Consider the following 56,978-nt stretch of genomic DNA (forward strand, 5'->3'; position numbering starts at 1 on the left):
ACCGCTGCTGACAGCCGGCCATCAAGATGACAACGCGCTACCAGTCAGCAAGCAGGGCTTCTCGTGGATCACGTAAAACCACTACCGCCCCACGCTCCTAGGGAGCCAGCGGGGGTCGCGGCACTCCCCCCGGGGCGGCCTCCGCTGACGTTGACGTCCTGTTGCTTCGACGCCGGCGTGAGTGCGGCCACGCCCAATCCTCCTGCGGCCAACAGAGTGAACGCCAGGACGGCGTGCATGAGTTTCCTCCCAACGCCTCCCTGCCGGGATCGGGTCGTCGACAAGCCGGGTCCAAGCGCTTCGTAGCCTTCGGATGCCACCCTTGAACCGGCGTCGAAGGGAAACAATGGCGATTGGACGCGCGGCGCTGAATCAAAAATCTGTTGCTCAAGAGGTTTCATCGGTGCTACCCGCCAAGACGTGGCCGAGCCGCTGGGCCCGGCGGCCCGCGTGCCTGTAGGCCCTATCCAAGAGCGCTCCCGCGCGCGTCATGGAACAACCCAAGTAGTCAGCGAGTTCGCCCATACTGAGTTGGTCCCAGTAGACGAGCCTCAGCGCTTCGCGCTCCTTGGGGCGGAGAGACGCGATGATCCCGGCCATGGATTCCTGCTGTGCCACCTCGTTGTCCTTCTCCCGGATGGCTGCGGCCGCCGGGCGTGACGACGCGGCGAGCAGTGCTCCAAACGGGACCTGGATTCCTTCCCGCGTTTGGCTCAGGGCCCAGCGGAACGCGTCCATGGCCAGTACTTGGGCATAGTCGGCATCCCCCGTTCTGCGAGCCAGGAACAAGCTGAGTCTGTGGAAGTCTGTTGGAGAGTCAATCGCTTGGGTGGGCATGGCCCGCTCCCTATTCCGGTTGGATGATGCGCACGGAAGACAGCATCCGTTTGTACGTCTGCTACTCGTCCGTTCCCATGAACGCCTTGGCTTCGTCGAGCGAGGCGAACGTCGGGGTTACGGACGTCGCGGCTGTCGACAACGACCCGGCAGCCAGGACGTTGAACTGGAAGTGAACTGAAATAGTCAGCGGGGTGCCGAAACCGGTCGGGAGACGTCAGCCGCTACCGCATCCAGGCCCCAGGCAGGTACCACGAGCGGGACACCGAGTACGGTTCGCTGGGCAGGTTGCCAGCCTTCCAGGGCTCGCGAGACCGCACTTCCGGAGTGTGGCCCCGGCCATCCCTCAGGATGGCGAGGAGTGTGCTGGGAACGCCGACGAGGATGGTTCCAGCGAGCAGGACGGTCAGTACTTCCATTGTTGATTCACCTCAGGTGCTGAGTGGATTGGATATCCCCAGTGTCGTCAGCCGCCGTGTGAGCAACCGTGTGAATCCCCCGCGGCCGAAGACCCGCGACGCCCGAGAGCCCGCGGCGTAAAGTTACTCCTATGGCCGGGACATGGATTCGGCTCCTCGGTCCGCCAACGATCGAGTCCCCAGGCACCACTCCCCCACAGCCCAAGGGTCGCAAAGCCTGGGCCGTGCTGGCCTACCTCGCCCTGCAGCCGGAGGGCATCAGTCGGTCCCGGACCGCCACGCTCCTGTTCCCGGACGCCGCGGATCCCCTGGGCGCCCTGCGCTGGAATCTGTCCGAGCTGCGCAGGAACCTGGCGGGCGTCTCCATCAGCGGCGACCCGCTGCGGCTGGCCCTCCTGCAGCCCTGGCGCTGCGATGCCCTGGAGCTGGTCGGCACGGTCAACGGCCACGACCTTGACCCGCGAGAATTCAACGGCCAGTTACTGGAGGGACTCTCCTTTGCGGACAGCCCCGTCTTCGAGTCCTGGCTGGCGGACCAGCGGTACCGGCTGGAAAACTGCGTGCAGTCGCTGTTGTATGAAGCGTCGCTGGCTGCCCTGGCCTCCGGTACTCCCGCTGACGCCGTCGAACTGGCCAGACTCGCCCTGCGCCGGGATCCTTTCCACGCGGACTGCACCGCCGTCCTGGTGAAGGCACTTGTTGCCCTGGGCGAACACCGGCGGGCCCGGGAAGAGGTCACCAAATGCGCGGACCTCTACCACCGGGAGCTGGGCCTGCCGCTGCCGGCGGAAGTCCGGCGTGCCCTGTCCGACTCGGCTCCGGATGCGGACCCCGGAATCCCCGCCACCGTGGCCACCGTCCGGTCCTATCTCGACGCCGGCAGCGCCTCCCTGTCGGCGGGCGCCGTCGACCGCGGGCTCGACCAGCTGCGGCTCGCGGTCGTCCTGGCCCAGCGCACCGCTGACCGCCACCTCGTGGCCGAGTCGCTGGTGACGCTGGCCGGGGCGCTGATCCACCAGGCGGGCGGCCGCGGCGCCGAGGTCGCCGATTTCCTGCACCGTGCGCTGTCGGCCGAAGCGCCCGACGGCGTCTCCCGGACCGCCGCTGCCGCCTTCCGCGAACTGGGCTACCTGTCCGTGCAGCGCGGGGTCCCGGACCGCGCGGCCGGCTGGCTGGACCGGGCGATGCAGGCGGCACGCGGAATCCCCGACGAGCAGGCGAGAATCCTGGCGATCCAGGGCATGCTGGCGTCGGACACCGCGCATTACAGCGACGCAGTGACGGCCTTCACCCAATCCGGACTGCTTGCCAAGGCGGTCCGGAACCGCCGGCAGCAGGCGTTCAGCGAGGCCTTGCTGGGGCGCGTGCATCTGCTCCGCGGGGAGCTGGAACCGGCGGCCGAGTGCCTCGACCGGGCCCTGGACTGGATTGCGGAGGAACACTGGACCGCATTCGAGCCGTTTGCCGCCGGGATCCGCGGCGAGACGTACCTGGCCGCCGGCCGGCTGGAGGATGCAGCCGCCCTGATTGACCGGTCCTGGGTGATGGCCGATCTCGCCGGCGACCACTGCTACATGGCCCTGGCCGCCGGCGCGGAAGCGCGGCTGTTCCTGGTGCACGGCGACCTGGCAGCCGCCGAGCACTGGATCGACCGGGGCCTGGAACCCACTCCCTGGTACCTCTGGTACACGGCCCGGCTGCTGGACGCCGCGGCGGAAGTCACCATCGCCGCGGGCTCGCCGCGGGCATCAAAATTCGTGGACCGGCTGGCCGCGCTGGCCAGCCGCAGCGGCATGCGCGAGTTCGTGGTCCGGGCGCAGTCGCACCGGGCGGTGCTCGGGGACCAGGCTGCCGCCCAGTCCGTGCCCTGGCTCGCGACGGAGATCGACAACCCCGCCCTGACCGCGTTCCTGGCCCGGCGCCATGGCGTTTCCGCGTGAGCTGGCGGGAGTTGGGCAGGTCCCGAGCCGATTCCCGAAGCCCTGTCCCGCCGTCGTCCGCGGGACTAACATTCAGCTGTGCCGAGGGGGTTACCCCGGTGCCCGCCGTTGTGTGAAAGGACAGCTGTCATGGAATGCATTACGTGGTTCGCGCCAATTTTGCCCGGCAAACTGGAGGAGTGGAAAGAGCTCAATGCGGAGGTGAGCGGTCCGCGGGGGGAGGAACACGACCGCTCGAGGAAGCGCATGGGCATCACCCGGGAAGTCGCCAGCTTAATGCAGACCCCGGAGGGGGATTTCGTCTGCCTGTTCCATGAGGGCGAGGATCTGGCCAAGGCCTTCCAGACGCTCGCGGCGTCGGACGATCCCTACGATGTCTGGTTCCGCGAGAATCTGGCGAGACTCCACGGTCTGTCAGCGGAAATGTTGAAGGGCCCTATCCCGGCCACGATGTTCTCCGACTACCGCGCCGCCGGCTGAGCGCTGGCCCACCCCGGCTTGCAGCACACCCGGGTTAAACAAAAGCAGGGCCCGTCGAAGACGGACCCTGCTCGAAACCTGTAAGGTTCCGGACTCAGAAGAGTTAGCTGGAAGCTAAGTCTTAGAGAGCCTGGATGTTTACGGCCTGGGGACCCTTGGGGCCCTGCTCGGTTTCGAAGGAGACCTTCTGGTTCTCTTCGAGTGAGCGGAAGCCGGAAGAGGCGATCGCGGAGTAGTGTGCGAAGACGTCCTGTGAGGAGTCATCGGGGGAAATGAAGCCGAAGCCCTTTTCAGCGTTAAACCATTTGACGGTACCAGTAGCCATTATTTTTTGTCCTTCGTGAAGGTGGAGGAAAAGTCCCGACTTTCGGGTCCTCCGGTGTGGGGTGCTCAAAACCGCTGCTTCAGAAGAACAAGGTCTTGCAACCTTGCGTACTGCCTGAACTACGAACTGCATAAACACAACAACAGGATCAACGATACAGGAGATTTCCGGGGCGGATTACCACCGAGGTGCAGCGGTGCCTCCGCGGCCTCATTTTGGCCCCTCCGCCGGGACGTTCGCGGATCTAGAATGGCGGCATGACACCGCAGGAGCTGGCCAACCTCGCGCACCTGCGTCGGGCCCGGGACCTGATCGACCGGGACTACGCCCGGCCGCTCGATGTGCCCACCCTGGCCGCCGGTGCCCTGATGTCCGCGGCGCACTTCTCCCGCCAGTTCAAGGCGGCGTACGGCGAGTCGCCCTACAACTACTTGATGACCCGGCGGATCCAACGCGCCATGGCGCTGTTGCGGGCCGGTGTCAGCGTGACCGATGCCTGCATGGAGGTCGGCTGCACCTCGCTGGGGTCGTTCAGCTCGCGGTTCACCGAAGTCGTCGGCATGACGCCCAGCGAATACCGGACCCGGGAACATCACGCGGTGCAGGCCATGCCGCCGTGCATTGCCCGGCTGCGCACGCGGCCCGCGTGCAAGCCGAGCAGGATTGAAGAAGCGCCCCCGCGGCCGCAGTAATAGCGTGGGTGGCATGAACATTTCACTGCAGTACTCACACATCACCGTCAATGACCTGGACGAGTCGCTCGCGTTCTACCGCGACGTGCTCGGTCTGGAGGTGCGCAACGACGTCGGCTCGGACGGGCAGCGCTGGGTCACCCTCGGCAGCGCGGCCCAACCCGGTCTGGAGCTGGTGCTCTCCGTCCCGCACGCCGGCCGCTCGAAGGACGACGGCGACGCGCTCCAGCAGCTGCTTGTCAAGGGTGTCCTGCCGAACATCGTGTTCCGCACGGATGATCTTGACGCCACGTTCGAGAAAGTCCGGGCCGCCGGCGCGGAAGTCCTCCAGGAACCCATCATTCAGCCCTGGGGCCCGCGGGACTGCGCGTTCCGCGACCCGTCCGGCAACATGGTCCGGTTCAACCAGGCCGACTAGCCCCTGCGTAGCCGCCGGTTGATGAAGCCGCGCACCCCGGCCTGCCGCGCCGAGCGCACCTGCTCCACGGTGGGGTTATCCATCAGCACCACGATCGCCGGTCTTCGGCGCGGGCTGCATTAGGCTGGCCGGCATGGGGAATCGTATTGGGGGTACGCCGCGCAGCGCAGCGACGGCGGCAACGGCAGCGGCGGCAGGAATCGGCTGGCTTATCAGCGGGGCATTGTTCACGGCACTGAGCTGGTTCAGCGTCTTTCCGATCTCGCTAACCAGGCTTGTGATCCCGGAAACAGTTGCCGCTTCCAGCTGGCATGCAGTGGCGCCTTGGCCGATCCTCATTCCCGTCCTCTCCGTTTTGACGCTGCTGGGCATGCTGCTGATCCTGCTGCGCTTGCTGGTTTCCCGCCCGTCGGACCAGTCCGACAACCGGACGGCCATGATGAGCGTATGGCTGTGCGTGGTGCTCGCGTCTTTCTTGACCAGCGTGCTCTGGTCCGCCGGGAGCATCTCGGCGCAGTGGCCACCACCGCGCAGGGCGATGTTGCTCGACAGCGCGGGCCCGGCCATGCTGACCGCCGGCTACTGGGGCGTTGTGTGGGGCTGGATTCCTGCCTTGGTCTGGATCCGTGTGTCCCGCAGCAGCAAGGCCGACGAGGGTGACAACGACGGCACGTGCGGCACCCCGGATGGCCTGCACGCTCCACGGAGAGTCGGCCCGGGCCGACGGCCGCGACGGGGGCGGCTCGGGGCCCTCCTCGCTGCGACTTCCATCTGCGCCGCACTGCTGGTGGCCGCCGCGCCGCTGTCCGGAGCAGCAACCCGCGCCGCCGCCAACGCCGCTCAGGTCCGGCCCGCGCCCTCGCCCACCCAGCCGCCCGTCGTGTACGGCTCGCCAACCGTGGGCCCCCTGCAACAAACTCCGGATCCGAGCTGGTGCCGCAGCGAGCAGGTGGCAATTTCCCTCGGCGAACCAGACGCCGCCACCGGCCACCGCGGCATGCCCATCCGGCTCGTCAATTCCGGCACAGTTCCGTGCGTGCTCAATGGCTATCCCGACGTCGCCTTCGACGACACCGACGGCTGGTCCATGGACATCCTCACAGTCCGCGGCGGCTCTTTCATGACCACGGACCCTGGCCCCCGCGCTATCACCGTTGCCCCGGGTGCCGCCGCCCAGGCGGCCCTGGGCTGGAACGCCATGGCGGGCGCCGGCGATACCAGGGTGGGCGCGATCCTGGTCGCGCCCTTTTCCGGCGACACCCGTACCCGTCTGCCAGCCGACCTGGACATGGTCAGCGGCGGTTACGTGGCCGTGACCGGTTGGAGCCTGGTCCAGCCCACGGGGTAGGCCACAGCGAGGAAGTCTCCGCACGGGACTCGTGAAAGTACGGGGGTTGTGCACCACCCGGCACTGAACATTTGGTTGTTCGGATTTCCATGGACAACGTTGGCGTTGAGCATCGACGTCGTCGTGCCTTGCAATGCCAAAGTGCTGGCCGGGATACCGCGGGCCGCGGATGTGCATGTTGGTGTGCGGCGCCGATCTGCTCGGCGCCGAATCGTGACGCCATCTTGTTCAGCGTCGCTGGCGTGACGTTGACACCGCGCACCGTCGATACCCTTGATGCGCCGTCGCTCACGCGCTGGAGGAGCGCCCCGCCGCGTCGAGTAGCATTGCTCCCAATTGGCCAGCAACAGAAGGAAGTCGTGTCATGCAGTATGTCGTCGTGCAGGTGATTCTCAAAGAGAAACTGTGGGGAACCGGTTCGGGCAACCTGACCTCCCTGGAGAAGACCCTAAACGATCAGGCCGCGAAGGGGTATCGACTCCACACCATAACCACCGCGAGCAGCGGGAGCAAGGGAATCGGCGGCGGCGACCGCATCCAGGCAACGATGGTTTTCGAGAGCCTCGGATAATCGCACATCGCGAAACGAGCTGTGGCTTCTGGATAGCCCGGCGCACTCCGACGAGACCGTTCGCTACCATAGGCGCCCAGTAAACGACACCTAAGTGGGCCTGAATTTGTCCCTCCTTAGATGCACGTTCGCGTTGACGTTTTATGCCCTTGAAGGAGCGTCGACCCTCGTCAGTTGATGATTTCGCCTCGCTCGTCCGCACGGAGCGCTGCCAGGCGTTCTTTCCACGCCTGTAGCGCCTCGGGCGTCTGTCGTTCCCAATCGGCGACTTCGCCGACGACCCTGAGCGGGGCACTGCTGCGATATGACCGGGTGGGGTTGCCGGGGAATTTCTTGTCGGTCACGTTCGGGTCGTTCTCGAATGCCCCGGTCGGCTCGACGGCGTAAACGCGCGGGGCGCCGTCACCCGCCGCCAGTTCCGCAGCGAGTCCCGCCCCGTTCGGAAGAGCGGTGAAATAGATGTGATTCATCAGGACTTCGGGGCGGTAGTTCGACCTGAAGCCCGCTCTAAGGAGATCCCCGACCCGGAGGTTGGCTCTCGTGCCGTGAAAGAACGGACCCTCGTCCAGCGGTTGGTTCACGGCCACAGCCTAGCGAAGACAAGCTGGAAGGAAGAAAGTGCCCCAGGCCGGAGCGGGGCTTACGGAAGGCTCCCTGCTGGGAGACTGCCAGGACCGGGCCGCGGCCGGGACTTGCCGTGGGCCTTCACCCGCGGCGGCCGGACCCCGCCTCAGCCATGGCCCGGACGGACAGCCTGTCCGGGTTGTCATGGGCGGCTACAGAGCCCGGGGTGGACGGGTTGTCCGGGGCTGCAGGATTATCCGGTGCGTCGCGGCGCATCCGCTGCCCCACCGCGCGACCTACAGCCATCGAAAGCCGGTGGGAGGGCTGTTCCACGTAGCGGTAGAACAGCTCGGCGGCCACGAGCGAGGCGGCCACGGAGACGGCGAGCGCCAGCGGAAGCGAGACGGACCGCAGCAAGGTGACGCCCGCCAGGATGATCGGCAGGTGCACCAGGTAGAGGCTGAAGGACACCCGTCCCAGCCATTGCGCGACGGCGGTGTCACCGAGCCGCTTGGCCGAGCCGCAGGAGACGAAAAGCAGGACGATCAGCGTCGAGCCGAACGTCACAACGGCCTCGACGCCGGGGATGGGCTGCTCGGGGCTGATCCATTCCGCATTGGCCAGGAAGACTCCCGCGGCGGCCACAAAGAACCAGGCCAGGCCGGGCCAGGCCTGGGTCAGCTCACGGATCCTCTCGCGTTCGGCGCCGAGGACCGCTCCGATGGCGAAAATCGGCAGGTAGGACAGCCAGTCCAGGTCCAGCAGGGCTCCCGCCAGGGCCAGCCCGAGGGCAAGGCCGATTTTCACGTGCCAGAAGCGCCTGGCCCGGAGTGCGATGAAGACGTACGCCGGGAGCAGGAGCGAGAACGCCACTTCCCATTTGAGGGACCACAGCGGGGTGTTGATCGTGCTTGCGGTCAGCAGGAGCAGGCCGTCCTTGAGGACCTGGCCGAAGCTGGCATCGATCACGTAGATGTCCGCCCAGGTGCTCTGCAGCGGCGACGCCGAGCGGGGAATGATGGCCATCAGCGCCACGGCCAGCGCCAGGGACGCCCAGGCCGGCAGATAGAGGCGGAAGAAGCGCTTGGCGTAGTACTGCGCCCAGCTTCTGGCGGCGCCCGGCCGGGTGAACGGGAGGACCAGCACGAAGCCGGAGAGCACAAAAAAGACGTGAACAGCCGGGGTGCCGTTCCAGAGGAAATGCAACGGAGAGAAGAGTGCCCAGGTCTCAGCTGTATTGAGCCCCCCGGACCGGTCGCCATTTACTGCGCTGCCGATTCCCGGGAGCGTGGACACAATGTGGCAGGCAACAACCACCAGGGCGGCGAGCCCCCTGAGGCCATCCAGCTGGGTGACTCTTGTTTGACCAGACTTAGAGTGCATTCACCCCATGTTACCAGTTCGTTATATTGCCCCCGGCTGCCGGACGGCCTCGAAGTGGCTGGCCCATGTTCCGCTGGGATCATCTGCACTGCAGGAATACGAACACTCCGGCGGCCGCTGCGAGCAGATTTCGGGACCTCCGTCAGGCTGGCGCAGGAGTTGATCCGCTGGAACTGGGTGCAGGACTGTTTGCCTCCACATACGCCTTGATATCCAGCAACGTCTTCCGGCGGGCTGGCCCCAGCGTCACCTTGGCGAGCGGCTCAAGGAGCCGCTTGAAGCCAGTGAAAGTTGCCATCACCACGAACCGAAGCAGCGTGCCCTGGCCACCAACCGGGGCAACCGACACCCGGAACTCGACGTGGATGCCCGGGCTGTCGTTGTGGAAGACAAAGAATCTGTCGAGTTCGAACTGGACGCACTGATACTGGGTTTTGCGGCGCCACAGGCCCAGATCCACTCGTTCCATGACGGCCCGGGTACCCACACGGATGGGGCCTGCGTCCAGTGAATGGATGGCGACAATTCCGTCCTCCCATTTGGGCTGCGTCTCAAAGAGGTTCGTACCCACAATATCGAAGACGGTGGGCAGGGGCCGGTGGATGTAGACGGAACCGTCAAAAGTAACCATGTGCCATTCCGGCTAACTCGGTATTGTCCCGTAGATGAGCTGGTGGTCTCTTTCGTACAGGCGCCGGCCAACCAGGCCGTAGAGCGCCCGGATCGGCGCCGGAACGCTTGCCTTCATCCACGCTGCCCGCTCCTCTGGCGTGAGGGCGTCAAGGGCGTAGCCCAACTGGATCAGCAGCCGCCCATCCTTCGGCGCGTTGGCCATGGCTTGCTTGCCAAAGGCGTCCCACTCGTGCTGGCTCATCGTCGCGGCGGCAACGGGGAGGATTGTCCGCTCTTCCTGGCCCATGTGCGGGTTGAGGACGTCATTCAGCTCCTCGAGAAGCTGTGCCGTCCTGTCGCGGGCGGCCGAGTCGGCACCGTTTCGCCAGGCCTGCAGTTCGTTGCCCAATTTCTGCGCCACCGCCGCCGCTGCCCGGTGTTGCGCCTTCATTTGCTCCACGTGCAGGGCGCATGCGGGCCATCTCGACTCCAGCGCGGTGAACAGACGCTCGTCCTCCGTGGCGTGATGGTTGTGCAGTATGTCAGTGAACTCCGCAATGTGCTTTCCCACCACTTCGGCGCGCTCCGTATCGCCCGGCCGCACGACGCGGACGAGCCGGGGCGCTTCGCCGAACTGTCGTCGCAGCATCCCGTGCATCACCACCATGCCCACGGTGTCGCAGCCGCGGCCGTCGCCGGCTCCTTGTGGTTCCTGGCTGGCTCGGGGTGCCGACATGTGGGCCTCCTACACAGTGCGATGGCGGTAATTTACGCCTCCGCGGGACGCCCGTCTACATTTTTCAGGCGTGAGCAGGAGCCGGTCCGCTGGGACAGGGCGCTGGAGGGACTTGCACCCGCTGTGAAACGCCCGACGGCGGCCACCCTCCGGAGTGGCGATGCCGCGGCCCGGGCCTGCGCGGCCTGCTGGCGGCCGCGGCGGCGTACGCCTCCGCGGGGGATGAGATGTCAGAACTGCGACGATGGTTCTAGTTGCGCTGAGAGCTCGCGATATGGCGAAGGGCTGTGAATCGCAGAGATATTTGGCGTGGTTCTAGCAGCGGTAAGTGGCATGGTCGGCCAGAGACAAGGGCCCTACAGTTTCCGGGCGTTGGGCCGCGCTGCTACACATTCCTAGCTCAGCTCGTGGATGAACTAGACCCTTCAGTCGTGAAGGACCACCTGGTAGAGGTTGTGGTCTTGCCATTTTCCGGCAATCTGCAGGTATCGCGGTGCCATACCAATCTGCTGGAACCCGGGCCTTCCGTAGCACCCGCTGCGAGCCAACGTTGTGCAGAAGAGTGCTCGCCTCGATGCGGTGCAGTCCGAGTTCGTCGCGTGCCATTTCGACTATCCTCTGGACCGCAGCGGACGCCAGTCCGCTGCCTGCGTAATCACTGTCCACCCAGTAACCCAGCCCCGCGTTCTGGAAGGGACCGCGTAAGATTCCTGCCACGTTGAATCGACCGACGAGTCTATCGCCGTCGAACAGTTTCGCAGGGCTATCTATTGGAACACCGCATGGGACTGCAGAGGTCGACCCAGCCGGCAGTCGATGGCGACAGTCTCCCCAGGCATCTCAAATACGATCCACTGATGAGGCAGGTGGCCTGCTCTAACGGCGGGTGCGGGCGAGTTCTGACGCGGAAGCGCTCGGGGTCTTCTGCACCGGCCGTCAATTTCTTCGAAGTCGCGTGCACGAACCGATTGCATCCCCCCGCGGGCCTGGTCAAGGGCGTCATGAAGTCCCGGCCGGTTTGTGGTGAACCCTGATTTCTTGTCCACGTAAACCCGGTGGCGTGTCGCCGCTGTTCGAAAGATCAATTCTTGGTGTCCCACACTTCCTAGGAAAAGGGACGCCGGTTTGGGCTTTGGTCCCGAAGGCGGTCCGCCGGAGTGAAGAATGGAGCCATGGCACGAGGTAATTTGCGTATTTTTCTGGGGGCAGCGCCGGGGGTGGGCAAGACTTTCGCGATGCTGGAAGAGGGCCGCAGGTTGCGCCTTGAGGGTGCGGATGTGGTGGTCGGGGCGGTTTCCGTGCGGGGACGTGCGGAGATTGAGGACCTTTTGCAGGGGCTGGAACTGTGCCCGGCGCTATCGATCCATCAGGGACCGGACCGGGTTCTGGACGTCCGGGCGGTGCTGGACAGGTCACCGGATGTCGTTCTGGTGGATGACTACGCGGGCAAGGCGGATTCCGGCGATGCGCGGTGGGAACAGATCGCTGTCCTGCTGGAGGCTGGAATCAATGTGATTTCAACGCTCGACATCCGCAATGTCGAATCACTTTCCGACGTCGTTCAGGACATCACCGGCGTCGGGGTGCCGGGAACTGTTCCGGATGCCGCGGTGCGGGACGCAGACCAGATCGAACTGGTGGATGCCTCCCCTAACGTACTGCGTCAGCGGCTTGGGGAAGGGAAGATCTACAGTCGCAGGGAGGATGCCGACGCCGCTCTGGCCGGTGATTTTCGTATCGGCACCCTGACGGCGTTGCGGGAACTTGCGTTGCTGTGGCTGGCTGAGCGCGTCGATGCCGGATTGTCAGACCACCGGGTTCGGGAGGACATCACGGGCAGCTGGCCGACGAGGGAAAGGATCATCGTCGGGCTCAGCGGAAAGCCGGAGGGCCAAGCGCTGATCCGGCGCGCGGCGAGGATGCTGGCAGCTGCCGCCGGCGGGGAGCTCCACGTGGTTCACGTCCGCACCGGCACGGCGGGACTTGGCCTCGAGACAGGCAAGGCGCTGGAACTGCTGCGCAAATTGACGCTGGACGTCGGAGGCGTCTTCCACTCGGTCGGAGGTCAGGACGTCTCGGCAGCTTTGCTGGATTTCGCCAGGAGCGTCAACGCCAGCCAGATCGTTCTGGGTGCTTCCCGCCGCCGTACCTTGACTTCTTGGGGACGCGGGACAGTCCTTGAAGTAGTGAGGAACGCGGGCAGCGTCGACGTTCACCTGGTCACGCAGAATGGCGGCTCCTCGGGAACTGCCCGGCGGACGCGGCCACGCCTTGGGCGGGGAAGGGAGCTCCCGGCGTTCGCCCTCGCGGTCGGGCTCCCCCCGCTCCTTCAACTCGCGTTGGATCTTTTGCCCCATGACCAGCTGTCCACGGACATGCTGGTTCAGCTGACCGGAGTCGTCGCGGTCGCCCTGATCGGTGGGCTCTGGCCTGCCGTACTGGCGGCGGTCCTGGCAGGACTGACCGTGAATTACTTCAGTGTCAGGCCTATCGGTTCGCTTTCGGTGATCGACCCGGAAAACGTCTTGGCACTGCTGATCTTCCTTGTCGTGGCAGTGTCCGTCTCTCTTGTGGTGGACAGGTCCGCCAAGCTCAGTAAGGAAGCACGCCGGGCCGGCGCGGAGGCATCTGTCCTGGGTGAATTGAGCCGCAGGGCCGTGGCTGAAGGCACCAGCATTCCGGGGTTCCTGGACCAGGTCAGGGAGCATTTCCAGGCGGCAGGGGCGGGCCTGTGGGTCCGGCACGCATCCGGTCCCGCCGGAGCAACCCGCTGGACGCTTCGGGAGTATTCCGGGGTGTCCCGGCCATTGGCGGTGTCGGACACGGACGCCGTTGAGCAACTGGACGAGGACAGGATGCTGACCTTGACCGGCAGGGAACTGTCCCAGGATGAACGGCGCCTGCTCGCCGCGTTCGGCGCGCATCTGCTGGCCATGCTCCAGCGCGAGGAGCTCTCCGAAAGCCAGCGCGAGAACCTTCGTCTGGCGGAAGGAAACAAGATGCGCACGTCCATTCTGCGGGCCGTGTCCCATGACCTCCGCACTCCCCTTGCCGGGATCAAGCTGGCGGCCAGCAGCCTCCGGGACAGGACCATCACCTTCAAGCAGGAGGAGCAGGAAGAACTTCTTGCCACCATAGAGTCCGGGGCGGACAGGCTGGACAGGCTGGTCAGCAATCTCCTGGACATGTCCAGGATCACCGCGGATTCTGTCTCACCCCTGATCCGGCCGGTCTACTGGGCCGATGTGCTGGCCGAGGCGCTCCGGGGAACAGCCTCAGAACGGCTCCGGGTGCTCCTGCCCGATAACATGCCTCCGGTCGAGGCGGACCCGGGGATGCTTGAACGGGTCATTGCCAACCTGGTGGAAAACGCCCTGAAGTATGCCCCGGACTCTGATGTTGTGATCGCCGGAGCCGTGGGCGGTTCCGGCAGTGCAAAAATCGGGGATTTTCCGGCCAGCGAGCTTACTGTTGTGGATCATGGCATGGGAATTCCTGCCGGCGACGTTTTGTCGATGTTCCGGCCTTTCCAGCGGGCTGATGACACCACACCGGGGACCGGGATCGGATTGGGCCTGGCCGTGGCGAAGGGATTCACGGAAGCGATGGGCGGAGTCCTGCTGGCTGAACCGACCCCGGGCGGGGGCCTGACCATGGTCGTGCGCCTGCCGCTTTCCACCGGCGCAGCGCCGGAACCCGGAACGAGAGGACATCATGGCGGCAGTGTTAATCGTTGATGACGAGGTCCAGATACTCCGGGCCCTGCAGATCAACCTGAACGCACGCGGGTACTCCACCGTTACGGCGTTCACGGGTCAGGGCGCCCTGGACCAGGCGGCCCGTCATCCGGTGGATGTCATCATCCTGGATCTGGGGCTCCCGGACCTGGACGGCGTCGAGGTCATCCGGCGGCTTCGGCGCTGGAGCGACGTGCCCGTCGTGGTCCTGTCGGCCAGGCACGGTTCGGAGGACAAGATCCAGGCCCTGGACGCCGGGGCGGACGACTACGTGACCAAGCCTTTTGGCATGGAGGAGCTCCTGGCCAGGCTTCGCGCCGCGCTGCGCCGGGGAACCTCCATCGATGTTCCGGTGGTGGAAACCGAAGACTTCACGGTGAACCTGGCTGCCCGGCAGGTGACCCGAAGAGGCGCGGCGGTCCGGCTCACCCCGACCGAATGGAACATCCTGGAACTGCTGGTCAGGCACACCGGAGCCCTTGTCACCCATGAGCAGCTGCTGACTCAAATCTGGGGACCCGCCTACGCCGACGAGACCGCCTACCTGCGGGTCTACCTTGCCCAGCTGCGCCGGAAGCTGGAGTCTGACCCGGCCAACCCACGCCACCTGCTGACCGAAACCGGGCTCGGTTACCGTTTCCAGGAATGACCTTTCCCCCACTGCCGGCCGCCCTGCCGGCCCTTCGATGACCGCTGGCGCGCAGGCGTTAAGAAAGCATTAAGATCCCCGGAATCAGCCGCTGGGGCCTGCCCGCCCGGTGCTACGCTCCGGTGGTTATCAGCACAACGTCGCGCCTGAGACGGGCCAGCTGTGCCCGTCTCCGGCAGTAGAGAAAGACACGTCCTTGACGGCCTCCGCCCAGTTTTCCATCCCCGCAACCGTTCCGAATCCCGAACGCGAAACGGAACCCGGTAACGCACTGGTCAGGTGGCTGCTGGAGCACCGGGTGAACCAGCCCGTCGGGCCCGAGACGGCCGAAGACCACGCACCCCAGCAGGGCTGGTGGAAGGTCATGTGCCTGACCGGAGTGGACTACTTCTCCACCCTGTCCTACCTGCCCGGCATCGCAGCCCTCGCCGCTGGCGCCCTGTCCCCGCTAGCAACGCTGCTGATCGTCGCCCTGACCCTGCTGGGCATGTTGCCGATGTACCGGCGGGTGGCCCAGGAAAGCCCTCACGGGCAAGGATCGGTAGCGATGCTGGAGAACCTGCTCCCATTCTGGAAGGGGAAAATTTTCGTCCTCATCCTGCTGGGGTTCGTCGCCACCTCCTGGATCATCACCATCACCCTGTCCGCGGCCGACGCCACCGTCCACCTGCTGGAGAACCCGTATCTTCCGCCGTTCCTGGAAGGCCAGGCCGTCGCGATCACCGTCGTGCTCCTGCTCATCCTGGGAGGGGTCTTCCTAATTGGCTTCACCGAGGCCGTCGCCGTCGCCATCCCGCTGGTCGCGGTGTTCCTGCTGTTGAACGCCGTCATCATCGGCGTGGGAATCGGTGAGGTGTTCACCACCCCCGGCGCGTTCGCCGCCTGGACCGAAGCGCTGACCTCCGCCGGAGGTGGCATCAGCGGGATCGCAGGACCCGCACTGGTCGCTTTCCCCCTGCTGGTCCTCGGGCTCTCCGGCTTCGAAACGGGCGTCAGCATGATGCCCCTCGTGGCGGCCAAGGGCGCCACCGTCGAAGAGCAGCTGGCCAGCCGGATCCGGAACACCCGCAAGCTCCTGACCACCGCCGCTGTCATCATGAGCGTCTACCTGCTCGGCAGCAGCTTCGTCACCACCGTGCTGATCCCGGCCGAGGCGTTCCGGGAGGGCGGAGAGGCCAACGGCCGTGCCCTGGCGTATCTGGCCCACGAACAGCTCGGCAACGGTTTCGGCTCCGTCTATGACGTCAGCAGCATCCTGATCCTCTGGTTCGCCGGCGCTTCAGCGATGGCCGGGCTGATTAACATCGTCCCGCGCTACCTGCCCTCCTACGGCATGGCCCCGGACTGGTCCCGCGCGGTGCGGCCGGTCGTGCTCGTCTACACCGCCATCAGCGTCCTCATCACCATCGGCTTCAACGCCGATGTCAACGCCCAGGCGGGCGCTTACGCCACCGGCATCCTGGCCATGATGGTCTCCGGCGCCGTCGCGGTCACTATCTCCGCCATCCGCAAAAAACAGCGCGCGGCCGCCGTCGGGTTCACCGCGCTGACCGTGGTGATGCTCTACGCGCTGGCCGCGAACGTGATCGCGAAACCCGACGGCATCACCATCTCCGGGTTCTTCATCCTCGGAATCGTCGCTGTTTCCCTCGTGTCCCGGATCAGCCGGACCACCGAGCTGCGGGTTGACCGGATCGACTTCGACGACCTCGCACGCCAGTTCATCACCGACTCGCTGGACTACGACGCCCGGCTGAACCTCATCGCCAACCGCCCCCACGCCCGCGACGCCGCCGAATACGCCGGCAAGGAAGCCGCCCAGCGCGGAATGAACCCGGTGCCCGGCACCGCCGACGTCATCTTCCTGGAAATAGACATCACCGACCCCTCCGGCTTCAGCGACACCCTCAAGGTCCGGGGCATCGAAGTGGACGGCCACCGGGTCCTGCGGGCCCAAAGCCCCGCCGCGCCGAACGCCATCGCCGCGATCCTGCTCGCCCTGCGGGACGCCACCGGCGTCCGCCCGCACGCCTACTTCGAATGGTCCGAAGGCAACCCACTGGCCCACCTCATGCGCTACCTGCTCCTGGGTCAAGGGGACACCGCCCCGGTGGTCCGCGAAATCATCCGCGAAAACGAACCCGACCCGGACCGCCGCCCCGGCATCCACGTCGGGTGAGCACCAAAAGAACGGGGGTGACATCCAAACCCGTCAGCCCGGCCACCGGCACCTTCGGCATCACGGCCGTGCAGGCCATCCTCCGCAACGACAAGAGCACCGGAAGCCGGAAAGACAGCGCAGTCCGCCGCGCCCTCTCCCACCCGGTCCGCTCCGTCCCCCTGGCGTTCTTGGCCGTCATCATTGTCGGCGCCGCGCTGCTAATGCTCCCCATCTCACGCTCCGACGCGGCCTCAGAAGCGTTCATGCCGGCCCTCTTTACCTCGGTGTCCGCCGTCTGCGTCACCGGCCTGATCACTGTCGACACCGCAACCTTCTGGACTCCTGTCGGCCAGGGCATCATCCTCGGGCTCATCCAGGCCGGCGGATTCGGAATCATGACCCTCGCCACCCTCCTCGCGTTGCTGGTCCGCAAAAACATCGGGCTCCGTGACCAGCTCGTGGCCCAATCCGAAACCCACACCCTGAACCTCGGTGATGTCCGGGCCGTGCTGCTGCGGGTCGCAAAATCATGCTCACCTTTGAAGCAACCACCGCCGCCGTCCTCACCGCCCGGTTCTGGATCGCCTATGACCAAAACCCGGCTACCGCCCTATGGCACGGGACCTTCCACGCCGTCTCGGCGTTCAACAACGCCGGCTTCTCCCTCTACAGCGACAACCTCATCGGCTTCGCCGAAGACGCCTGGATCATCACCCCCATCTGCCTGGCCATCATCGCCGGCGGTCTCGGATTTCCCGTCATCATCCAACTCACCCGCGGGAAGATCAAAGTCAGGGACTGGTCTATCCACCTCCGCCTGACCGTTTACGGCACCATGCTGCTCCTGGCCCTCGGCATCACACTGTTCGCCGCCTTCGAATGGAACAGGAACGAAACACTCGGCCAGCTGTCGCTCACCGGCAAGATCCTTGGATCCTTCGCCGGCGGCGTCTTTCCCCGCACCGCCGGATTCAACAGCATCGACTACGGCACCGCGGCACCGGAAACACTGATGGTGACCAACATCCTGATGTTTATAGGCGGCGGAAGCGCCGGAACCGCCGGCGGCATCAAGATCACGACGTTTTTGGTGCTGGGCTTCGCCATCTGGAATGAGGTCCGGGGCCGGGACCACGTCACCATCGCGCATCGCTCCGTCAGCTCCTCGTCCCAGCGTCAGGCCCTCTCCGTGGCCCTACTCGGTGTCGCCGCCGTCGTCGCCGGCACCTTGCTGCTGCTCATGTTCACCGACTACAGCCTTGAAAAGGTCCTGTTCGAGTCCATCTCCGCCTTCGCCACCGTCGGCATGAGCACCGGCATCACCTACAACCTGCCCCCGGCGGCGGAATGGGTCCTTATGGCACTGATGTTCACCGGGCGCATCGGCTCCGTGACGGTGGCCTCGGCCCTCGCTCTCTCGTCCCGGCCCCGCCTCTACCAGCTGCCTGAGGAAAAACCCATCATCGGATGAGGCGACGGCGAAATAGGCTGAATGAGATGCCCTCGCAGGCCGGTGCCGGGCCCCCGGACTCGACCTCGTCTGGTGATCCTGACCGCCCATTAAGGTCCGTTCAACGCGACTGAAATGCCCGCCGCAACGCTCGCCGGCCTCACCCGGAAGGGCCGAGCAGGCGATTCCGGCACGCGGGCGTAAAGGATGCGTTAAGAAAGGCGCCTTTCGAAGACCACGGTTATTCGCTGGTGTTAGTTTCGGCTGTAACCGCGGTGTGTTGCTGTGCCGCGAGGGAAGGATTCATGACCACGATGAGCCGGCCGCCGGCAGATCCCTCCGCACCCCGCCCGGCTGGCAGGGAGGCCCTGAAAAACTGGCTGCTTTTCGGGCTCCAGGACAGCAAAGGCCACCACCCGGGCCCCGGAGGAATCACCACCGCCGATGGAAAGAAGCATCCCTGGTGGCAGGTCATGTGTCTGACAGGTGTCGACTACTTCTCCACCCTGGGCTACCAGCCGGCGATCGCGGCCCTGGCCGCCGGGGTGATCTCACCGCTGGCCACGATGGTGCTCATCGCCGTCACCCTGCTCGGCGCCCTGCCCGTCTACCGGCGCGTCGCCGGGGAAAGCCACCGCGGCGAGGGCTCCATCGCCATGCTTGAACGCCTGCTGCCCCGCTGGGGCGGCAAGCTCCTCGTCCTGGTACTGCTCGGATTCGCTGCGACCGACTTCATGATCACCATGACCCTCTCGGCCGCCGACGCCACCGCACACCTGATCCAGAACCCAGTCGCCCCCGGCTGGCTGCACGGCCAGAACGTCCCCGTCACCCTCTTCCTGCTGGCACTGCTGGCCGCAGTGTTCCTGCGCGGCTTCAAGGAAGCCATCGGGATCGCCGTCACCCTCGTCGTCCTCTACCTTGGCCTCAACGCTGTGGTCGTGGCAACGTCGCTCATCCAGGTGTTCACCCACCCGGTTGCCATGGGCGACTGGTGGACGACCCTGTGGAACTCCCACGGAGACCCGATCATGGTCGTGGGAATAGCCCTTCTGGTGTTTCCCAAGCTTGCCCTCGGCCTGTCAGGCTTCGAAACCGGCGTCGCCGTCATGCCCCAGGTCCGAGGAGACGAGACAGACACCGAGGACAACCCAGCGGGCCGCATCCGCGGAGCCCGGAACATGCTGACCACCGCAGCCGTGATCATGAGTTGCTTCCTGGTCACCACCAGCTTCATCACCGTCGTCCTGATACCGGAACAGGAATTCCGGCCCGGCGGACAGGCCAACGGCCGAGCCCTTGCCTTCCTGGCGCACGAATACCTCGGCGTCGGCTTCGGCAGCATCTACGACATCAGCACCATCGCCATCCTGTGGTTCGCCGGAGCCTCCGCGATGGCAGGACTGCTGAACCTCGTCCCAAGGTACCTGCCCCGATACGGGATGGCCCCGGCCTGGGCCAAAGCCGTCCGCCCCCTGGTGCTGGTGTTCACCCTGGTCGGTTTCCTCATCACCTACGTCTTCGACGCTGATGTGGACGCACAGGGCGGCGCGTACGCCACCGGCGTACTGGTGCTCATGACTTCGGCAGCTGCCGCGGTCACCCTCTCGGCCCGCCGCCGCCAGCAGCGCAAACGCACCATCGCCTTCGGCGCCATCGCCGCGGTGTTCACCTACACCACCATCGCCAACATCTTTGAACGGCCCGAAGGCATCAGGATCGCCGGCGTCTTCATCCTGGGCATCATCGTGATCTCCCTGCTCTCCCGTGTCGGCCGCTCCTTCGAACTGCACGCCACCCAAGTTCACCTGGACCGGCAGGCCCTGGAATTCATGTCCGACACCCTCGAGGGACCCATCGCGCTCATCGCCCACGAACCGCTCCGGTTGACCGCCGACTCATACCGGGACAAGCTCACCTCCGCCATCGAGGCCAGCCACCTGCCCCTGGAACACGAGGCGCTGTTCCTTGAAGTGATCGTCGATGATTCGTCCGACTTCGAAACAGAACTCAACGTACGCGGCGTGATGCGGCACGGATACCGGATCCTGGAAGTCCACGGCCCCGTCGTCCCGAACACCATCGCCTCGGTCCTGCTCCACATCCGGGACGTGACCGGGCTAATGCCCCACATCTACTTCCGCTGGACCGAAGAAAACCCGATCACCAACCTCCTGCGGTTCCTGATCCTCGGCGAGGGCGAAATCGCATCCGTCACCCGGGAAGTGCTGCGTGAAGCTGAGCCCGATGTCACTCACCGCCCCTGGGTTCACGTCGGCTGAGTGGACCGTTGCATCCTCAACTGTGAGGAGATCCGAGGTAACGACGGCCATGCCGCAATCGCCGAACAACGTTTTCACTTCGAGGACGCTCACCGTGTTCACGTAGATAAGTGGATGCTGGCCGAGCGCATGATAGTTGAGCCACAGGGACGCGAGAAGGGTTTCGGTGAGGAAGGAGCCTCCCGGTTTCGGGTAAACTTGCTGCCAGGGTTGGCAGTTTCGTGGTCCCGTTTAAGGAACGTCTTGCGGGCTGGTTGCGCTGGGCGGAGGGCGATCTACGAGCGCCTTCATGCTCTGACTAAGCGACAGCATCAGGGTCGCGCCGTGACTGACCCTTAGGCCGTAGCGGGCCACCGCTTAACAACACGCAACCTACATCCGGAGGATATTCGTTACGGATCCCCGCGCCGCCATGTTTCGCTGACCACCGAACTCACCATCTCAGAAGCGTCGGCCCGCGGCGACCGGCTGGTGGCGTCCATGCTGCTGTACACGGAACTGCATTGTGCAGGGCACCGGCGCGGCTTCCCCGCCGCGCTCATCAATTCCGTGCTCGGCGCGATTAACCTGATGGATTCGGCGCGCTCGGATCTGATGTAGGCGGCTGCCCTGACCGGCGGTTCGCGGAGCGCTGATGCCATCCATCTCGCGGCCGCCATCCGGCTGCAGTCCGACGTCCTGGTGGCCTACGACGCCGAACTGCTGGCGGCAGCTGTGGACGCCGGGCTCAACATCCTGTCCCCGGGCAGCACCGGCTGATCATCGCCTGAGCCAATCCCGGATCGGGCTGCGCCTGGGGGTTCCGGCGTCAGCTCCGGCGCAGTGGCCAGGGTCTCCACCCGCCGGCGACATCCCGCAGCCGGATCTCCGCGTCGTGGAGGCGGGCGGGGCTGGTCGGGGCGGGTTCGCCTTGGCCGCTTTCCGATCCGGAGCCGTCGAACGCGGCCAGGGCGTATTCGCTCCACCGTTTGCGGCCCACCGGGTAGCGTTCGCTGTATCCGCCGGCCGCGACCGAGAGCGCCAGCAGCTCGAGCCGGTCTGCTGTTGTCTCAACTGTTTCGTCGCAGGCATCGCAGCCGCAGACCGGAAACGGGAAGTCATGCAGCACCCCGGCGTGCACCATCACTCCCGGATACCCGGTCAGCACAAACGTCAGGGCCGCCGCTTCGGAACTCCGCGGGGTGACTTTGACCGCCTGCAGCACGTCCGGGCCCTCCCTCAGCAGCTCGCCGGCGTGGACCGGATCGTCCTGGACGTCGCAGTCGTACACGGCCGTCAAATGGTCGATCAGGGCACGGGCGACGCCGTGGAGTCCGGCGAAACGCTCGGGGTGGCTGTCCACGCTGTAGGAATCCGGGTCGGGCCCGCCCTCGCCCCATTGCCGGCCGTAAGGAATGGGCTCCCCGTCGCCGTTGTAATAGGTCTCCATCGGCAGCTCCGGCCGGACGTAGCGGGGCTGTCCAGCTGACCGGAATACCGGAAGGGGCGGTCTTGCCGGCGGCTCGTCCGGCTCTTCCTGGGCCCAGTCCGAGAGTACGGTCACGAGCCCCCGCACCGCATCGTCGTCCGCGCTGCGCAGAGCTTCGAGCAGGCGGTCCACCTCGAACGCTTTCTCCCGGTTTCCCACCGTGGGAAGGGCCCCTTCGAAGGCGGTCCACTTCGCGTCCGGCCGCAGCCGGGCGATGGTGTTCCCGGCGAAGACCGCCGCAGCCGCACTGAGGGTGCTGTCCTTCGCAATTTGGGAGCCGACCGAGCGCAGGAACCAGATGAGCCGTTCGGGATCCGCTGCCAGTTCGTCGGGCCGACCGCCCTGCGCCGCGCAGAATTCAACGAACGGGGCATAGCCTTGCACGTGCCGGACCACCGCGGGGCCGGAAACTTCCCGGTACAGCGCGCTGCGGCGTGACATTGGCGTCGGCAACGCGCCCGGCTGCCCTTCAAACAAGTCCTCTGCTGTCCCCATACCGCGATCGTAGTCCGCGGGCCAGCGATCGCCGAGGATTCCGTTGGTGCAGGCTCCGGCGGCTCTGCGCAGGGACCGCCGAGTCACATCATGCGGTTAGCCAGCTCGCTGCTGCCTTGCGTCGTGGGCGTTCCTGGATTCTGCCCGACTCGTGACGTGATCCACCCCCGGCCGGAAAGGGTTCGCTGGCGACGAGCTCATTGAGGCGTCGACTTTCCTGGCGGTGGCCTACACAATTCTCGTGTATCGGGTTGCCACACGATCGGTCCGTACGTTCACGGTGATGCCCTGGACCCTGCGCCTGTACCGCCCCCGGCTGCAGGCATATCCTGCAGGAAGACCCCCTGACCACCAGCTACCGGAGGAAGACTCGTGGAAATGCCGAAAGCGTCCGACGCCGACAAGGAACACTTCCGGTCGGTGCTGCCTGACCACCCCGAGGTGATCATCAAGCCCATGTTCGGGAACCTGGGGGCCTTCGTGAACGGGAACATGTTCGCCGGCCTGTTCGGCCCCACCATCGGAGTGAAGCTGGCCGAGGCGGACAAGGAGATGCTGGAAGGTACCGAGCGGACCGTTCCCTTCGGGCCACCGGAGCGTCCCATGGGCGGCTACACGGGATTGCCGGAAGTCTGGAACGCCGAGGGCTCCGGCGATGAGGCGCGGGTCAGGGCATGGGTACAGAAGGCATTTGAGCGCGTGGCCGGGCTGCCACCCAAGGAGCCGAAGGCTTCTAAGCCCCGGCCCAAAAAGTAGCGGCCGCCGGCCTGTGCTTGCCGCGCATAGCCTGAGAAGTCTAGGGCAGAGCAACATTCACGAGTTCTGACCGGCTCCCCGTCTGCAGGTCCTCGGTCAGGACCAGCGCACCGACCTGGGGGCAGTGATATTTATGCTCCCGTGAGTCCTTTTCAAGCGGCGTCCAGTCGTAGACCTTGACGCAGTCAGTGTAGGTGCCGGATTTCGTGGTGACGGTCTCGCCGGTAGCGATCGTGTCCCTTATGTCTTCCGCATGACCAACGTAGAATTCCTGCCTGTAGGAATCGCCGACGCGCTGCTCGGCCTTCATCCAGATGCCGGCTTTTGCCCCGTCTCGTCCATGTAAGAAGCTGCCGGAGTGGTTCAACAACATCCCGTTCCAGTAGTTGTCCACGTCCTCGCCGAAGTACCACACGTCGCCGTCTTTGTGTTGCGCCAGGTAATCCCGGGTTTCCTCTACGAGCTGCCCGTTCTTGTATTCCTTATCCAGATACACGACCGTCTCCACGCCCTCGATGGTCATGGTCTCCGGCAGGATTTCGATTTCAATCCTCTCGGTGACCTTTCCCTGCTCGGTGGTCTCGTAAGTCAATTTTTTGCCGACAGGGAGGGCGAAGAATTTATTGGTTATTTGGGTGGTGAAATCGGCGGGGTTGATCTGCGGGTTGTACTCCGCGGCTCTGGTCCTTTTTGTGTTGTCGACGGCAAACAGTGTCACCCCGCCAACAACGAGCAACAGGACGATGAGACCCAAGAAGATTTTGGTACGTGGATTCATGGCCTTTCCCACTCCTTCTGAGTAGAAATTCCTGCAGGGGCCAGAGCACCGTTGCTTGCCCATGGCCATAGAAGAAAGGTAGTGCAGTCGGCTGAACCAGAACACCCTTGCAGACTGACTTCTGATCAGGCTGCGCTTTACGACGCATCGGGGAGCGATAAGGTCGGAGACAGTCAATGAGGCTGGAACAGGAGCTGATCCGGGACTAGTCGCTGGAACGGCTACTCCCGGTCGCTGAGCCGGGTGAAACCGAGCGCTCCGAAACCCACTCGACAGATCTTGTCACGTAGTTAACGACGTGTTCACATCATCCATAGAGGTTGTCCAACAGGCCGCCGTACGGTCCAAGGCATGGACAACCTTTCACGCAGATCCCTCCTGACCGCCGGCCTCGGGGCCGGGCTCGTCGCCGCCTGGCCGGGTGCCGCCGTCGCCACCTCCACCGCGGACGACGCCGGTCTCCGCACCGATCCCTTCCTGCTGGGCATCGCCTCCGGCGAGCCGTGGCCGGACGGTTTCGTGCTCTGGACCCGGCTGGCGCTGGACCCGGTGGCCGAGAACGGCCTGGGCGGCATGCCGTCGCGGAACGTCGCCGTGGCCTGGGAAGTGGCCGAGGACGCGGGCATGCGCACGGTCGTGGCCCGCGGCGTCGAGCAGGCCCGGATCGAAACCGCGCACTCCGTGCACGTGGAGCTGAAAGGCCTGCGGCCGGGGCGCGAATACTTCTACCGGTTCCGCACCGGCCGGCACCTCAGCCCGGTGGGACGCACCCGGACCAGCCCGGCGCTGCATGAGACGCCGGCGTCGCTGGCCATGGCGTTCGCCAGCTGCGCGCAGTTCGAGCACGGCTACTTCACCGCTTACGCCCGGCTGGCGCAGGACCAGCCGGACCTGGTGCTGCACCTGGGTGATTACCTGTACGAATACAAGAAGGACAGCTACGTGATCGGCGGCGGCAACCCGCGCGACCACGCGGGCCCGGAGACCACCACCCTGGCCGGCTACCGGCAGCGGCACGCGCAGTACAAGGCCGACACCGACCTGCAGGCCGCGCACGCTGTGGCGCCGTGGCTGGTGGTCTGGGATGACCACGAGGTGGACAACAACTGGGCGGATGAGGTCCCGGAAAACAAGGATGCCGGGCAGCTGAACGACACCACCGAGCATTTCCGGCAGCGCCGGGCGGCCGCATTCCAGGCCTACTACGAGAACATGCCGCTGCGGCCCTCGTCCGTGCCCGCCGGGTTCGACATGAAGATCTACCGCACCATCCAGTGGGGCCAGCTGGCCAACTTCCACATGATGGACACCCGGCAGTACCGCGACGACCAGCTCGCCGGCGACGGCTGGAAGAAGAACGTGGCCGGGCGGCTCGCCGAGGACCGCACCATCACCGGCGCGGAACAGGAAAAGTGGCTGCTGGACGGCTTCAAGAACTCCACCCAGCGCTGGGACATCCTGGGCCAGCAGGTGTTCTTCGCCGAGAAAGACAGGAACAAGGCACCGGAGATCGACGACGTCTCCATGGACGGGTGGGACGGCTACGCCGCGTCGCGCCGCCGCATCACACAGGGCTGGGTGGACGCGAACGTCCGCAACGCCGTCGTCCTCACCGGCGACGTGCACCGCAACTGGGCCAACGACGTCAAGGTGGACTACAAGGACCCGGCCTCGCCCGTAGTGGGCTCGGAACTCGTCTGCACCTCCATCACCTCCACCGGTAACGGCTCAGGCTCCACCACGGACCCGGTCATGCCCTGGAACCCGCACCTGAAGTTCTACAACGATAACCGCGGCTACGTGAACACCCGCATCACCAGGGACGCGATGACCGCTGACTTCCGGACGCTGGACTACGTCACGACCCCGGGCTCCCCCGTCCGCACGAAGGCGTCCTTCGCGATTCGGGACGGGGTACCAGGTCTGCGGTAGCGGGGCAGAGTCTGTCGAAACCAGCAAGGACGACGGCGGGCACGCGTCCGCCGTCGTCGAATCCCCCTCCATTGGGCCTGCCGAAAACGTCCACTACGCCGACGAATCCCCCGGATGCCTGGACTGGTCAACCCTGAATGGCGGTGTCACTGAGGTTGCCGTATCGTGCGCCGATGGTCTGCTGTGACTGACCCCGCTGGCGCTGGCGGGCCAAGACCCCGGTACGTGCTGAGCACATCTCCGGGAGGAATCCATAGGGCTAGCTAGCCCGCCCTTAAGGGTTCGTAGAAATTTCCAAGTCTTGGTAGAGGTGACCGTTCATGCATCTCTGCTTCTGTTGGGGCTAAATGCGAGTTTATGGCGTGCCCTACTTTATCGTTTGGAGTCATGTGCCCATGGCTGCACATCAATGGCTAGTTCAACTTCAGGGGGAAAATTGCTTATTAGCTCCGTCACAGTCCGCGGTTACCGTTCGCATGCCGAGTCGACGTTGAAGATCGACGACTACACCGTTCTTTTAGGTTCAAATGGTTGTGGCAAGTCGTCGGTGCTTTACGCTTTGGACTGGTTCGTGAACGATCGTCGACTGGACCCCAAGGACCTTTTTACATTGCCCGGAGCGCAGACGCCTGAGGTGGACAATGTTCAGGTCGAAGTCACGTTTGACGCTTTCACGGCGCGAGACCGGCGTTTGCTCCGGGAGTACGGCCGGAAGCAAAGTGTAACGTTTCGCAAGACTTGGACGGTCTCTGACGCTGGAATCGAGACCAAGTTTGTTGGGGATTCCCTCCAAGGACCCGGCTTCGCTGCCGTACGGGCCATCAAATCAGTCACGGAAAAACGAGCCGCCTACAACCAGTTGCGTGAATATCTGACAACTTTGCCCGCACTAGAGCGACTCGCCAAGAGCGATGAAATCGAACGCGAACTGGCCGCGTGGGAAGACTCGCCCGAAAATGTGCCGCTTCTCGAAACCATCGACGACTCAGACGCCAAGCACATGTTCGGATTCAACGGAGCCAATGTGCTTCGGGACTGCGTTCAGTTAGTGCTCATTCCGGCTGGGAACGACTTGACTTCGGACATCGGCGAAATGGGGAAGGGGAGCGTACTTTCCCAGCTCATTGGCAGCTTTCTCACCGAAGCTGGGCAGTCGGCACGCGACGAGTGGATCGAACAGAACGAGGAATCCATCACCAACCTCAATGAGGCGGTAGTGGACTCAATCAATACAGGTACAGAACATGCGACCTCTCGCGTCAATAGGTCGCTGGCGGAGCTGATTCCAGGCGCAACCGTGAGGTTCACCCCCACAGTCGAACCATTTTCACCCCGAATTGAGACGACTGTTCAGACCACCGTCGAAATAGACGGTTCAAGTGTTGACGTATCCCGGCAAGGACACGGCGTGCAGCGGGCCGTAATGATGTCGATCCTGCAGGCCATGGCGGGGGAAGGGGACGCCGATTCCGAAGACCACCCGACCCTGATCCTTTGCATTGAGGAACCAGAGGTCTACCAGCACCCCACACGGGCTCGCGCTTTTGCCACGGCGTTGACGGCCATCGCCGCTCAAAAAGGCAGGCAGGTCCTTCTAGCAAGTCATTCCCCCTATTTTGTTCGGCCCGAGCAGTTTTCCAGTCTGCGACGTCTACGCATAACGGATGGACGTTCAACTGTGACCAGCACGGACGACCAAGCGGTAGCGAAGTCGCTGGGCCGGTCACGTGAAAAAGTCTCCAAACAAGTGCAACAGTGGCTGCCGACGTCATTTTCAGAAGGGTTCTTTGCAGACGCGGTGGCACTCGTAGAGGGCCCGACCGATCAAGTCGTACTGGAGCACCTAAGTGAACGCCTCGATATGCCCCTGGCGAAGCAAGGCGTTTGTGTCATCAACGTCGGCGGAAAGGAAAACATGTCGATGGCCTTCGAGATCCTTCGCAGCTCCGGCGTTCCTGTCTACGTTGTTTTCGATGCAGACTACTCACCGACCTACTCAGCCGTTCAACCGCTGGGTCCAGAAATCGAGACGAACCGGTTGCGTCACGAGGCGGCAACCAACGATCTTCTTTCCTGGTTGCCCTCCAGTACAGGGACGCGAGCCTCCGAAGATTACTCATTTGGCGACCAAACATATGTTGGGCCTCGGTTCACGGCCTTCAGACGAGACCTCGAAGAGGAACTCGACGAATGGGGGTCGTTCGTTTCGAAACTCCACGCGTGCAAGGGAAAGCTCCGGACCAAGCATGCTCACAAGTACAGATTTGCGACTAACGAAGCAGACTGCACCTCCGTGCCATCATCGCTCACGCAATGTGTAAAGGCCATTGTCAGCTTTGCTCAAGACGCGCGTCGCTGACCTCACTTCGAAGGTAGATCGACACGGCAGAGTCATATGGCTGAAGCACGCCCTGTTTGGGAATGTCCGTTTGACCGGGGAACCATCATTAAGCGGACATTCCCTCAGCGCGCCCATTTGGCGAGCCGTACAAGCACATGGCGGGACAGGCACAGATCGAAAACGGCCAGTGACGCATAGAAGCTGACCGGCCAGACTCCGCGCGGAGGTCTCCCTAGCCCGCCAGGCGCAACACGTCACCTCGCAGATCTAGCCGGCACGGTCGACCCATCGAGCTAGAACTTGCCACGACTCAACCGAGTAGCCAAACCCGCAAATCAGGAGAACGTCCGGCCCTGCGCACTCTTCTTCCATCCGTATGGCCAGCTCTTTAGCTTGTGAGTACGTTCCACCGTCCGCCCCCTTTCCCAGCGCCCGCATCCCCGGGATCCGACAGTGCAACGGGCCTGTTTCAAATCCGGATACTTCATTCTGGCCTTTCACGCACTGTTGCCGTCCTGCATGCCGTGCTGGCAGTAGGCCCCAGCACCTGCAATATCGTGGCGGAACGGAGGCCCTAGACTGCGGCGGGCACATTTTGCCGAAACGGGGGCCGGGTGACGTGCGCAGCGGGATGCCTGAGTAAGGGCGATCCGGTCAATCGCGGTCCGCCGACTGAACTAGGAATCATCGTCTGCGCCCAGCTGCAACGGCGGCACCAGTACCTGCCGCCGCCGGCATGAGGCGTACGTGCCCGGCGATCTTTGTTGACCCAGCCGCGCGAGCGATTCCCCGGAACCCACCGCCAACGGCAGGGACGAGATCTCGTGCCACCGATCCGGTCGGCAGGATAACTCGGTATAGACCATGAGTCGATGCGGCGAGGCCAGCTTGTCCAAACGATTGACTGATCGCCTTCGCGAACGCTCCCGAGGTTTGCGCAACCATCCCCGTCGTCGTGCTTTCTGCGGGCTTTGCGACGCGGCTAATGAGGAGCGCCTCTCGATTCATCAACATTCGGAGCATCGTCTCGGTACTTGGCTCCGCGTCCAGCGGGACGAGTGGAACAACGACGGCATTTTCTTCAAGTTCCACAGGACCCCCGCATGATGACTTATTAACTATCGTCAGTAAGTATCGCCTACGTAGGTGATCGACCTCCACTTTGCCTAGGAAGACACAGAACAAATCCACACGAGGGGAGCCGGGGACGAGTTGTTGTGCGACCTACTACCCAAGTGTTCGACGGGACTCGAACTAGAGTCCGAACCGAACGGCTGAGTGCCGAAGCTCGAACTACTCGAGTCATAGTCACTGTCGCCCCGTCTGCCTCAGTATCCGCAAGTTTTGGACCGAATGCCTCGCGCGCCTCGCCTCCGCCGGACGCGTCATACTTCGCCAGTTGGCCGCCCCAACGCGCCGCACCGTGCATTGTCCGACCCCGCCCATATGATCGAGGAACTGTCGGTCCTACACGTCCAGGGGGACGATGTGAACGTTTTGTTTGGCCTGTATCTGGACCGTGCTCCGTGGGCCTACCGGGATTCCGCACTGGGCGAAGTGCGCCTCGGTCCGCTGGGGTTGACCCAGCTCCTGCAGACCCGGCTCGGGCTCACCGGACCCGACGCCCGCCACTCGCCGCGGATCCGGCAGTACCTGGCCCGCCTCGCGGATCAGGACACCCCGGCGGCCTGGTTCCACGGGTCGTTCTCCGTCGACCCGTGGTCCACAGCCATTGACCTGCTGAACCAGCGCGACGAGCTCGTGGTCAACGGCTGGACCGGGGTGGCCCCGGCCGGGTCCACCGCGAAGCTGCAGTCCCTCGCCGCTCTCGAGCAGAGCCCGCTCCCCCTCGACCGGGCCTTCGCCGACTTCCCGCTGGAACTCGTCCACGAACTCGAGAGCGACGCCACCGCGAACTGGCCGCTCGGGATCTCCCGGCTGGAACTCCAGCACCCCCGCATCTCGTTCCCCGCCATCTGGGGCCGGCTCATCAATGCCCTCGAACGGCGCGGGGTGAACGTCACAGACCCGGCTCCGCACCCGGAGCCGGTGGGCGACGTGACTGTCCTCGTCGCCAAAACCGAATGGGAAGCCGCCGAGCACACGGCCCGCTGGCTCGCGTCCGCGACAAACCCTGGAACGGACCGCTCCGCCGTCGTTGCCTCCGCGAGCACGTCCCTGCTGGACCAGGAACTGCAGCTGCGCGGCCTGCCCCGGATCGGTGTCAGCAGCCGCTCCCGCTGGCGGGCCGTGGACCAGATCATCCCGCTCTTCTTCAATGTCATCTGGGGGCCGGTGGACGTCCAGCTGCTGGGCGAGTTCCTAAACCTCCCGGTCAGCCCCGTCCGCCGCGGAGCGGGATGGCAGCTGCTGCGCGCCCTCGCCGCCCAGCCGGGAACCGGGGGCGAGGCATGGCTCGCTGCGCTGCAGCAGATCAGCAGCGACGAGACCCTCGGCCCCGACATGGCTGCCGAGCTTGACCTTCTGCTCAGCACCGGGCTGCTGGCCGACGACGGGACCGTCAGCGGCAGCGCCGTCGTCGAACGCGCGCAGTGGCTGCGCACCCAGCTCAGCCGCCGCGTGCAGATCTACCCCCAGCTGGAGTCCGTGCTTAGCCAGCTCAATGAATTCACGGCCCTGATCGACGGACCGGAACCGGTGACGCGCAAAACCCTTGCGCGGATCCTGGAATCCGTCATTCCCGCCAGTGGCAGTCCCATCTCCAGCGGCGAGGCCGCGCCCTGGGTCACGCTGCGCAGCCTCGCGGAACTCTACGACGACGTGGATACCTTGGTCTGGTGGGGGTGCCAGGATGACGGCCAGGCCCGCGCCCGCCACTGGGACAGCGCCGAACTTCGGGCGCTGCAGACTGTCGGCGTCGAACTGCCTGATCCGGCAGCGCTCGCCGAGCTGGAGCTCGCCGTCGCCGTGGAAGCCGCCAGGCGCTGCCAGCGGCTGCTGCTGGTGCGCGCCGCCGAGATCAACGGCGAGCCCACGAAAGCGCACCCGGTCCTGTCCTCGCTCGCCTTCAGTGTCCTGCCCGTCCCCCTGCCCGGAACCGCGGACGAGAACAAAAAGGCCGTGGAACACACCATCAAGGCCTTCACCGTTACCCCCGCTGACCTGGTGCACGACGGCGTCTGGCACCTCGCCGGCCGGACCGCGGCGCTCACGCCGGTGCAGCCCACCCCGGCCCAGCTTTTCCCCGCCACCCACGAACTGGGCCCCCGCCCGGCCTTCATACCCGACAAGCTCTCCTACTCGCAGCTCAGCACCCTGATCGGCTGTTCCCTGAAATGGGTGCTCGAAAAGAAGGGCCGGCTCAAGGTGGGCGCCGCGCAATCCGTCCCCACCGGCAACACCATGATTGGCACCCTGGTCCACCGGGTTGTCGAGGAACTGTTCGGCGAACTCCACGCCGCGAACCGGGCAGTGCCCACGCCGGCGGAAGTCCAGGCGAAACTCGACCACCTCGTGCCGCACTACGCCTCGGAGCTGCTGCTGCCCGGCCGGGGAAGCAAACTCGCCGGCCTCCGGCCCGTCGTCGAGCACTCCGTCATCAAACTGTTCCAAACCCTGCAGACCCAGGGCATGTACATCCGCGCCACCGAGCACAAGTTCGACAAGCCGGCCACGTTCAACGTCAACGGCGCCCGGACCGAGGTGCAGGTATCCGGCTCCATCGATGTCCTGGCCGCGGACCAACAGGCTGAACCCGTAGTGATCGACCTCAAATGGACCAACCGCTCGAAGTACCGGCGGGAAGAGATCACCGGGGGAAACGCAATGCAGCTCGCCCTGTACCACTGGGCCCTCGACGACGGCCCGGACCCCATGTCCACCGTCGCCGAGGACGCCGCGATGTCCTACTACCTGCTCAAACAAGGCGAATTCGCCTCCACCAGCACACTCTTCGGACCCGCCCTGGCCAGCCCGGCCTCCAGCCGGAGCACCTGGCAGCGGTCCGTCCGCGCCGCCGAATTCTCCATCTCCGAAGTCGTCTCCGGACGGGTCCTCGCCACCGGCCGGCACGAGCTCGGCTCCGCCGACGAACAGCGCGACACGGCCACCGCGGACGGCAGGCTCTACCAGAAACCGCCCTGCAACTTCTGCGACTTCTCCGCACTCTGCGGCCTCAAGGGGGACCTGTCATGAACCACGCCCTGAGCAACGTCACAATGATCACCGCCAGCGCCGGAACCGGGAAAACCTACAGCCTGATGGGCGAAATCGCCCGCGCCATCAACACCGGCACCCGGCCCAGCCAGATCCTGGCCACCACCTTCACCAAGAAAGCCGCCGCCGAACTCATCGACCGGGTACAGGCCGAACTCTTCGGCCAGGAACGTCCCGATGCCGCCCGGCAGATGTCCGTCAGCATGGTGGGCACGGTCAACAGCGTCTGCAGCCGGCTGCTGCAGGAATACGCGGTCGACGCCGGACTCTCGCCCGCGCTGCAGGTCATCGCCGAGGACGAACAACTCCGGATCTTCCAGCTGGCCACCGACGATGTGTTCGCCGCGTTCACGCCGCGGATCCAGCCGCTGGCACGGCGCTTGGGGTACGACGGCGAATCGGACATCCGCGGCACCGACCCCGACTGGCGCAAGATCGTCCGCGACATCACCGACGCCGCCCGCGGCAACAAAATCAGCCCCGCCGACTTGGCGCACTCAGCGTCCGCGTCATGGCACGGACTGCAGCAGGTCCTCGGACCGGTGGCTCTCGACGACCGCGCGTCCTGGTCCAACCAGCTCCTGCAGGGGCTCATGAGCATGCGCGCAATGGCGGCCGACCTCATCGACGGCGGCAAGACCCCGCCCAAGAACCTGATCGCCTCAATCGCGCTGCTGGAGCCCGTCCTGTCCCATGCCTCGCCGGAGGACGCTCCATGGCGCTTCTGGATCGACGCGGCCGGGGTTTCCAATGCGGCAGCCAAGCGGCTGCTGGAAAGTTACATTGCCGCGGTCGAAACGGATCTGGTGGCCAACCCGGCCTTCCAGACCGAGCTGAGGGAATTCACCGAACTGGTGTTTGCCTGCGCGGCCTCCTGCCTGGAGAGGTTCGCCGAATTCAAGCGCGAATACGGGCTCATCGACTTCGCCGACCAGGAAACCCTGGTCCTGGACCTGCTGGAGAACAACCCGGAGTTCCGCGCCTCGATCACGGGCCGGATCAAGTTCATGGTGGTGGACGAGTTCCAGGACACCAGTCCCCTGCAGCTCCAGCTGTTCACGAAGTTCGCCGAGCTGGTGGACAAGGTGGTCTGGGTGGGCGACGCCAAGCAGGCCATCTACGAATTCCGCGGCACGGACCCGGAGCTGATGAAAGCCGTCGCTGCCCACATTCAGCAGAAGACCCAGCTCACCGAGTCCTGGCGGTCCAAGGAAGCTGTCATCGAGCTCTCCAACGCGATCAGCCTCGCCATGTTCCCGGAGCTGAGCGAGCGTGAAGTAAAGCTGGAGGTCCCGGAGGCCCGACAGGATTCCGCGCATCCCAAGAGCGCCCTGGGCGGTTCCCGGGAGGCCTGGACTTTGGCGGCGAAGACGGTGCCGGAACAGCGCCGGGCCATCGCCACTGGCGTCGCGGACCTGATCCAGAGGCGCGGCTTCAAGGCGTCCGACGTCGCCGTCCTGGCCCGGTCGAACGCTGCGGTGGAGGCCATCGCCGCGGAACTGACGACGCTCGGGCTCAAGGCGACAACCCACACCTCCTCACTGTTCGCCGCACGCGAGGTCCAGCTGGTGCGCGCCGGAATGGCCTTTGTCGCCTCCGACGACGACACGGTGGCGTTGGCCGAGCTGGCGCACCTTCACCCGGAGCACGCTGAGTTCGGCCGCTGGGTGCCCGCCTTGTTCGACGCCGCCGAGCCCCAGGAAGAACTCAAACGCTGGGCTTCGGATCCGATTGTGGCCGGGCTGGTCGAGCTTCGCGGCCTGGCCAAGCTGTGCACGCCCACGGAAATCATGGAGGAAGTCACGTCCCGGCTCGGCGTTGCCCGCCTGATCAAATCGTGGAGCAACCCCGGTACGCGGCTGAAGAACCTCGATGCGCTGCGCGCACTGCTGGAGCGGTACTACGAATCGTGTGCCGCGCTCAGCAAGCCCGTCACACTCAGCGGCTCGCTCAAGTTCCTGGCCGACGCCGACAGCGCCGGCAGCGAGAACTTCGGCGACGACGTCGTCAACGTGCTGACCTATCACAAGGCCAAGGGCCTGGAATGGCCGGCCGTGGTCCTGGCCAGCCTGGACACCCCTGTTGCCGCAAAGCCGTGGGGTGTTGCGGTTGAAGGCGTCGCCGAGATCGACGTCCGGAATCCCCTCGCCGGCCGGTGGGTGCGCTTCTGGCCCTGGCCGTTTGGCGGCAAGGGCTTCAAACCGCTCTCCGCGGCGGCGGATGAGTCGGATGTCGCCCGGCGTGTGCTGGCGCGCCGCCAGGCGGACTCGGCACGGGTACTCTACGTGGGGCTGACCCGCGCCATCAGCGTCACCTGCCTGGCAGCAGCCAAGCCGGCCCCGGCTTCGCTGAACACCCTTGCGCCAGGACCGATCGTGGAATGGACCGCTGATGACGGCGTCGACGGGAAGTTGGTCGTCCAGGGCCGGCCCGGCGACAATGAACGCCGGCTGTCCGTGGAAGCATTCAGCTACGAGGCTGCCGATGCGCCTGCAACGGATGAGAAAAGCACCGCCCGGGAATTCGCCGACGGTCTGACCGTGTCCGGCCCGGTGCCTCAGAAGCCTGCGCGGGTGACCGCGAGTTCGATGGAGAGTTTCGGCTTCGTCGCCGACGTTACGGAGGCTGCAGCCCTGGGGGCGCAGCTGATTCCGCACGGAGCCGCCAACTGGGACCACGTGGGCTCCGCCATCCATGGCTACTTCGCCCTGCCGCTTGCCGAGATGAACAGTGGTGTCCGGCTCCTGGCGGCGCAACGGCTCCTGGACCGCTGGGGCGCCGCGTCCGCCGTCGACGCCGCCGTTGTGGTGGAAGCAGGCGACCGGATGCTCGCGTTCTTCGCCGAGCAGTACCCGGGCGCGACAGTCACCACGGAACAGTCCGTGGCCTGGCGGAACGCGGACAACCAGCTGATGGAAGGGTGGATCGACCTTCTGCTGGAGACACCTGCCGGCTACGTGCTGGTGGACCACAAGTCCTATCCGGGCAAGGACCCGGTTGGTCACATCAAGGTCAAGTACGTCGGCCAGATGCGCGGCTACGCCGAAGCGATTGAGTCCATCACCGGGCGGCCCGTCGTCGAAACTTTGATCCACATGCCCGCGCTGGGGAAGATGTTCCGGATCAGCTGAGCGTCACCACCAGCGGTGCCGGCATTCCGGGTTCTGGCACGCCCATTTGGGTATGCCCGACCTTGCCGGTCGCGGGGTAGATGCGCTCTTCTTGCACGATCACGCAGCCCGCGAACTCAGTCTTGGGCATCTCTTCGCGGGCAGACGGCATGATCATTCCGTAGCCAATACGCAAGGCCTCGCTGCCGCAAACAGGGCACTTCCGCGAGACGACGCGCTTCGTCTTCGATTTCGGTTCGGGGATCGCTTCGTCGGGAGTCATAGACGCACTGTAGGTCGCCGCTCCGACAGAAAGGTGCACCTTACGCAGTTGCCGGCTGGTGGGTTTCTCATTCAGCCGGTTCACCGGGTTACTCCAGCGTAATGGTCACCGCTCCGGACATAGCAGCCATCTCCACCGCGGGTTCACGCGGAAGGACTGGGCGTTGCAGGTATTCACTCTGCGAACTCAAAATCGACGGTGATTTCGGGATCGACGCTGGCGATGATTCCGGAGTAGAACACCTTAGCCTGCTCCTTCAGCGCTGTTGCGTTTTGGGTGACGTACTTCTGCTTATTGTCGTCGCTGAGAACGTTGTTCATCATGCGAGTTTCAACGGCTGGGGCCGCCAGCATGCCAAGCGGGTTGGAGCTCTCGAGGGCGTCCTCGAACTTGGGCTTGTCAAAGCCGATGCCAATAAATTGAGGGATGGTCACCCGAAACGACTGTGGGCCGGTGGGTTCGATCTTCACCTGTGACCCGTCGACGCCTAATTTTGCGTCGAACTTGTACTGAATGAGCGTGGTTTTCTCGCTCGCGGGTATAGCCACGCCGAGAATCTCCCCATTACTTTCATGCCTCGTGACACCCTCGATGTGAAGGCTAAGTAAGGCGACCTCTTGCACGCGCGTGACGGCTTGAACCACCTGGGAATCACGTTCGCTGGAGCTGCTGCTGAACAGGGACTTGAGGGCGAGGGCGTTGAGGCCACCGGATGCGAATGCGGCGGCCGCTCCCCCAACCAGCAGCACGATCAGCAGCAAGACCGGCCAAAGCAGAACCCGTGCTTTGAAAAAGTTCATGATTGTTTTGAAGAAGTTCACGATGATTCGATCTCCAGCTTAAGTTCGACGTAAAAATTGCCTCGGAACTCAGCGCTGTTTACCGGCTACAACACATCGAATTGTCGAGTACCCTCGAACGATATACGAAAGCAGGGAGCGGCAGATTATGGCGCGCCCCGCCCGTCTCGGAAATCGCGTCCGTGGGCCGATAATCGACGGATGGCGCCGACAGCCGTGAAGGAACTGTCCGCTCCTTGGCAAGGCCTGTGGCCCCAACATGCCCATCATCTCCGTCGCCATCAGCGACAAGTCGGGCTCGCCCAGCGTGGCCATTGACGACGAGCAGGCAGTCTACGACGCGACCCGCCACATAGCCGATTTCATGATGAGCATGAACAGTTCGGCAAAACATTGCGGAAGGGCGCGCCCGGCCAAACCGGACGCGCCCTCCGCGTGCACCGGACCCGCGATGTGGGCCCGTATCCCCTGAATTCAGTCGATCAGCACCGGTTCCTTGGGACGCTCCGAGGATTCCTCAACGGGCGGAACCTTCCCGTTCCGCTGGTGCACCCAGTTCGCCACCGCCAGCAGCGCCACAAGCGAGAAGGTGCTCAGCAGCTGGGGGCGTGAGTCCTCGCCGATGAAGCCCACCGTGAAGATCGCCGCGAGGATGAGCAGGCCAAAGCCCGTCAGCCACGGGAAGCCGGGCATCCGCAGGGGAAGCTCCGTCCCCTCGCGGTCGGCGCGGAGCCGCAGCGCGAGCTGGGCCAGGAGCGCGGACGTCCACACCAGCAGGCAGGTCGAGCCCACAATGTTGAGCAGGACGGGAAGAACCATCTCGGGGAAAGCCAGCTCCAGCCCGACCGTGACAACGCCGAAGGCGACGCTGGCCAGGACTGCGATAACCGGGACCCGTGCCTTGGACACTGAGGCGAGCAGGCGCGGCGCGTCGCCCCGCTCGGCGAGGGAGAACGCCATCCGGGAGGCGCCATAGAGGTTGGCGTTGAGCGCGGAGAGCAGTGCCGCCACGGCCACCAGGGTGATGGCGGTGGCTGCGCCGGGCATGCCGGCGGCGTCCAGTACCGCCGCGAACGGGCTCTTCAGCCCCGCCGAACCCACGGGAACCACGGCCGCAATGATGAAGATGGAACCGATGTAGAAAACTAGGATGCGCCACAACACCGTGCGGACCGCTTTCTTCACGCTGCGGGCCGGCTCGGCAGTCTCAGCTGCCGCCACGGAGACAATCTCGGTGCCGCCGAACGCGAAGGCCACCACGAACAGTGCTGTGGCAATCCCGGCAAAACCGCTGGGTGCGAATCCGGCACCGGCGAAGTTGGACAGGCCCGGCGACTGCACCCCCGGCAGCCAGCCGAAGAGCAGGGCTGCGCCCACCAGGAGGAACCCGACGATTGCAGCCACCTTGAGCAGGGCGAACCAGAACTCGAACTCGCCGAAGTTCTTCACACTGGTGAGGTTCACGGCGGTGAGCAGCACGATGAACACGAAGGCCATCAGCCACACAGGCAGGGCCGGGAAGATGGTGGCCAGCAGGCCTGCGGCGCCGAGCGCTTCGGCGGCGATGACCACCACGAGCTGCAGCCACCAGAGCCAGCCCACCGTGGCACCGGCCACCGGCCCGTAGGCCTTGGCGGTATAGACGGAGAAGGCTCCGCTGTCCGGGTTGGCGGCGGCCATCTCGCCGAGGGCCCACATCACCAGGATGATGAGGGTGCCGGCTACGAGGTACGAGATCAGCACGGCCGGACCGGCGGCCTGGATACCGGCCCCGGAGCCGATGAAAAGGCCCGCACCGATGGCGCTTCCCAGGCCCATCATCGTGAGCTGGCGGGGTTTGAGTGTGGCGCCGAGCGGGCGGCCAGACGTCTTTGTCTGTTGTTCCATGGGGAGTCCTCTGGTTGTGGAACGGAATGATAAGGGTCAGAAAATTCCTAGACTGCGTGGGCTTCCAAAACCCGGAGCACGCGGTTGTTGGCGGCGGGGCCGGCAACGGTGATCCGCACCCCGTCACCTTGGTAGGCCCGGACCATGATGCCCGCGCGGTCAAACGCCTCCACGAGCCTTGCCTGGAGGCTCTCATCCGCACGGATCCACAGGAAGTTGCCCTGGCTCGACGGCAGCTTCCAGCCCTGGGCTTCGAGCTGCGCGGCCATCCGGGCGCGCTCCTGCGTGACCGCGGCCACCCGAGTTTCCATCTCCGCTCCGGCGTCCAGCGACGCGACGGCGGCCTTCTGGGCCAGCGCGCTCACGGCGAAGGGAAGGGCGGTCCGGCGCAGCCCCTCAGCGATGGCCGGCGCTGCCACGGCGTAGCCCACGCGCAGGCCGGCGAGGCCGTAGGCCTTTGAGAAGGTGCGCAGGATACAGACGTTGGGGTACTGGCGGTAGAGCGCCAGCGAATCGGGGCCGCTGCCCGCTTCGGCGTACTCCACGTAGGCCTCGTCGATCACCACGAGGATGTCGGAACGGACAGAGCGCAGGAAGGCCTCGATGCGCTCGTGGCTGATCGGCACGCCGGTCGGGTTGTTGGGGGTGCAGAGCAGGATCACCTTCGTGTGGGCGGTGACGGCTGCGGCCATGGCATCGAGGTTGTGGCCTTCAAAGGTGTCCAGCGGAACGCGGACCGGCCGGGCGCCGGCCAGCTCCACCAGGAGGGGGTACGCCTCGAAGGAGCGCCACGCGAAGATCACTTCATCCCCGGCATCGCACAGGCCGGTGATGATCTGCTGGAGGACGCCCACGCTGCCGGGTCCCACCGCGACCTCTCCGGCGGTGACGCCGAAGTGGCTGGCGATCCGTTCACGGAGTTCGACGGCGGCACTGTCGGGGTAGCGGTTCATGGTACCGGCCGCTGCGGCCACCGCAGCGGCGGCAGCGGGCAGCGGCTCGTAGTGGCTTTCGTTGCTGGCAAGGGCAGCAATGTCCATGCCGGCGCTGCGCCGGCCCGGGACATACGGCGGGAGGCCGGACACAGCGCCACGAAGGGCGGGGAGTGCGGTGTCCGGTGCGGTGAGGAGCTGATCACGGGTCATGAGGACTGATCATGGGTGTGACTCCGCCCACAATGCAAGCTACGCTCAACCCATTGGGACTTCTGCTCAACTTCTACTGTTTCTGGTGAAAATATGACCATCCTGAACCCCCGCACCCTGGATTCACTCGACGGCAGGATCGTCCTGGCCCTGGATAAGGATCCGGAGGCCAGCGCCCTGGCACTCTCCCGGACACTCGGCGTCGCACGGAACACGGTCCACGCCCGGCTGGCACGGCTCGAGCGCAGCGGCGCCCTCCGCTCCTTCAGCCGGCGACTGGATCCCGCCGCACTCGGCTATGACCTGATGGCCTTCCTCTCCCTGTCCATCAGCCAGACCCGGACAGGTGCGGTGGAGGACGGGCTCGCCGCGATCCCGGAGGTCATCGAGGTGCACGCCACTACCGGCGACGCGGACCTCATGGCCAAGGTGGTGGCGCGCGGCACGGCGGATCTCTATCGCATCACCAACCAGATCCTGGAAATCGAGGGGATTCAACGGACCAGCACGGCCATCTCCGTGCTGGAACTCATGCCCCCGCGCTACGACGGCCTCCTGGCCCGGCTCTCGGAGCAGGAATCCCGCCCCGCAGACTAATAGGCATGATCCACACCACCAGCGTGCAGATTTTCACTTGAAACAACTTCCAACTGCCAAAAATCCCAACCAAAACCAACGCTCTTGCCAATTCGTGACGCAGCCCACAAGATTCCTGCATGACTTCATTCACCGTCTCCGGCCGCGTGGCACAGGTTCTCAGCAGCTATCTCACCGATCTCTTCGGTGTCATGGGCAACGGAAACGTCTATTTCCTGGACGCCGCTGAGAAGATGGGCCTCCGCTTCTCCGCCGTCCGCCATGAAGGCGCAGCCATCGCCGCAGCCGACGCCTACTACCGCGCCTCGGGACGACTCGCAGCGGGCACCACCACCTACGGCCCCGGCTACACCAATGCACTCACCGCCCTGGCCGAGGCGGTCCAGGCGCAGATCCCCGTCGTGCTGGTCACCGGGGACGCTCCGAGCAGCGGCGCCCGCCCTCAGGACGTGGACCAGGCGGCCATCGCCGCAGGCCTCGGCGCGGCCACCTTCACCGTGACCCGCGACGCCGCGGGCTCCATCACGCGGCAGGCGGTGGAGTACGCGCTCACCAAGCGCACCGCCGTCGTGATTGCCATCCCCTACGACCTCGCGGCACTCGAGGCGGCAGATGAAGAGCTTCCGGCGCCGTTGGCACCCCAGGTAATGGACGACGTCGACGGCGGCCTGGGGCAGGTAGCCCGCCTGCTCGCCGGGGCGAAGCGGCCGTTGGTCCTCGCCGGCCGCGGCGCACACCTCGCCGGCGCCGGCCCGGAGCTCCGGGAACTTGCCGACCGGCTCGGCGCGCTGACCGCCGGAACCGCCCTGGCGCTCAACCTCCTCCAGGGCGACGGGTATCTCGGCGTCGCGGGCGGCTTCGGCACTGATACCGCGGCCGGGCTCATGGGTGAGGCCGATGTAATCCTCGTGGCCGGGGCAAGCCTGAGCCCGTTCACCATGCGGTTCGGGCACCTGCTCGGCCCGGACAGCACGGTCATCCAGATCGACGCCGCCCTGCAGCCGACGAACCCCCGGGTGGACACGTTCGTCAGCGCGGACGTGAAGTCTGCTGCCGGACGCATCCTAAAGATGCTGGATGACCCGGCCTCGCCGGCCGCCGGCCCCGCAGCAGCCTGGCGCGCGGAAGCCCGCAAACGCCTGGTCGAGGGACCAGTCCACCACCCAGGCTCAGCGGAGACGCCGGACGGCCGGCTGGACCCGCGTTCCCTCGCCCTGGCACTGGATGGGGTGCTGCCGGAGCGCCGCACGGTGGTCCAGGACGGAGGGCACTTCGTTGGCTGGGCACCCATGTACTGGCGCATCCCGAGGCCACAGGATCTGGTCATGGTGGGGACCGCCTACCAGACCATCGGACTGGGCCTTGCCAGCGCCGTCGGGGCAGCCCGCGCCGTGGAGGACGGCCGCACCCTGGTGCTGGCCTCCGGCGACGGCGGTTTCCTGATGGGCCTATCCGACCTCGAATCGCTCATCGGCGCGGCAACCAGCGCCGTCGTCGTGATCTACAACGACGCCGCCTACGGCGCCGAAATCCACCAGTACGGCTCCCAGGGCCTGACCGAAAAGCCCATGCTGATCCCCGAGGTGGACTTCAGCGGCGTCGCCCGAGCGCTCGGTGCTGAGTCGGCGATCGTCCGCTCGCTGGCGGATCTTTCCGCGCTCCAGGACTGGATCGACGCCGGCGCCAAGGGAACCTTTGTGGCCGACTGCCGGATCACGTCGAGCGTCCGGGCCCCGTGGCTGAGCGAGTGGATGGCGGCCAAGCAGAACGCAAAGGCGGCGGTGGCGGGCTAACTGCCGCGCCCCCGACGGACCTGGGGGTTCTGGAAAGCCAGACTTCCCCGTTCCGAGGAGGCACAGCCAGCACGCTTCCAACGAGTTCACGCATGAGGGACGCAGGGTTCGTCGCCGTGGCGTACCACTACTGCCCGTCCGCATCGGATGAGATAGCGCTCTACTACTCCGAGACCAAATGCGACGCTCTAGTCTCAACTCCGCTTGGTTGGGGCCAGCCTGAAGCAGACTTGTCCCATGGGACCACATTTATCCCAGACCTTTTGGTGGCAGTTTTCGGGGCCGGATTGACGGTTCTCATCGCATTCTTGACATTTCGGCACCAGCAAAAGGTGACTGAACGCGTCGAATTGAACCGCCTGATCAGCGACCTAAACCTCCGCCGAGTCCTGCACGAGATCACCGATCCTCGTCTCGTCCATGGCGCAAAGAACATTGATGATTTCAAGCACGCGAACTTAAGCGTTCTGGACATACGGGAACAGACTAAACGTGTCGGTCATCACCTGCGCCCAAATTCCCCCGCCCAAGAACCGGTGTCTGATTTGATCAAAGGCTGTAATCGGTACCTCGAAGCGCGGATGTACGAGCCTGAAAAGTACCATTTTCATCTGCAGGAACTCCGGGGCGAAGTTCAAGCCTGCATCAACAAAATTGCAGCTGGTGACGGCAAGATTAAGCCTCTCGATCCAGGAAGTTCAGCCTACTGAATTGCGGTCAAAGACAGCTCAAAAGGAAATGAGGCGTCGAGTCCGGGACAGAACCGCGTCCCGCGGGTAGGCTGCCTGAGGGGGAACGAGAGGAACAGTCCGGATGACACAAGCAGCCGTCACGCATTATGAGGTGCTTGGAGTACAAACGACGGCCGACACAGCCGAAATCAAAAAGGCATACCAGCGAAGCCTCAGGACGTCGCATCCGGATGTGGGTGGCAGCACCGGCTTATTCCGACTCGTTCAGGAAGCCTACGAGGTCCTCTCCGATCCGGCTCGTAGAGCGGCCTACGACCGCACTCCGAAGGACAGCAGCTCCGGGCACGCAGGAATAACCAGCAGCCACGGGCCGCAACAGAAAAAGTCACAGTCCAATTCGGACTCATCGCAGCAGAAGGCAGAAGCAGGCTTCGCTGAGATGGAGCAGCCGCCCACCCCAATTCCGTGGACCGGACCGGCGGTGGAGTACCGGCCTCCACTTGTCCCGCCGTCGGGCGAAGCCCGCAAGATTCGTCGGCCCGCACCTCCCTGGACACGCACTTGGCGAACCGTCTTCTACGTCTTGGGCAGTGTGTGCACCGTCCCTCCCCTGTTCAGTACGATCTGGTACTTCAGCACTCAGACAAACCCCAACGGGTTGGTAATGGGGCTAACCTGTCTTCTTATCACCGCCCTAACTGCCGGATTCTGGTTTGTCGCTGCCATGTTCCCGAAGTGGTGGACAAAAAGGAAACGCCCTGCACCTCCCGCCATCCCGGCCAGCGCTTATCTGGTTGAGGAGATTCTCAGCCGCACCGTCCATGGTGTGCCCGGTCGGGGTCTCTCTGTGGGACGCTTCGGGGACAGGGCGGAGATCGGCGCAGAGGGCGAACGGCGCACGGCCCGGCTCATCACCCACTCAGTCCTTCCGGTAATCCCCTCTGCCCGACTCATCAACGGGCTCCGTTGGCCTGGGTCCGAACACGCCGACCTCGATCATGCCGTTATTGCCGGAAACAGAATCGTTCTGATCGACTCAAAGATGTGGGCAGACGGCGCCTATTGGTGGGACAATAAGCAGCTTTTCCGCAACGGCCGAGAGCTCAAGGCCTTTGGGCTGGGAGCAGGTGTCGAGGCGATTCGTGCCGTCTATCCCGGATATATCGTTGAAGGCTGGGTAGTACTGCATTCACCAACGGGAAGACTCTCCCTACCGTCGGTTGAGCGTGCTGGCATGTTCCCGCTTCCCGGGCGGGCACCCATCCGGATGGTTACTCCACGAGAATTTGTATCCGAGATCCATGCTTTCTTGGTACAGGGCGATGCTCCGCATGTGGTCCACGTCCCAGCTTTGGCCGGACTCCTCCGCTCCATGTTGTAGACAAGGAACAAAGTTAGGCCTGCTGTCCCCAAACTCCTACTGTCCCGGCGCGCGGTAGGACGGCGTCTTTCTCGCAGTTTCGTCGATGTCGTCCACGGTCATGAGCGGCATCAGGCAGACGAAGGCGACGCCGTCGATCAGCTGCTGGTTCTCGTCAGGCCCTTCCACCACGTTGACGCTGCCGCGGTAGGCCGAAGCGGTCCAGGCGGTGGAGTCGGCTGCGTTGCCTGCAGACGCGTTCAGCAAAGAGGCCGCGGCGATGACGGCCAGGGCCAACGGCCGGGCGGGATGGAACCTGGACGGTCTGGCGATCAAGTACACGAAGGTCCTCCGGGTCGAGTGAACGCTGACGGCGGTTCTAGCCCGGCGCATCCACGCTCATAGGACCGGACGAACGGTTACCGACGGGTAAGCCACGGGAAAGGGACGGGCATGTAACCACTCGTCGAGCCGCGTTGCCTTCCGTCTGGCTGCTCACCACAGCACTGCGCCATGGCTCACGCGGCGTACCCTGAACCCATGGCAGCCGACGGCAGTTCCCTGCGCATCCTGGCAGGACGCGTGAAGTCGGTCTATGAGAACCTTCCGCTGCCGCCGGCCGTTGTGGCCGCGATGACCCTCGACCTCCTCCCTGCCAGGCTCCGTCCATGGCGGTTCCCGGCCCCCGTTCCGTTCACAGGATGGCGGGGGCAGCGCTGGTGGTCGTCGGCGCCGGCCTCAATGCGTGGGCCCTGGCTGAACGTCGACGGCGATCGGCGGGTCATTCGAGCTGGAGCGGCCGGAGGATCTGGTGGACACCGGGCCCTACGCGATCACCCGCAATCCCATGTACGTAGGCTGGTGGCTCATTCAACTCGGCGCGGGCACTTTGGCCGGTTCCTCCTGGGTCCTCGCGCTGCTGCCAGTCGAACTGCTCGTGGAGCACCGTTTTGTCCTCGAGGAAGAGGCCGTGCTCGCGCGGCTGTTTCCGCAGTCCTACCCGGCCTACACGGAAAAGGTGCCGCGCTACCTTGGGCTCCCCCGCACGCAGGCTCCTTGGGCTGGAACTCACGCGCCGCCGTCGTACGCCGCCGCCGGCGCCATAGGAAACGCACAGGTCCGCGGCCTAACATGGCCCACATGAAGTCTGCCCGGGACGCACGCTCTGCCGCCGTTGTGATCAACGCCGGATCACGCCGAGGGGCGGCATACGAACCTGCCGTGGACGCGATGCGCAAGGCAGGCGTGCCCATCTTCGCCGTGCATCATGTTCACTCGGGGGCAGACCTGGCCGGGACGCTTGATCGGGTGATTGCGGACGGGCACGACCTGGTCGTTGTCGGCGGCGGCGACGGGACGGTGTCCTACGCCGCCGGCCGTGTTTCCGGCACCAACGTTGTGCTCGGCGTTCTTCCGCTGGGCACCGCCAACGACTTCGCCCGCACGCTGGAGATACCGAACAATCTTGCCGAGGCGTGCGCCACCATCGCCGAAGGCAAGGTGGTGGACATCGACCTCGGCCGGGCCAACGGAGAGCCCTTCCTCAACGTCGCGTCCGTGGGCCTGTCGGTATCTGTCACGGAAGCTCTCAGCCCCCGCTTGAAGCGGTACATCGGGCCATTGGCGTACAGCATCGCCACGCTAACGGCATATGCCCGGCACAAGGCGTTCGGGGGCCGCCTCGAGTTCCCCGAGGGGGACCACGAGCCGCTGGAGCTCGACGACCTGCTTCAGGTGGCCGTCGGCAACGGCCGGCACTACGGCGGCGGCAACACCGTCTCCCCGACGGCAGGGATCGATGACCACATCCTTGATATCTACGCCATCTTGGCGGGGCCTCTGCGGGAGCACGTGAGCATCGCACGGCTGCTCAAGGACGGAAGCTTCATCAAACACGACCGGGTATACCACCTGACCACCCGGAGTGTCCGGCTGGTCAGCGACCCGCCGCTGCCGGTGAACCTCGACGGCGAGATCGCGACCACCACGCCCACCGACTTCACCGTCCAGCGCAACGCCGTCCACGTCGTGGTGCCCCAGAGCAGCACCAGCGCGTTGTTCGACGGACCGGGCGCCGCGACCTGGCCGTCCGTTTGAACGCTCGTGAGCACGTCTGGTCGCGCGCACATCCGCATCGTGACGAGCCGGGGCACGAGTACGGCATGGACAGAGAGGCCCGCGGCTGCGCTAGTTGTGCGGCCGTGTCTACACGGGACGCTTAGTACTCGGAAGCAGAGTATTGCCGCTGGCTGGGCTGTGTCAGCACCGGCAGTGCGTCGATCTTCACCAAGGCACGGTGAATGGCGACCATGAGCATGAAGAATCCGACTACTGCCAGGGGCTGCGCGGCTGAGCCAAGCGTGGCAAAGTGGCTGGCATGCCAGCTTTCCGTTCGTCCGATGACCTCCAGGGAGCACAATTCACCGACGTGAACCTGCGCGGAGCCCGTTTTGTCCGGTCCGATCTGTCCGGCGCGGTGATGCGCGGCGTGGACGTGGCCGGGGCAGACATCGATGCGCCGTGGCTGTTCGACGGCGGGAACGTCCTGCGCGTCAACGGCGTCGATGTGGTCCCCTTCGTCGAGGCAGAACTCAACCGCCGTTTTCCCGGCCGCGCCGGAAGACGCGCTGCAGATCCTGAGGGCCTTCGCGCAGCCTGGGCGGCGCTCGAACGGACCTGGTCGGCGATGCTCGAGCGGGTCGCGGCGATGCCAGCCGGCGTCGTCGACATCTCCGTGGATGGTGAGTGGTCCTTCGCCCAGACGCTTCGGCACTTGGTCATGGCCACAGACACGTGGCTGGGCCGGGCAATCCTGGAGATCGAACAGCCCTATCACCCAATCGGCCAGCCCAACGTAGAGTACGAGACCGACGGCTACGACCCGTCAATCTTCTCCATAGCGACACCGTCGTATGCCGAAGTGCTCGAGGTCCGGGCAGGCCGGAATGCCATGGTGCGCGACTACCTCGCCACTGTCATCCAGGACGAACTGTCCACGGAACGCAAGAACCCCTGGGGCCCTGAGCAGCCGGAGACTCTCCTCTCGTGTCTGCACACCATTCTCGATGAGGAGTGGGAGCACCACCGCTACGCGGCCCGCGATCTGGACGCGATCGAGGCGGATCCGCCGCTTAAGGCCTGATGCAACTCCCTAACCAACAACGCAGTCCGCGTTTCCCGAGTTCATTGAATCCGGGGTCGCGGGCCCCCGTGGCATGGATACCATTGTTTTCCCCTTGGCCCGGTTCTACGGTGAAGGGACGGTCAGCCGAAGTGCAGGTGCGGGCATGCGGATTCTTTCCTGGTCAACGGGCTGGCTCCTGTTGTGCGTACTGGCCGTAAGTATCCTCGGCAGCTCCGCACCGCCTGCACCTGCCGCTTCGGCTGCGCTGGCCACTGCGCCCGCGCGTTCCGAGCAGACCTATGACGCCCTGGATTCCTTCCTGCAGGACCAGATCGAGGTCCTCGGAATTCCGGGTGCCGCTGTCGCCGTCGTCAAGGACGGGGTCCGGGTGCACGCCGCCGCGTTCGGCCGCGCCGATGACATGGGACGGCCGGTGACCACGCGGACGCCGGTGCTGCTGGCCTCCACCAGCAAGACCCTCACCGCCATCGCCGTGCTGCAGCAGGTTGAGGCCGGCCGGCTGAGGCTGGATGAGCCGGTGCAGACCTACCTGCCGTGGTTCATGCTGGACGACAACCGCTCCTCAGCCATTACCGTCCGCCACCTGCTCCACCAGGCCAGCGGCATGGCCGCCAAGGACACGGCCTTCGAAGCCTCCGACGCGCAGGAACCGGAAGCCCTCGAAGCAGCGGTGCGGGCCCTGGCGGACTCCCCTCTGGCCGGCGAACCGGGCACTGCCTTCCGGTATGCCAGCGCCAACTTCAACGTCCTGGGCCTCCTGGTGCAGTCGGTCTCCGGCCAGCCGTTCGGCGACTACCTGGCGCAGCATGTCTTCGGACCCCTGGAGATGGCGAACAGCCATCCGACGCGGGCTGATGCCCGCGCGGACAACGCGGCGGCCGGCTACTCGCGGTGGTTTGGCACGTGGTGGCGCCAGACCGACGTCCCGGCTCCCAGCACCGGAATGCCGTCCTCCACGCTTTACTCGTCTGCCGAGGATCTGAGCCACGAACTGATGGCCCTGCTCGACGGCGGCCGCTTCGGCGACGCCCGGATACTCCAGCCCGAGAGCATCGAGGCGATGTTCGAGCCACAGGTGCAGGTGAGCGAATCCCAGCGCTACGCCATGGGCTGGTTCGCCCGGCCGCTGGTGGAGTCCACCGATCCCGCAGCACCGCCCGCCCCTGAGGAGACGCTGCCGCTGCTCCTGGAGCATCAGGGGGAATGGGGGAACAGCCACACCTACCTGGCCCTGGTTCCGTCCGCCCGTCTGGGCGTCGCTCTGGTCATCAACGGCAACGACACCGCTGCCCCGTCACGGCTGAAGGCGATCGACACCAACCTCCTGCGCATTCTCCACGGCCACGCGCCGATGCCTGCGGTGGTGCACGAGGACTGGCTGCAGCGCAGCAGCTGGGCGGTCGCGCTCGGACTGCTGCTGGCGGAGCTGCTGAGCCTGTGGCTGGCGCTGCGGTTCCTGTTGCCGCAGCGATATGCCCATGTCGGGAAGCGGTGGGCTCCCCTGGCCTGGGCCGCCGCGGCCCTCGCCCTCGACGGGTTTGCGCTGTGGCTGTGCCTCATTTACGCCCCCGCCCGGTTCGACACCCACGTGTTCGTCATCCTCCGCCAGTTCCCCGACGTCGGCGTCTCGCTGGTGCCGGTTCTTGCCCTGGCTATCCTGTGGCCGGTCCCGCGGACAGTGTGGCTGCTGCTGACGATGCGGGCCCGGCCGTCAGCACTCTGAGGGGACCGAAATTCCTGGGCCGCGGCACAGGCAACTGCGGCACCCAACCAGAGTGCCGCCGTCGTACCTCATGGCTGGCGCTACTCCTTGGCGGCTACGACTACGCTCCTGTCGCTACCGGATGTGGGCACGCGACGGCGTCTGCCGCGACGGCGCCGCGTGCCGCAGCTGACTAACCTCCGGGGTTACTTCTCGACCGCTTCCTCGCTGCCGGTCTCGATCCGCCCGCCGTCTGTTCGCCGCGCTTTTTCCGTTTGAACAGCCCTGCGACGCTCCCTCCGACCGAGCCCGCCGTACCGGCGATGGCGCCACCGACGCCCTTGACCGCGGTGAGGGCCTGGGGCTCATCTGGGATCCCGTCCCCGTCGATGTCCACACTCCGGAACGCGCGCGCTACCGAGTCGGCTGCGGTTGCTACTCCGGCGCCCACTGCTACAGCGCTCGTTGCGACGCCGCCTCCGACTGTGCTGGCAGTACCGGCAATCCAGTTTCCCGTCACCTTCGCGGCGTCCTCCATTGCTGCGAGAGCTCGGTTCTGTTCGACCTCGCGGTCTTCGGCGTCAGGATTATCCTTCATACTGACGGCCAGATGTTCGGGGAAGATATCCGGGGCATCGGCGAATGCTTGCCGGGCTGCGACGATGACGTCGCGACCGAACACGAAGCGGGTGACTCCTCCCGCCAAGGCTCCAACTCCGTATTCAATCGTTGCCTGCTGCTTTCCACTCAAATTTTCGCGCACGGCGTCCAGCTGACCCGTCTCCATGGTCCGAACCAGACTCTGCGCGGCGCCTCCCGGGAGGGTGTCCGCGAGCGTGTTCGCCCAGTGCGACCAGTCCGTGCGGCCAGCAGAGATCCTACTGCCGACGCCGACAACGCCTTCAGGCGACGCGCTCGATAGGTCTGTCGCCATCGTTGCGATTTGCTTCTGGCTCACGCGTTCGTTCGAGAGTCCGTAGACAAGGGCGAGAGCCTGGTCTTTGTCCAGGTCCATTCCGTGAATATCGGCAATAGCTAGCGCGAAGACCGCGGTGATCTCGAACTGCAGCTGCTCATCGCCTGCGGGAAGGAGAGCAGCGGCTCGCTGTGCACCGTTCTTCGCCGTACCCAGCGCCATGTTCTTTGCGGCGAGTTTCGCAGCGCTCTTTGCGGCAAGTTTGGCGGCCTCCTTGCCGGTCTTTTTGGCGGCCTGTTGGCCCGCACTCTTCATACCGGCTGCTGCCGCCCCGACTCCCGGAATCATCGCGATACCGATGTCAGCCGCGATCGCACCGGCGGCGATGACGGCACCAGCAGTGGTGATCGAGGTTCCGTAGTGACGCTCCAACATCTGGATCACCTCAGCGGGCGTTGCGTCCGGATGCCGGCGACGGAGCCTCATGACATACTTGCGAGCAATCGAGTGACGAGCACTCACGGCCTTCGCAATGTCGCGCGTGGCGTCATCGCCGACGAGCTCCGCCTCCAACGTGATGTTCTCGATACTGGTCATCGCTTACTCCTCTGTGATTGCACCTCACCTGGAGGTGTGAGCGCGGCTGATAGGTGAGAATCCGCCAGTGCCGCCCTGGATCTACGGTGATTGTATTCATGGATCCAGGCCGGGTGGGTCGCGGCGCGTGCAAACTCCTCGACCAAGTGAGTTCCACTTGCCAAAGAAGACCGGCCCCGGACCGATTTACATTGACGCGAAACGCCTGTCCCGCCGCATCTCTACGGACCACAACGAAAACCATGGGCGGGTAGCACCGAAACCGACTCATGAAGTTACGGGACGAGCTTGATGTCCTCGCCCCGGAGGTTGGCGCGGAAGCCGCCGTCCTGAACGGCGACGTCCTGAAGCACGAGGCCCTCGGGCAAGCCTTCGATGTCGTGCTCGATGGTCACGAGCCGGCGCACGACGGTGGCGATGGCGTCGGAAAGGAAGTCCGGCCCACCTAAGTCGATCGAGCGTGGTTCGACAATGAGCTTGCCGGCCTCGACCTCGACCGTGCCGGTGGCGATGACTGGCAGTTCGCGCCCCAAGGCATTGACGGTGCGAATCACCATGACCTGGCCGCCGCCAGCGGAGCGGACCACTGTCCCGTTACCGAGCTGGTTGGCGACGACCTCGAACGGCACGGTCGCATCCACGGTGAGCCGTGCAGCGACCAGCCCGTCCGGGCCCGCGACCACGTCCTGCCCGACGGTCCGGACGTCGCGGAGTATCGAGCCCGCGGCCACCACTGTCCCAGCGTCCAGCGCAAGGTCGGCGAGCCACACTTCGTCGTCGCGCAGGTCGGCGGGAGGCTGTGCGGCCGGCGGGTGGTCGAGGCCCAGCGGTGGCACAGGCCTTGCCTCGCCCCCGCCTGTCGGGTCGCTCACAGCCCACCAGAGGATCGCGGCCATCACCCCCAGGACGAGAACCGTCCCCGTAGCACCGATCAGCCAGTCCTTCACACGCGTCCGCTCCATTAGGACAGTCTGATGGCTCGCCCTCTGGGGCGCGAAACCCCAAGGCCGGTCAGGCCCCCAAGGCACAGTGTGCCTCCGGCTTGATTGCGCCGCTGCGATTCGCACATTTTTCACCTCGGCTGTGCCTTATCCCGCGGACCGTGTGGCTGCTTGCGACAACCGCCGGACCTTCACGGGCCCCTTGGCTAGACTGCTGGGGTACATGTCCCTCGACCATTAGGAGAAGTTCATGAGCTACAGCGGAAGTCAGTCCGAGAAGCCGGTAGCCGCCGGTGACCTGGACCGCAGCCATATCGGTCAGACCGTCAGCTTCCAAGCGAACGACTTCACAGTTGTCTTCGGAACCCTCGCCGGCGTGGCCCGGACGGACGCCATGGTGTACCTGGCTCTTCAGGGAGTGGGCGGCGGCACGCACCTCAAGGACGAATACGACCTGCCCGTCAGCCAGAACGTCTATCTCCAGATGGATCCCCTGAGCAGCGCCGGCAAAACCCTCGCCGACGCGGAACGGGTCATCAAGGAGAAGTTCGACGAGATCAAGAAGAACCTCCGGGATCGGGAACAGAAACCCGGTTCCGAGTAACCTGGTTACAGCCAGCGAGGAACCCCGCAGTGCCCAGCACTGTGGGGTTCCTCTGTTTGTCACTGCGTCCGGGGCGCCGCCCATAGGATTAGGCATGGACTTCGAAGGCACGCTCTGGACGGTTTTGGGAGCCGGGCTGGTTCTGCTGATGCTCGTTGACGTCTTTCGAACACTCCTCTATCCGCATGGTTCTGGTCCTTTAGGCCGGGCGATCATGCGCGGATTCTGGGTGGTGTCCAGAAGACTGCGGGGCCGGGGCTCTTTCATCGCAGCACCCTTGGCCATGGCCGCTGTCATTGGCGCCTGGGCAAGCCTGGCGGCCGTCGGCTGGGCCCTGCTCTATTTGCCCCACCTGCCGGCCGGTTTTATTCACGGAGCCGGGGTGCCACAGCGGGGCGACTTTGGCGAAGCGCTCTACATCTCCCTTGTCACTCTTTCCACTGTGGGGTTCGGCGAAATCGTGCCGGCGGATCCGCTGCTCAGGCTGGTTGTGGCCCTCCAGGCCGTCACCGGTTTCGGGTTGCTGACGGCAACGGTCACTTGGATCCTGCAGACGTACCCGGCCCTGAACCGCCGCCGGACACTTGCACACCAGCTGAGCCTGTTCAGGGAGGCTGCAGGTCCGGCGGGTGTCTTGTCACTGGATCCCGGGCACGCTGCCGGGCTGTTGGAATCGATGGCCGGAAATGTGGCTTCGGTGAGCATAGATCTGCTGGCGTTCCATGAAACCTATTACTTCCGTGAAATCGAGCAGCGCGGCTCCCTGCCGGCCACGGTGGCCTACGCCGAGGAGCTGGCATCCGAGGCCCAGCGCAGCGAGAGCCCTGAACTCCAGTTCGCCGGACGGATGCTCCACGCGTCGCTGGACGCCCTCGCGGAGGTCCTTCGCGGCAAATTCGGCCATGCAGGAGCCACGTCCTCCGATGTGTTCGACAGCTACGAGCTGCACCACCGCCACCTGCGGCGCGGCGAACCGGACACGAACCAGCCCTAGACATGTGACCAATCAGTCACCTATTCTGGACCTGTGGACGCCGTATTCAAGGCCCTGGCCGACGCCACCCGCCGCGATCTCCTGGATGAGCTCTACCGGAAAGACGGGCAGACCCTCCACGCCCTTGAGGCCCGCTGCGAGATGACCCGCTACGGCGTGATGAAGCACCTCAGGGTCCTGGAGGAAGCCGGCCTGGTGGTGACCCGCCGTCGGGGGCGCGAGAAACTCCACTTCCTGAATCCGGTGCCCATCCGGCTGGTCCACGACCGCTGGGTGAGCAAATATGCCGAACCATGGGCCGCTGGCCTCAGCGACCTCAAAATCAGATTGGAAAGTCCCATGGAAAAGATCTTCGAAATCTACATCAAGACCACCCCGGAGCGGCTCTGGGAGGCCATCACGGACGGCGAGATCCGCAGCAAGTACCAGTTCGGGTCCGTCATCAGCTCGGACTGGACGCCGGGATCCCGGTTCGAGATGGCACCCAGGGGCGGGGAACCCCTGGGCGAGGGCGAGAACCTCGAGGTGGACCCGCCCCGCCGTCTCGTCCAAAGCATGCGCGCGCTCTGGGGCGAGGACGTCAAGGCCGAGGGCACGTCAAGGGTTACCTGGGAGATCGAACCGGTGGGCGATTCCTGCCGCCTAACCGTCACCCACGACCAGCTCCGCGAAGGCGCCAACGACCAGCTCTACGGCGGCTGGCCGATGATCCTCTCCGGCCTGAAGACCTGGCTGGAAACCGGCGAGCTCCTCACCACGCCCGGCTCCCTCATGTACACCTGAGGCGGCCGGCGAGCGCAACGCGAGGGCGTCGTCGTGGATGCTAGGTACGCGGAAGGTCGGCGGCCTTAGCGTCGCTTGCTCGTTTCGGTGCTGGTGACGTTGAACGAAGCGTCCAATTTCACCGTCGCCGATGTCCCGTCGGCCTTCCGGATATGTGCCTCGTAGGCGGCACCCTCCGCATCGGTTTCGACCCGGACGACGGTCGCCCCCGGGTGAGCGGCCTTCGCCACCGCTTCCACACGGGCAGCGGTGTCGCCGGTCAGCAGCTGCTCGGTGATGCCGTTGGCCTGGTGGCCACCCTTGTGCGGGGACGCAGCAAGTGTTGTGGAGGTCGCCGCGCCGTCCGGAGCGGCCATTGCGAGATACATGCCACCGCCGGCGAGAGCGGCAGTTAATGCTGCACCCGCTGCGACGTTTTGAACTGTTTTCATCACATGCTCCTGATTTCTGCGATCAGGCCCATCGGTGCTTCCGCTGACCGCTGTATCGTCCTGGCCATCGCGTCCCAGCAACGCCCCGCGCGGGTGGATCCAGACATGTGGATTCTACGCATTTGTCAGGACGGCGACTAGGAGAATTGTCGCTCGCGCGCCAGGTGGTCAGTGGCGCGGTGGCGGCGGGACCCGGTCGTCCTTGCCGATGTTCTGCATGCCGACCGGTTCGCCCTCCCTGGCGTTGGTCCTCCTGTTGATCAGCCAGGTGATGAGCCACAGCAGCACGCCGATCACCATCAGTCCTCCGGCGATCTGGTACTGGATGACGTTGCGTCCCACCCAGGGTCCGGCGAGGAAGACGCACAGCAGGGCCGCGACGAGGGACAGTTGCCCGGGCGAGGTGAAGAACACCTGGCGGTTGGGGTCCCTCTTGCGGCGGAGGACAAGGCAGGTCACGTTCACCAAGGTGAACACGCACAGCAGCAGGAACGCCGTCGTTCCGGAGAGGTTCGCGACGATGTTGCTTTTTGGGTCGCTGGTGACGTACCAGATCAGCCCCAGCGCCAGGACGGTGGAAAACAGAATCCCGGCCCACGGGGTGCGGCGCTGCGGCAGGACTTTTCCGAGCGGTTTCGGCAGGACATTCTGCTTGGCCATGCCGTAGATCAGACGGCTAGCCATCAGCATGTTGATCAGGGCGGTGTTGGCGACGGCGAAGACCGCGAGGAACGGGAAGACCCTGTCGATGGGGAAGTCCGGCGCCCCCTTGGTCACCACCTCAAGGAGGGCTGCGCCTTCGGCTTCCCTGATCCCCTCAAGCTCGGTGGGCGTGAGCACGCTGACCACGGAAATGGCCACCAGCATGTAGAGGATCACGGCGATGCCGAGACCGGTCAGCATGGTCCGTGGGAAGATCCGCTCCGGGTTCTTCGTTTCCTCGACCATGTTGACCGAGTCCTCGAAGCCCACCATCGCGAAGAACGCGATGGACGTGGCCGCCGTGACGGCCAGGAACAGGCCCTTGTCCTGCAAGTCGTTGAAGACCAGGACCTCTCCAAGGTTCCCCGTCCCCTGTGACAGCACGTAGAAGCCGACCCCGATCACAATGCACAGGGCGAGCATCTCGACAATGGTGAGCACAACGTTGAACTTCACGCTCTCCCCCACGCCGCGCAGGTTGATGGCCGCCAGCAGCAACATAAAGCCCATCGCAACCGCGGTGACGACCTCCCGCCCGGGCAGGCCCATCCAGCCGTTGATTGCCAGGCCGCCGAAGAAGTTTTGGGCCAGGACGTTGGCGGAGGTGGAGGCGCTGGTGATGCCGGAGCAGACGACGGCGAACGCGACCAGGAAGGTGACGAAGTGGATCCCGAACGCCTTGTGAGTGTAGAGCGCCGCGCCGGCTGCCTGGGGGTATTGGGTCACCAGCTCCAGGTAGGAGAATGCGGTCAGGGTCGCGACGACGAAGGCAAGCAGGAACGGCAGCCAAACGATGCCGCCCACATTGCCGGCCATGGTTCCGGTGACGGCGTAGACGCCGGCGCCGAGGATGTCACCGACGATGAACAGGAGCAGGAGCTTGGGTCCGAGGACCCGCTTAAGCTTGGGTTCATCATCTTCGGGAGTTACATCGAAGACTTTGTCGGACGTGGTGCTCATGGTTGACCTCCACAGCGGGTACACGGCTCCTGAGAGCCGCGGTCGGACTCCCGGCCTCGATGCGACCTACTTCACTGTGATCTTCCCGGGTCAGTTTGGCAACGCCAAGGTGACGCTATTTCTGGCTACCGCGCGGCTCTCTCCATAAACATGCTAAACAGGGCCGCCAGCGGCGGGCCGGCGATCGCCAGAAGTGCCGCGATCACGACGGCCGCAACCAGTGTGACGATGACCCACGCCCTCACGCCTCCGCGCTCTGGATGGTCGTCACCGGAGGGGTCCTTCTTCACTTTGCCCTCTTCTCCCGTACCTTATGGCGCCTCAGGGCCGATGCGCAGCCCGTGCCCCGCATTCTGGTCCAACGTGCTTTGACCTTCCTAGAGCCAAAGGCCCTTTCCCAGGCGCGCACCCCTGACAGCCGCCGCCTTGGCGGGCATCGCCGTCGCCGCTCCGAACGCCGAAGCAGGCCCGCGCCGTCGTCGAACGCTGCCGTCACGGCAATTGCCAGCGCCATCCCCTTACAAGAGCGTCCGCAGCATGCCAGAGTTGAACGATGGATGAGGAAACTGGCGGGCTGGTCCTGAACCTGGAATACGTACTTGATGCTCCCCCGGAAGAAGTCTTCAGGATGATGACGGAATCGACCGAACTGGTGAAGTGGTGGGGGCCGCGCGGCTTCACCATCCCTGCAGCCGAACTGAACCTCACGGAAGGGGGCCGCTACGGTTTCCGCATGACGCCACCGGACGGGGAACCGTTCCACCTGTCGGGCGAGTTCCTGGAGATCGACGCTCCATGGCGCCTGGTGTATACCTTCCGCTGGGAGGAACCGACACCGGACGACCGGGAAACCGTCGTCGACCTCTCACTCGGGAGTACCGGGGAAGCCACACGCCTGGTGCTCGCACAGGGACCGTTCCTGACGGAAGAGCGGCGGACCCTACACCGCAACGGATGGACCGAGTCTTTCGAGAAATTGCAGGCGG

The 56,978-nt window shown here is 65.0% G+C and carries 51 protein-coding genes (1 of these 51 running past the window's edge); 30 read left to right on the forward strand and 21 right to left on the reverse strand.

Features of this window, described 5'->3' with window-relative positions:
• Positions 1 to 387: 387 nt before the first annotated feature.
• Positions 388 to 837: a sigma factor-like helix-turn-helix DNA-binding protein gene (locus AC50X9_RS01740; RefSeq protein ID WP_494889517.1), complete on the reverse strand. Its 450-nt coding sequence runs from the start codon at positions 835 to 837 to the stop codon at positions 388 to 390.
• Positions 838 to 860: 23 nt separating this feature from the next.
• On the opposite strand from AC50X9_RS01740, the gene AC50X9_RS01745 reads away from it, so the two are divergent.
• Positions 861 to 1,013: a hypothetical protein gene (locus AC50X9_RS01745; RefSeq protein ID WP_494889523.1), complete on the forward strand. Its 153-nt coding sequence runs from the start codon at positions 861 to 863 to the stop codon at positions 1,011 to 1,013.
• A 48-nt stretch (positions 1,014 to 1,061) separates the two neighbouring features.
• Here AC50X9_RS01745 and AC50X9_RS01750 read toward each other — a convergent pair whose 3' ends face one another.
• A complete protein-coding gene (locus tag AC50X9_RS01750) occupies positions 1,062 to 1,256 on the reverse strand; it encodes a hypothetical protein (protein ID WP_494889527.1) in 195 nt (64 codons plus the stop codon).
• Between the two features lie 131 nt (positions 1,257 to 1,387).
• Here AC50X9_RS01750 and AC50X9_RS01755 point away from each other — a divergent pair, with 131 nt between their 5' ends.
• Positions 1,388 to 3,196: an AfsR/SARP family transcriptional regulator gene (locus AC50X9_RS01755; RefSeq protein WP_494889529.1), complete on the forward strand. Its 1,809-nt coding sequence runs from the start codon at positions 1,388 to 1,390 to the stop codon at positions 3,194 to 3,196.
• 129 nt (positions 3,197 to 3,325) lie between these two features.
• The gene (locus tag AC50X9_RS01760) at positions 3,326 to 3,676 is read left to right on the forward strand and encodes a DUF6176 family protein (RefSeq protein ID WP_494889531.1); all 351 of its coding nucleotides are present in this window, start codon (positions 3,326 to 3,328) and stop codon (positions 3,674 to 3,676) included.
• Positions 3,677 to 3,797: 121 nt separating this feature from the next.
• Here AC50X9_RS01760 and AC50X9_RS01765 read toward each other — a convergent pair whose 3' ends face one another.
• The gene (locus AC50X9_RS01765) at positions 3,798 to 4,001 is read right to left on the reverse strand and encodes a cold-shock protein (protein ID WP_024365339.1); all 204 of its coding nucleotides are present in this window, start codon (positions 3,999 to 4,001) and stop codon (positions 3,798 to 3,800) included.
• A 257-nt stretch (positions 4,002 to 4,258) separates the two neighbouring features.
• Here AC50X9_RS01765 and AC50X9_RS01770 point away from each other — a divergent pair, with 257 nt between their 5' ends.
• The 4 genes from AC50X9_RS01770 to AC50X9_RS01785 all read left to right on the forward strand — a co-directional run bounded on the left by AC50X9_RS01770 (position 4,259) and on the right by AC50X9_RS01785 (position 7,030).
• Positions 4,259 to 4,693 (forward strand): helix-turn-helix transcriptional regulator, encoded by a 435-nt coding sequence (locus tag AC50X9_RS01770; RefSeq protein ID WP_494889535.1) that lies wholly within the window; start codon positions 4,259 to 4,261, stop codon positions 4,691 to 4,693.
• A 13-nt stretch (positions 4,694 to 4,706) separates the two neighbouring features.
• Complete coding sequence (locus AC50X9_RS01775) at positions 4,707 to 5,111, forward strand: VOC family protein (RefSeq protein ID WP_494889537.1); 405 nt, start codon at positions 4,707 to 4,709, stop codon at positions 5,109 to 5,111.
• A gap of 133 nt (positions 5,112 to 5,244) precedes the next feature.
• Complete coding sequence (locus AC50X9_RS01780; protein ID WP_494889541.1) at positions 5,245 to 6,459, forward strand: DUF4232 domain-containing protein; 1,215 nt, start codon at positions 5,245 to 5,247, stop codon at positions 6,457 to 6,459.
• Between the two features lie 364 nt (positions 6,460 to 6,823).
• A complete protein-coding gene (locus AC50X9_RS01785) occupies positions 6,824 to 7,030 on the forward strand; it encodes a DUF4177 domain-containing protein (RefSeq protein ID WP_175321274.1) in 207 nt (68 codons plus the stop codon).
• A gap of 170 nt (positions 7,031 to 7,200) precedes the next feature.
• Here AC50X9_RS01785 and arr read toward each other — a convergent pair whose 3' ends face one another.
• From arr to AC50X9_RS01810, 5 genes are all read right to left on the reverse strand, one after another.
• Complete coding sequence (gene arr / locus AC50X9_RS01790; protein WP_494889545.1) at positions 7,201 to 7,611, reverse strand: NAD(+)--rifampin ADP-ribosyltransferase; 411 nt, start codon at positions 7,609 to 7,611, stop codon at positions 7,201 to 7,203.
• Between the two features lie 124 nt (positions 7,612 to 7,735).
• Positions 7,736 to 8,977, reverse strand: coding sequence for an acyltransferase family protein (locus AC50X9_RS01795; RefSeq protein ID WP_494889547.1), 1,242 nt, complete (start codon positions 8,975 to 8,977; stop codon positions 7,736 to 7,738).
• 142 nt (positions 8,978 to 9,119) lie between these two features.
• Positions 9,120 to 9,608: an SRPBCC family protein gene (locus AC50X9_RS01800; protein WP_494889551.1), complete on the reverse strand. Its 489-nt coding sequence runs from the start codon at positions 9,606 to 9,608 to the stop codon at positions 9,120 to 9,122.
• A 12-nt stretch (positions 9,609 to 9,620) separates the two neighbouring features.
• On the reverse strand, positions 9,621 to 10,325 hold the full coding sequence (locus AC50X9_RS01805) for a hemerythrin domain-containing protein (RefSeq protein WP_494889555.1): 705 nt from the start codon (positions 10,323 to 10,325) through the stop codon (positions 9,621 to 9,623).
• 315 nt (positions 10,326 to 10,640) lie between these two features.
• Positions 10,641 to 11,042: a GNAT family N-acetyltransferase gene (locus AC50X9_RS01810; RefSeq protein ID WP_494889560.1), complete on the reverse strand. Its 402-nt coding sequence runs from the start codon at positions 11,040 to 11,042 to the stop codon at positions 10,641 to 10,643.
• A 455-nt stretch (positions 11,043 to 11,497) separates the two neighbouring features.
• Between AC50X9_RS01810 and AC50X9_RS01815 the strand changes: the two genes are divergently transcribed.
• The 3 genes from AC50X9_RS01815 to AC50X9_RS01825 all read left to right on the forward strand — a co-directional run bounded on the left by AC50X9_RS01815 (position 11,498) and on the right by AC50X9_RS01825 (position 16,890).
• Entirely contained in the window at positions 11,498 to 14,062 is a 2,565-nt protein-coding gene (locus tag AC50X9_RS01815) for a DUF4118 domain-containing protein (protein WP_494889562.1), read from the forward strand.
• Entirely contained in the window at positions 14,040 to 14,711 is a 672-nt protein-coding gene (locus AC50X9_RS01820) for a response regulator (RefSeq protein ID WP_494889564.1), read from the forward strand. Before AC50X9_RS01815 ends, AC50X9_RS01820 begins: the two co-directional genes overlap by 23 nt.
• A 196-nt stretch (positions 14,712 to 14,907) precedes the next feature.
• Positions 14,908 to 16,890, forward strand: coding sequence for an APC family permease (locus AC50X9_RS01825; protein WP_494889566.1), 1,983 nt, complete (start codon positions 14,908 to 14,910; stop codon positions 16,888 to 16,890).
• A 233-nt stretch (positions 16,891 to 17,123) separates the two neighbouring features.
• On the opposite strand, the gene AC50X9_RS01830 is transcribed toward AC50X9_RS01825, so the two are convergent.
• Positions 17,124 to 17,351, reverse strand: coding sequence for a hypothetical protein (locus AC50X9_RS01830; protein ID WP_494889568.1), 228 nt, complete (start codon positions 17,349 to 17,351; stop codon positions 17,124 to 17,126).
• A gap of 50 nt (positions 17,352 to 17,401) precedes the next feature.
• On the opposite strand from AC50X9_RS01830, the gene AC50X9_RS01835 reads away from it, so the two are divergent.
• Both AC50X9_RS01835 and AC50X9_RS01840 read left to right on the forward strand, forming a co-directional pair.
• Complete coding sequence (locus tag AC50X9_RS01835) at positions 17,402 to 18,343, forward strand: potassium transporter TrkG (protein ID WP_494889570.1); 942 nt, start codon at positions 17,402 to 17,404, stop codon at positions 18,341 to 18,343.
• Between the two features lie 284 nt (positions 18,344 to 18,627).
• Positions 18,628 to 20,604, forward strand: a complete 1,977-nt coding sequence (locus AC50X9_RS01840) for an APC family permease (RefSeq protein WP_494889572.1) — start codon at positions 18,628 to 18,630, stop codon at positions 20,602 to 20,604.
• An 808-nt stretch (positions 20,605 to 21,412) separates the two neighbouring features.
• On the opposite strand, the gene AC50X9_RS01845 is transcribed toward AC50X9_RS01840, so the two are convergent.
• The gene (locus AC50X9_RS01845) at positions 21,413 to 22,567 is read right to left on the reverse strand and encodes a DUF6226 family protein (protein WP_494889574.1); all 1,155 of its coding nucleotides are present in this window, start codon (positions 22,565 to 22,567) and stop codon (positions 21,413 to 21,415) included.
• 372 nt (positions 22,568 to 22,939) lie between these two features.
• On the opposite strand from AC50X9_RS01845, the gene AC50X9_RS01850 reads away from it, so the two are divergent.
• Positions 22,940 to 23,323, forward strand: coding sequence for a TfoX/Sxy family protein (locus tag AC50X9_RS01850; protein ID WP_494889576.1), 384 nt, complete (start codon positions 22,940 to 22,942; stop codon positions 23,321 to 23,323).
• A 40-nt stretch (positions 23,324 to 23,363) separates the two neighbouring features.
• On the opposite strand, the gene AC50X9_RS01855 is transcribed toward AC50X9_RS01850, so the two are convergent.
• Positions 23,364 to 24,101: a hypothetical protein gene (locus tag AC50X9_RS01855; RefSeq protein WP_494889578.1), complete on the reverse strand. Its 738-nt coding sequence runs from the start codon at positions 24,099 to 24,101 to the stop codon at positions 23,364 to 23,366.
• Positions 24,102 to 24,452: 351 nt separating this feature from the next.
• On the opposite strand from AC50X9_RS01855, the gene AC50X9_RS01860 reads away from it, so the two are divergent.
• The 4 genes from AC50X9_RS01860 to AC50X9_RS01875 all read left to right on the forward strand — a co-directional run bounded on the left by AC50X9_RS01860 (position 24,453) and on the right by AC50X9_RS01875 (position 35,681).
• Complete coding sequence (locus tag AC50X9_RS01860; protein ID WP_494889580.1) at positions 24,453 to 26,033, forward strand: alkaline phosphatase D family protein; 1,581 nt, start codon at positions 24,453 to 24,455, stop codon at positions 26,031 to 26,033.
• Between the two features lie 409 nt (positions 26,034 to 26,442).
• Entirely contained in the window at positions 26,443 to 28,392 is a 1,950-nt protein-coding gene (locus AC50X9_RS01865; protein ID WP_494889582.1) for an AAA family ATPase, read from the forward strand.
• A gap of 1,470 nt (positions 28,393 to 29,862) precedes the next feature.
• Entirely contained in the window at positions 29,863 to 32,529 is a 2,667-nt protein-coding gene (locus tag AC50X9_RS01870) for a PD-(D/E)XK nuclease family protein (RefSeq protein ID WP_494889584.1), read from the forward strand.
• Positions 32,526 to 35,681: a UvrD-helicase domain-containing protein gene (locus tag AC50X9_RS01875; RefSeq protein ID WP_494889586.1), complete on the forward strand. Its 3,156-nt coding sequence runs from the start codon at positions 32,526 to 32,528 to the stop codon at positions 35,679 to 35,681. Before AC50X9_RS01870 ends, AC50X9_RS01875 begins: the two co-directional genes overlap by 4 nt.
• Here AC50X9_RS01875 and AC50X9_RS01880 read toward each other — a convergent pair.
• Together AC50X9_RS01880 and AC50X9_RS01885 are read right to left on the reverse strand one after the other, a co-directional pair.
• On the reverse strand, positions 35,674 to 35,943 hold the full coding sequence (locus tag AC50X9_RS01880) for a hypothetical protein (RefSeq protein ID WP_494889588.1): 270 nt from the start codon (positions 35,941 to 35,943) through the stop codon (positions 35,674 to 35,676). The genes AC50X9_RS01875 and AC50X9_RS01880 overlap by 8 nt on opposite strands.
• A 173-nt stretch (positions 35,944 to 36,116) precedes the next feature.
• Positions 36,117 to 36,764 (reverse strand): hypothetical protein, encoded by a 648-nt coding sequence (locus AC50X9_RS01885; protein ID WP_494889590.1) that lies wholly within the window; start codon positions 36,762 to 36,764, stop codon positions 36,117 to 36,119.
• 238 nt (positions 36,765 to 37,002) lie between these two features.
• Between AC50X9_RS01885 and AC50X9_RS01890 the strand changes: the two genes are divergently transcribed.
• Positions 37,003 to 37,215: a hypothetical protein gene (locus tag AC50X9_RS01890; RefSeq protein WP_494889592.1), complete on the forward strand. Its 213-nt coding sequence runs from the start codon at positions 37,003 to 37,005 to the stop codon at positions 37,213 to 37,215.
• Between the two features lie 2 nt (positions 37,216 to 37,217).
• Here the strand turns inward: AC50X9_RS01890 and AC50X9_RS01895 are convergent, their stop codons facing one another.
• Complete coding sequence (locus AC50X9_RS01895; protein WP_494889594.1) at positions 37,218 to 38,630, reverse strand: amino acid permease; 1,413 nt, start codon at positions 38,628 to 38,630, stop codon at positions 37,218 to 37,220.
• Between the two features lie 47 nt (positions 38,631 to 38,677).
• Positions 38,678 to 39,775 carry a histidinol-phosphate transaminase gene (hisC, locus tag AC50X9_RS01900; protein WP_494889596.1) on the reverse strand — a complete coding sequence of 366 codons (1,098 nt, stop codon included), beginning with the start codon at positions 39,773 to 39,775 and terminating at the stop codon, positions 38,678 to 38,680.
• Positions 39,776 to 39,868: 93 nt separating this feature from the next.
• Between hisC and AC50X9_RS01905 the strand changes: the two genes are divergently transcribed.
• The 4 genes from AC50X9_RS01905 (at position 39,869) to AC50X9_RS01920 (ending at position 44,238) form a co-directional block, all read left to right on the forward strand.
• Positions 39,869 to 40,372: an Lrp/AsnC family transcriptional regulator gene (locus tag AC50X9_RS01905; RefSeq protein WP_494889598.1), complete on the forward strand. Its 504-nt coding sequence runs from the start codon at positions 39,869 to 39,871 to the stop codon at positions 40,370 to 40,372.
• A 119-nt stretch (positions 40,373 to 40,491) separates the two neighbouring features.
• Positions 40,492 to 42,165 carry a thiamine pyrophosphate-binding protein gene (locus AC50X9_RS01910; protein ID WP_494889600.1) on the forward strand — a complete coding sequence of 558 codons (1,674 nt, stop codon included), beginning with the start codon at positions 40,492 to 40,494 and terminating at the stop codon, positions 42,163 to 42,165.
• A gap of 332 nt (positions 42,166 to 42,497) precedes the next feature.
• Entirely contained in the window at positions 42,498 to 42,875 is a 378-nt protein-coding gene (locus AC50X9_RS01915) for a DUF6650 family protein (protein WP_494889602.1), read from the forward strand.
• Between the two features lie 103 nt (positions 42,876 to 42,978).
• Complete coding sequence (locus tag AC50X9_RS01920) at positions 42,979 to 44,238, forward strand: J domain-containing protein (RefSeq protein WP_494889604.1); 1,260 nt, start codon at positions 42,979 to 42,981, stop codon at positions 44,236 to 44,238.
• 36 nt (positions 44,239 to 44,274) lie between these two features.
• On the opposite strand, the gene AC50X9_RS01925 is transcribed toward AC50X9_RS01920, so the two are convergent.
• Positions 44,275 to 44,559, reverse strand: coding sequence for a hypothetical protein (locus AC50X9_RS01925; RefSeq protein WP_494889606.1), 285 nt, complete (start codon positions 44,557 to 44,559; stop codon positions 44,275 to 44,277).
• Positions 44,560 to 45,028: 469 nt separating this feature from the next.
• Between AC50X9_RS01925 and AC50X9_RS01930 the strand changes: the two genes are divergently transcribed.
• The 4 genes from AC50X9_RS01930 (at position 45,029) to AC50X9_RS01945 (ending at position 49,085) form a co-directional block, all read left to right on the forward strand.
• Positions 45,029 to 45,361, forward strand: a complete 333-nt coding sequence (locus tag AC50X9_RS01930) for a methyltransferase family protein (RefSeq protein WP_494889608.1) — start codon at positions 45,029 to 45,031, stop codon at positions 45,359 to 45,361.
• Entirely contained in the window at positions 45,358 to 46,314 is a 957-nt protein-coding gene (locus AC50X9_RS01935) for a lipid kinase (RefSeq protein ID WP_494889610.1), read from the forward strand. The genes AC50X9_RS01930 and AC50X9_RS01935 overlap by 4 nt, the downstream gene beginning before the upstream one ends.
• A gap of 280 nt (positions 46,315 to 46,594) precedes the next feature.
• Complete coding sequence (locus tag AC50X9_RS01940; protein WP_494889612.1) at positions 46,595 to 47,359, forward strand: DinB family protein; 765 nt, start codon at positions 46,595 to 46,597, stop codon at positions 47,357 to 47,359.
• Positions 47,360 to 47,504: 145 nt separating this feature from the next.
• A complete protein-coding gene (locus AC50X9_RS01945; protein WP_494889614.1) occupies positions 47,505 to 49,085 on the forward strand; it encodes a serine hydrolase domain-containing protein in 1,581 nt (526 codons plus the stop codon).
• Between the two features lie 172 nt (positions 49,086 to 49,257).
• Here the strand turns inward: AC50X9_RS01945 and AC50X9_RS01950 are convergent, their stop codons facing one another.
• On the reverse strand, positions 49,258 to 50,577 hold the full coding sequence (locus AC50X9_RS01950) for a hypothetical protein (protein ID WP_494889616.1): 1,320 nt from the start codon (positions 50,575 to 50,577) through the stop codon (positions 49,258 to 49,260).
• Between the two features lie 275 nt (positions 50,578 to 50,852).
• A complete protein-coding gene (locus tag AC50X9_RS01955) occupies positions 50,853 to 51,539 on the reverse strand; it encodes an LmeA family phospholipid-binding protein (protein ID WP_494889618.1) in 687 nt (228 codons plus the stop codon).
• Between the two features lie 229 nt (positions 51,540 to 51,768).
• On the opposite strand from AC50X9_RS01955, the gene AC50X9_RS01960 reads away from it, so the two are divergent.
• The 3 genes from AC50X9_RS01960 (at position 51,769) to AC50X9_RS01970 (ending at position 53,899) form a co-directional block, all read left to right on the forward strand.
• Entirely contained in the window at positions 51,769 to 52,122 is a 354-nt protein-coding gene (locus AC50X9_RS01960) for a hypothetical protein (RefSeq protein WP_494889620.1), read from the forward strand.
• Between the two features lie 94 nt (positions 52,123 to 52,216).
• Positions 52,217 to 53,116, forward strand: a complete 900-nt coding sequence (locus tag AC50X9_RS01965) for a potassium channel family protein (RefSeq protein ID WP_494889622.1) — start codon at positions 52,217 to 52,219, stop codon at positions 53,114 to 53,116.
• Positions 53,117 to 53,149: 33 nt separating this feature from the next.
• On the forward strand, positions 53,150 to 53,899 hold the full coding sequence (locus AC50X9_RS01970) for an ArsR/SmtB family transcription factor (RefSeq protein WP_494889624.1): 750 nt from the start codon (positions 53,150 to 53,152) through the stop codon (positions 53,897 to 53,899).
• A gap of 65 nt (positions 53,900 to 53,964) precedes the next feature.
• Here the strand turns inward: AC50X9_RS01970 and AC50X9_RS01975 are convergent, their stop codons facing one another.
• From AC50X9_RS01975 to AC50X9_RS01985, 3 genes are all read right to left on the reverse strand, one after another.
• Entirely contained in the window at positions 53,965 to 54,330 is a 366-nt protein-coding gene (locus AC50X9_RS01975; protein ID WP_494889626.1) for a PepSY domain-containing protein, read from the reverse strand.
• Between the two features lie 168 nt (positions 54,331 to 54,498).
• Positions 54,499 to 55,992, reverse strand: coding sequence for an APC family permease (locus AC50X9_RS01980; RefSeq protein ID WP_494889628.1), 1,494 nt, complete (start codon positions 55,990 to 55,992; stop codon positions 54,499 to 54,501).
• Positions 55,993 to 56,117: 125 nt separating this feature from the next.
• The gene (locus AC50X9_RS01985; protein WP_494889630.1) at positions 56,118 to 56,282 is read right to left on the reverse strand and encodes a hypothetical protein; all 165 of its coding nucleotides are present in this window, start codon (positions 56,280 to 56,282) and stop codon (positions 56,118 to 56,120) included.
• Positions 56,283 to 56,545: 263 nt separating this feature from the next.
• On the opposite strand from AC50X9_RS01985, the gene AC50X9_RS01990 reads away from it, so the two are divergent.
• Positions 56,546 to 56,978: the 5' portion of an SRPBCC family protein gene (locus AC50X9_RS01990; protein WP_494889632.1), read on the forward strand. It continues 20 nt past the right edge of the window; only the first 433 of its 453 coding nucleotides appear in the window; it begins with the start codon at positions 56,546 to 56,548; the stop codon falls past the right edge of the window.

The sequence above is a fragment of the Pseudarthrobacter sp. HLT1-3 genome (assembly GCF_059383535.1).

Coding starts and splice junctions, on each gene's coding strand:
- AC50X9_RS01740 (WP_494889517.1), bottom strand. CDS start 837: ATGCCCACCCAAGCGATTGACTCTCCAACAGACTTCCACAGACTCAGC.
- AC50X9_RS01745 (WP_494889523.1), top strand. CDS start 861: ATGATGCGCACGGAAGACAGCATCCGTTTGTACGTCTGCTACTCGTCC.
- AC50X9_RS01750 (WP_494889527.1), bottom strand. CDS start 1,256: ATGGAAGTACTGACCGTCCTGCTCGCTGGAACCATCCTCGTCGGCGTT.
- AC50X9_RS01755 (WP_494889529.1), top strand. CDS start 1,388: ATGGCCGGGACATGGATTCGGCTCCTCGGTCCGCCAACGATCGAGTCC.
- AC50X9_RS01760 (WP_494889531.1), top strand. CDS start 3,326: ATGGAATGCATTACGTGGTTCGCGCCAATTTTGCCCGGCAAACTGGAG.
- AC50X9_RS01765 (WP_024365339.1), bottom strand. CDS start 4,001: ATGGCTACTGGTACCGTCAAATGGTTTAACGCTGAAAAGGGCTTCGGC.
- AC50X9_RS01770 (WP_494889535.1), top strand. CDS start 4,259: ATGACACCGCAGGAGCTGGCCAACCTCGCGCACCTGCGTCGGGCCCGG.
- AC50X9_RS01775 (WP_494889537.1), top strand. CDS start 4,707: ATGAACATTTCACTGCAGTACTCACACATCACCGTCAATGACCTGGAC.
- AC50X9_RS01780 (WP_494889541.1), top strand. CDS start 5,245: ATGGGGAATCGTATTGGGGGTACGCCGCGCAGCGCAGCGACGGCGGCA.
- AC50X9_RS01785 (WP_175321274.1), top strand. CDS start 6,824: ATGCAGTATGTCGTCGTGCAGGTGATTCTCAAAGAGAAACTGTGGGGA.
- AC50X9_RS01795 (WP_494889547.1), bottom strand. CDS start 8,977: ATGCACTCTAAGTCTGGTCAAACAAGAGTCACCCAGCTGGATGGCCTC.
- AC50X9_RS01800 (WP_494889551.1), bottom strand. CDS start 9,608: ATGGTTACTTTTGACGGTTCCGTCTACATCCACCGGCCCCTGCCCACC.
- AC50X9_RS01805 (WP_494889555.1), bottom strand. CDS start 10,325: ATGTCGGCACCCCGAGCCAGCCAGGAACCACAAGGAGCCGGCGACGGC.
- AC50X9_RS01815 (WP_494889562.1), top strand. CDS start 11,498: ATGGCACGAGGTAATTTGCGTATTTTTCTGGGGGCAGCGCCGGGGGTG.
- AC50X9_RS01820 (WP_494889564.1), top strand. CDS start 14,040: ATGGCGGCAGTGTTAATCGTTGATGACGAGGTCCAGATACTCCGGGCC.
- AC50X9_RS01835 (WP_494889570.1), top strand. CDS start 17,402: ATGCTCACCTTTGAAGCAACCACCGCCGCCGTCCTCACCGCCCGGTTC.
- AC50X9_RS01840 (WP_494889572.1), top strand. CDS start 18,628: ATGACCACGATGAGCCGGCCGCCGGCAGATCCCTCCGCACCCCGCCCG.
- AC50X9_RS01845 (WP_494889574.1), bottom strand. CDS start 22,567: ATGGGGACAGCAGAGGACTTGTTTGAAGGGCAGCCGGGCGCGTTGCCG.
- AC50X9_RS01855 (WP_494889578.1), bottom strand. CDS start 24,101: ATGAATCCACGTACCAAAATCTTCTTGGGTCTCATCGTCCTGTTGCTC.
- AC50X9_RS01860 (WP_494889580.1), top strand. CDS start 24,453: ATGGACAACCTTTCACGCAGATCCCTCCTGACCGCCGGCCTCGGGGCC.
- AC50X9_RS01865 (WP_494889582.1), top strand. CDS start 26,443: ATGGCTAGTTCAACTTCAGGGGGAAAATTGCTTATTAGCTCCGTCACA.
- AC50X9_RS01875 (WP_494889586.1), top strand. CDS start 32,526: ATGAACCACGCCCTGAGCAACGTCACAATGATCACCGCCAGCGCCGGA.
- AC50X9_RS01880 (WP_494889588.1), bottom strand. CDS start 35,943: ATGACTCCCGACGAAGCGATCCCCGAACCGAAATCGAAGACGAAGCGC.
- AC50X9_RS01890 (WP_494889592.1), top strand. CDS start 37,003: ATGCCCATCATCTCCGTCGCCATCAGCGACAAGTCGGGCTCGCCCAGC.
- AC50X9_RS01895 (WP_494889594.1), bottom strand. CDS start 38,630: ATGGAACAACAGACAAAGACGTCTGGCCGCCCGCTCGGCGCCACACTC.
- hisC (WP_494889596.1), bottom strand. CDS start 39,775: ATGACCCGTGATCAGCTCCTCACCGCACCGGACACCGCACTCCCCGCC.
- AC50X9_RS01905 (WP_494889598.1), top strand. CDS start 39,869: ATGACCATCCTGAACCCCCGCACCCTGGATTCACTCGACGGCAGGATC.
- AC50X9_RS01910 (WP_494889600.1), top strand. CDS start 40,492: ATGACTTCATTCACCGTCTCCGGCCGCGTGGCACAGGTTCTCAGCAGC.
- AC50X9_RS01920 (WP_494889604.1), top strand. CDS start 42,979: ATGACACAAGCAGCCGTCACGCATTATGAGGTGCTTGGAGTACAAACG.
- AC50X9_RS01935 (WP_494889610.1), top strand. CDS start 45,358: ATGAAGTCTGCCCGGGACGCACGCTCTGCCGCCGTTGTGATCAACGCC.
- AC50X9_RS01940 (WP_494889612.1), top strand. CDS start 46,595: ATGCCAGCTTTCCGTTCGTCCGATGACCTCCAGGGAGCACAATTCACC.
- AC50X9_RS01945 (WP_494889614.1), top strand. CDS start 47,505: ATGCGGATTCTTTCCTGGTCAACGGGCTGGCTCCTGTTGTGCGTACTG.
- AC50X9_RS01950 (WP_494889616.1), bottom strand. CDS start 50,577: ATGACCAGTATCGAGAACATCACGTTGGAGGCGGAGCTCGTCGGCGAT.
- AC50X9_RS01955 (WP_494889618.1), bottom strand. CDS start 51,539: ATGGAGCGGACGCGTGTGAAGGACTGGCTGATCGGTGCTACGGGGACG.
- AC50X9_RS01960 (WP_494889620.1), top strand. CDS start 51,769: ATGAGCTACAGCGGAAGTCAGTCCGAGAAGCCGGTAGCCGCCGGTGAC.
- AC50X9_RS01965 (WP_494889622.1), top strand. CDS start 52,217: ATGGACTTCGAAGGCACGCTCTGGACGGTTTTGGGAGCCGGGCTGGTT.
- AC50X9_RS01975 (WP_494889626.1), bottom strand. CDS start 54,330: ATGAAAACAGTTCAAAACGTCGCAGCGGGTGCAGCATTAACTGCCGCT.
- AC50X9_RS01980 (WP_494889628.1), bottom strand. CDS start 55,992: ATGAGCACCACGTCCGACAAAGTCTTCGATGTAACTCCCGAAGATGAT.